The 57,671-nt window shown below is 45.0% G+C and carries 55 protein-coding genes, 1 tRNA gene, 1 other RNA gene, 1 pseudogene and 1 riboswitch (2 of these 59 only partly in view); of the genes and pseudogenes, 21 read left to right on the plus strand and 37 right to left on the minus strand.

Annotated features, from left to right (window positions below; all coding sequences use genetic code 11):
• Positions 1-1,684, plus strand: the 3' portion of a protein-coding gene (gene metG / locus CCZ37_RS08440) for a methionine--tRNA ligase (protein ID WP_094500293.1). 383 nt of this gene lie to the left of the window's left edge; 1,684 of the gene's 2,067 nt are visible here — the last part of the coding sequence; its start codon lies beyond the left edge, outside the window; its stop codon occupies positions 1,682-1,684.
• 227 nt (positions 1,685-1,911) lie between these two features.
• Complete coding sequence (locus tag CCZ37_RS08445) at positions 1,912-2,718, plus strand: hypothetical protein (protein ID WP_167372400.1); 807 nt, start codon at positions 1,912-1,914, stop codon at positions 2,716-2,718.
• A 125-nt stretch (positions 2,719-2,843) separates the two neighbouring features.
• On the opposite strand, the gene udp is transcribed toward CCZ37_RS08445, so the two are convergent.
• The 3 genes from udp to CCZ37_RS08460 form a co-directional block, all read right to left on the minus strand.
• Complete coding sequence (udp, locus tag CCZ37_RS08450; protein ID WP_010320675.1) at positions 2,844-3,602, minus strand: uridine phosphorylase; 759 nt, start codon at positions 3,600-3,602, stop codon at positions 2,844-2,846.
• Positions 3,603-3,952: 350 nt separating this feature from the next.
• The gene (locus CCZ37_RS08455; protein WP_094500295.1) at positions 3,953-6,250 is read right to left on the minus strand and encodes a zinc/cadmium/mercury/lead-transporting ATPase; all 2,298 of its coding nucleotides are present in this window, start codon (positions 6,248-6,250) and stop codon (positions 3,953-3,955) included.
• Positions 6,251-6,535: 285 nt separating this feature from the next.
• Positions 6,536-6,952, minus strand: a complete 417-nt coding sequence (locus tag CCZ37_RS08460; protein ID WP_010320677.1) for a CBS domain-containing protein — start codon at positions 6,950-6,952, stop codon at positions 6,536-6,538.
• Between the two features lie 274 nt (positions 6,953-7,226).
• On the opposite strand from CCZ37_RS08460, the gene CCZ37_RS08465 reads away from it, so the two are divergent.
• The gene (locus CCZ37_RS08465; protein ID WP_010320678.1) at positions 7,227-8,192 is read left to right on the plus strand and encodes a sensor domain-containing diguanylate cyclase; all 966 of its coding nucleotides are present in this window, start codon (positions 7,227-7,229) and stop codon (positions 8,190-8,192) included.
• 20 nt (positions 8,193-8,212) lie between these two features.
• On the opposite strand, the gene moaE is transcribed toward CCZ37_RS08465, so the two are convergent.
• The 5 genes from moaE to moaA all read right to left on the minus strand — a co-directional run bounded on the left by moaE (position 8,213) and on the right by moaA (position 11,014).
• The gene (moaE, locus tag CCZ37_RS08470) at positions 8,213-8,683 is read right to left on the minus strand and encodes a molybdopterin synthase catalytic subunit MoaE (RefSeq protein WP_208613910.1); all 471 of its coding nucleotides are present in this window, start codon (positions 8,681-8,683) and stop codon (positions 8,213-8,215) included.
• A gap of 2 nt (positions 8,684-8,685) precedes the next feature.
• On the minus strand, positions 8,686-8,931 hold the full coding sequence (gene moaD, locus CCZ37_RS08475) for a molybdopterin synthase sulfur carrier subunit (RefSeq protein ID WP_010320680.1): 246 nt from the start codon (positions 8,929-8,931) through the stop codon (positions 8,686-8,688).
• Positions 8,924-9,424 (minus strand): cyclic pyranopterin monophosphate synthase MoaC, encoded by a 501-nt coding sequence (gene moaC, locus CCZ37_RS08480; RefSeq protein WP_010320681.1) that lies wholly within the window; start codon positions 9,422-9,424, stop codon positions 8,924-8,926. Before moaC ends, moaD begins: the two co-directional genes overlap by 8 nt.
• Before the next feature lie 10 nt (positions 9,425-9,434).
• Entirely contained in the window at positions 9,435-9,947 is a 513-nt protein-coding gene (moaB, locus tag CCZ37_RS08485; RefSeq protein ID WP_010320682.1) for a molybdenum cofactor biosynthesis protein B, read from the minus strand.
• Between the two features lie 77 nt (positions 9,948-10,024).
• Positions 10,025-11,014 carry a GTP 3',8-cyclase MoaA gene (gene moaA, locus CCZ37_RS08490; RefSeq protein WP_094500820.1) on the minus strand — a complete coding sequence of 330 codons (990 nt, stop codon included), beginning with the start codon at positions 11,012-11,014 and terminating at the stop codon, positions 10,025-10,027.
• A riboswitch (molybdenum cofactor riboswitch) is annotated at positions 11,003-11,146 on the minus strand. (Overlaps the previous gene by 12 nt.)
• Positions 11,147-11,325: 179 nt before the next feature.
• Between moaA and CCZ37_RS08495 the strand changes: the two genes are divergently transcribed.
• Positions 11,326-12,216 carry a YvcK family protein gene (locus CCZ37_RS08495; protein WP_094500297.1) on the plus strand — a complete coding sequence of 297 codons (891 nt, stop codon included), beginning with the start codon at positions 11,326-11,328 and terminating at the stop codon, positions 12,214-12,216.
• Here the strand turns inward: CCZ37_RS08495 and luxU are convergent.
• The 3 genes from luxU to uvrB form a co-directional block, all read right to left on the minus strand.
• Positions 12,213-12,551 carry a quorum-sensing phosphorelay protein LuxU gene (luxU, locus tag CCZ37_RS08500; RefSeq protein WP_010320685.1) on the minus strand — a complete coding sequence of 113 codons (339 nt, stop codon included), beginning with the start codon at positions 12,549-12,551 and terminating at the stop codon, positions 12,213-12,215. The genes CCZ37_RS08495 and luxU overlap by 4 nt on opposite strands.
• A gap of 2 nt (positions 12,552-12,553) precedes the next feature.
• Positions 12,554-13,960, minus strand: a complete 1,407-nt coding sequence (luxO, locus tag CCZ37_RS08505; RefSeq protein WP_010320686.1) for a quorum-sensing sigma-54 dependent transcriptional regulator LuxO — start codon at positions 13,958-13,960, stop codon at positions 12,554-12,556.
• A 249-nt stretch (positions 13,961-14,209) separates the two neighbouring features.
• On the minus strand, positions 14,210-16,240 hold the full coding sequence (gene uvrB / locus CCZ37_RS08510) for an excinuclease ABC subunit UvrB (RefSeq protein WP_094500298.1): 2,031 nt from the start codon (positions 16,238-16,240) through the stop codon (positions 14,210-14,212).
• Positions 16,241-16,792: 552 nt separating this feature from the next.
• Here uvrB and CCZ37_RS08515 point away from each other — a divergent pair.
• Positions 16,793-16,868 (plus strand) — tRNA-Asn (locus CCZ37_RS08515).
• Between the two features lie 444 nt (positions 16,869-17,312).
• Here the strand turns inward: CCZ37_RS08515 and CCZ37_RS19320 are convergent.
• From CCZ37_RS19320 to CCZ37_RS08535, 4 genes and pseudogenes are all read right to left on the minus strand, one after another.
• Positions 17,313-18,350, minus strand: a complete 1,038-nt coding sequence (locus tag CCZ37_RS19320) for a GGDEF domain-containing protein (protein WP_339373700.1) — start codon at positions 18,348-18,350, stop codon at positions 17,313-17,315.
• A gap of 39 nt (positions 18,351-18,389) precedes the next feature.
• A pseudogene (locus CCZ37_RS19630) lies at positions 18,390-18,908 on the minus strand (Tn7 transposase TnsA N-terminal domain-containing protein); the annotation flags it as partial.
• A gap of 170 nt (positions 18,909-19,078) precedes the next feature.
• Positions 19,079-19,175, minus strand: an RNA gene (ffs, locus tag CCZ37_RS08530) — signal recognition particle sRNA small type.
• 323 nt (positions 19,176-19,498) lie between these two features.
• On the minus strand, positions 19,499-20,242 hold the full coding sequence (locus tag CCZ37_RS08535; RefSeq protein WP_094500299.1) for a VP0952 family biofilm-associated protein: 744 nt from the start codon (positions 20,240-20,242) through the stop codon (positions 19,499-19,501).
• A gap of 69 nt (positions 20,243-20,311) precedes the next feature.
• Between CCZ37_RS08535 and CCZ37_RS08540 the strand changes: the two genes are divergently transcribed.
• Positions 20,312-20,614 (plus strand): MGMT family protein, encoded by a 303-nt coding sequence (locus CCZ37_RS08540; protein WP_010319991.1) that lies wholly within the window; start codon positions 20,312-20,314, stop codon positions 20,612-20,614.
• A gap of 114 nt (positions 20,615-20,728) precedes the next feature.
• Here CCZ37_RS08540 and CCZ37_RS08545 read toward each other — a convergent pair whose 3' ends face one another.
• Positions 20,729-21,160, minus strand: coding sequence for a YbaY family lipoprotein (locus tag CCZ37_RS08545; protein WP_010319992.1), 432 nt, complete (start codon positions 21,158-21,160; stop codon positions 20,729-20,731).
• A gap of 146 nt (positions 21,161-21,306) precedes the next feature.
• Between CCZ37_RS08545 and tesB the strand changes: the two genes are divergently transcribed.
• The gene (gene tesB, locus CCZ37_RS08550) at positions 21,307-22,167 is read left to right on the plus strand and encodes an acyl-CoA thioesterase II (RefSeq protein ID WP_094500300.1); all 861 of its coding nucleotides are present in this window, start codon (positions 21,307-21,309) and stop codon (positions 22,165-22,167) included.
• An 18-nt stretch (positions 22,168-22,185) separates the two neighbouring features.
• Here the strand turns inward: tesB and CCZ37_RS08555 are convergent, their stop codons facing one another.
• Positions 22,186-22,647 (minus strand): Lrp/AsnC family transcriptional regulator, encoded by a 462-nt coding sequence (locus CCZ37_RS08555; protein WP_010319994.1) that lies wholly within the window; start codon positions 22,645-22,647, stop codon positions 22,186-22,188.
• A 120-nt stretch (positions 22,648-22,767) separates the two neighbouring features.
• On the opposite strand from CCZ37_RS08555, the gene CCZ37_RS08560 reads away from it, so the two are divergent.
• A complete protein-coding gene (locus tag CCZ37_RS08560; RefSeq protein ID WP_094500301.1) occupies positions 22,768-23,835 on the plus strand; it encodes a PLP-dependent cysteine synthase family protein in 1,068 nt (355 codons plus the stop codon).
• A 57-nt stretch (positions 23,836-23,892) separates the two neighbouring features.
• On the opposite strand, the gene CCZ37_RS08565 is transcribed toward CCZ37_RS08560, so the two are convergent.
• Positions 23,893-24,762 carry a Tim44 domain-containing protein gene (locus tag CCZ37_RS08565; RefSeq protein ID WP_094500302.1) on the minus strand — a complete coding sequence of 290 codons (870 nt, stop codon included), beginning with the start codon at positions 24,760-24,762 and terminating at the stop codon, positions 23,893-23,895.
• A gap of 178 nt (positions 24,763-24,940) precedes the next feature.
• Between CCZ37_RS08565 and CCZ37_RS08570 the strand changes: the two genes are divergently transcribed.
• From CCZ37_RS08570 to CCZ37_RS08585, 4 genes are all read left to right on the plus strand, one after another.
• Positions 24,941-25,537: a TetR/AcrR family transcriptional regulator gene (locus CCZ37_RS08570; protein ID WP_010319997.1), complete on the plus strand. Its 597-nt coding sequence runs from the start codon at positions 24,941-24,943 to the stop codon at positions 25,535-25,537.
• A gap of 9 nt (positions 25,538-25,546) precedes the next feature.
• Positions 25,547-27,418: an MFS transporter gene (locus CCZ37_RS08575; protein ID WP_094500303.1), complete on the plus strand. Its 1,872-nt coding sequence runs from the start codon at positions 25,547-25,549 to the stop codon at positions 27,416-27,418.
• 98 nt (positions 27,419-27,516) lie between these two features.
• Positions 27,517-27,915 carry a thiol-disulfide oxidoreductase DCC family protein gene (locus CCZ37_RS08580; protein ID WP_094500304.1) on the plus strand — a complete coding sequence of 133 codons (399 nt, stop codon included), beginning with the start codon at positions 27,517-27,519 and terminating at the stop codon, positions 27,913-27,915.
• A 5-nt stretch (positions 27,916-27,920) separates the two neighbouring features.
• Positions 27,921-28,631: an SDR family NAD(P)-dependent oxidoreductase gene (locus tag CCZ37_RS08585; protein WP_094500305.1), complete on the plus strand. Its 711-nt coding sequence runs from the start codon at positions 27,921-27,923 to the stop codon at positions 28,629-28,631.
• A gap of 77 nt (positions 28,632-28,708) precedes the next feature.
• On the opposite strand, the gene CCZ37_RS08590 is transcribed toward CCZ37_RS08585, so the two are convergent.
• From CCZ37_RS08590 to CCZ37_RS08620, 7 genes are all read right to left on the minus strand, one after another.
• The gene (locus CCZ37_RS08590; RefSeq protein WP_094500306.1) at positions 28,709-29,482 is read right to left on the minus strand and encodes a substrate-binding periplasmic protein; all 774 of its coding nucleotides are present in this window, start codon (positions 29,480-29,482) and stop codon (positions 28,709-28,711) included.
• Positions 29,483-29,606: 124 nt separating this feature from the next.
• Positions 29,607-31,058, minus strand: coding sequence for an o-succinylbenzoate--CoA ligase (gene menE, locus CCZ37_RS08595; protein ID WP_094500307.1), 1,452 nt, complete (start codon positions 31,056-31,058; stop codon positions 29,607-29,609).
• Complete coding sequence (gene menC / locus CCZ37_RS08600; RefSeq protein ID WP_094500308.1) at positions 31,049-32,047, minus strand: o-succinylbenzoate synthase; 999 nt, start codon at positions 32,045-32,047, stop codon at positions 31,049-31,051. The genes menE and menC overlap by 10 nt, the downstream gene beginning before the upstream one ends.
• A gap of 94 nt (positions 32,048-32,141) precedes the next feature.
• Positions 32,142-33,008: a 1,4-dihydroxy-2-naphthoyl-CoA synthase gene (menB, locus tag CCZ37_RS08605; RefSeq protein ID WP_026027256.1), complete on the minus strand. Its 867-nt coding sequence runs from the start codon at positions 33,006-33,008 to the stop codon at positions 32,142-32,144.
• Between the two features lie 45 nt (positions 33,009-33,053).
• A complete protein-coding gene (gene menH / locus CCZ37_RS08610) occupies positions 33,054-33,842 on the minus strand; it encodes a 2-succinyl-6-hydroxy-2,4-cyclohexadiene-1-carboxylate synthase (protein WP_094125693.1) in 789 nt (262 codons plus the stop codon).
• On the minus strand, positions 33,832-35,547 hold the full coding sequence (gene menD / locus CCZ37_RS08615) for a 2-succinyl-5-enolpyruvyl-6-hydroxy-3-cyclohexene-1-carboxylic-acid synthase (RefSeq protein WP_094500309.1): 1,716 nt from the start codon (positions 35,545-35,547) through the stop codon (positions 33,832-33,834). The genes menH and menD overlap by 11 nt, the downstream gene beginning before the upstream one ends.
• On the minus strand, positions 35,544-36,851 hold the full coding sequence (locus tag CCZ37_RS08620; RefSeq protein ID WP_094500310.1) for an isochorismate synthase: 1,308 nt from the start codon (positions 36,849-36,851) through the stop codon (positions 35,544-35,546). The genes menD and CCZ37_RS08620 overlap by 4 nt, the downstream gene beginning before the upstream one ends.
• Positions 36,852-37,068: 217 nt before the next feature.
• Between CCZ37_RS08620 and CCZ37_RS08630 the strand changes: the two genes are divergently transcribed.
• From CCZ37_RS08630 to CCZ37_RS08640, 3 genes are all read left to right on the plus strand, one after another.
• Complete coding sequence (locus CCZ37_RS08630; protein WP_010320008.1) at positions 37,069-38,283, plus strand: pyridoxal phosphate-dependent aminotransferase; 1,215 nt, start codon at positions 37,069-37,071, stop codon at positions 38,281-38,283.
• A 121-nt stretch (positions 38,284-38,404) separates the two neighbouring features.
• Entirely contained in the window at positions 38,405-38,989 is a 585-nt protein-coding gene (gene yfbR, locus CCZ37_RS08635) for a 5'-deoxynucleotidase (RefSeq protein WP_010320009.1), read from the plus strand.
• A 58-nt stretch (positions 38,990-39,047) separates the two neighbouring features.
• A complete protein-coding gene (locus CCZ37_RS08640; RefSeq protein ID WP_094500312.1) occupies positions 39,048-40,373 on the plus strand; it encodes an anti-phage deoxyguanosine triphosphatase in 1,326 nt (441 codons plus the stop codon).
• 49 nt (positions 40,374-40,422) lie between these two features.
• On the opposite strand, the gene CCZ37_RS08645 is transcribed toward CCZ37_RS08640, so the two are convergent.
• The gene (locus CCZ37_RS08645; protein ID WP_017045271.1) at positions 40,423-41,031 is read right to left on the minus strand and encodes a tRNA-uridine aminocarboxypropyltransferase; all 609 of its coding nucleotides are present in this window, start codon (positions 41,029-41,031) and stop codon (positions 40,423-40,425) included.
• A 3-nt stretch (positions 41,032-41,034) separates the two neighbouring features.
• Between CCZ37_RS08645 and rrtA the strand changes: the two genes are divergently transcribed.
• The gene (gene rrtA, locus CCZ37_RS08650; RefSeq protein ID WP_094500313.1) at positions 41,035-41,628 is read left to right on the plus strand and encodes a rhombosortase; all 594 of its coding nucleotides are present in this window, start codon (positions 41,035-41,037) and stop codon (positions 41,626-41,628) included.
• Between the two features lie 90 nt (positions 41,629-41,718).
• Here the strand turns inward: rrtA and sohB are convergent, their stop codons facing one another.
• Positions 41,719-42,780: a protease SohB gene (gene sohB, locus CCZ37_RS08655; protein WP_094500314.1), complete on the minus strand. Its 1,062-nt coding sequence runs from the start codon at positions 42,778-42,780 to the stop codon at positions 41,719-41,721.
• 90 nt (positions 42,781-42,870) lie between these two features.
• On the opposite strand from sohB, the gene CCZ37_RS08660 reads away from it, so the two are divergent.
• A complete protein-coding gene (locus CCZ37_RS08660; protein ID WP_010320014.1) occupies positions 42,871-43,614 on the plus strand; it encodes a YciK family oxidoreductase in 744 nt (247 codons plus the stop codon).
• 87 nt (positions 43,615-43,701) lie between these two features.
• Here CCZ37_RS08660 and CCZ37_RS08665 read toward each other — a convergent pair whose 3' ends face one another.
• Complete coding sequence (locus CCZ37_RS08665; RefSeq protein WP_094500315.1) at positions 43,702-44,646, minus strand: chemotaxis protein CheV; 945 nt, start codon at positions 44,644-44,646, stop codon at positions 43,702-43,704.
• A gap of 90 nt (positions 44,647-44,736) precedes the next feature.
• Positions 44,737-45,954: a sugar metabolism global transcriptional regulator Mlc gene (gene mlc, locus CCZ37_RS08670; RefSeq protein ID WP_010320016.1), complete on the minus strand. Its 1,218-nt coding sequence runs from the start codon at positions 45,952-45,954 to the stop codon at positions 44,737-44,739.
• 279 nt (positions 45,955-46,233) lie between these two features.
• Between mlc and pyk the strand changes: the two genes are divergently transcribed.
• Positions 46,234-47,682 (plus strand): pyruvate kinase, encoded by a 1,449-nt coding sequence (gene pyk, locus CCZ37_RS08675; protein WP_010320017.1) that lies wholly within the window; start codon positions 46,234-46,236, stop codon positions 47,680-47,682.
• Between the two features lie 48 nt (positions 47,683-47,730).
• On the opposite strand, the gene CCZ37_RS08680 is transcribed toward pyk, so the two are convergent.
• Together CCZ37_RS08680 and cydH are read right to left on the minus strand one after the other, a co-directional pair.
• Positions 47,731-48,903: a patatin-like phospholipase family protein gene (locus tag CCZ37_RS08680; protein WP_010320018.1), complete on the minus strand. Its 1,173-nt coding sequence runs from the start codon at positions 48,901-48,903 to the stop codon at positions 47,731-47,733.
• 18 nt (positions 48,904-48,921) lie between these two features.
• The gene (gene cydH / locus CCZ37_RS08685; protein ID WP_094500316.1) at positions 48,922-49,011 is read right to left on the minus strand and encodes a cytochrome bd-I oxidase subunit CydH; all 90 of its coding nucleotides are present in this window, start codon (positions 49,009-49,011) and stop codon (positions 48,922-48,924) included.
• 134 nt (positions 49,012-49,145) lie between these two features.
• Here cydH and CCZ37_RS08690 point away from each other — a divergent pair, with 134 nt between their 5' ends.
• From CCZ37_RS08690 to CCZ37_RS08700, 3 genes are all read left to right on the plus strand, one after another.
• The gene (locus CCZ37_RS08690) at positions 49,146-49,730 is read left to right on the plus strand and encodes an outer membrane beta-barrel protein (RefSeq protein ID WP_010320020.1); all 585 of its coding nucleotides are present in this window, start codon (positions 49,146-49,148) and stop codon (positions 49,728-49,730) included.
• A 478-nt stretch (positions 49,731-50,208) separates the two neighbouring features.
• The gene (locus CCZ37_RS08695; protein WP_094500317.1) at positions 50,209-51,669 is read left to right on the plus strand and encodes a sodium-dependent transporter; all 1,461 of its coding nucleotides are present in this window, start codon (positions 50,209-50,211) and stop codon (positions 51,667-51,669) included.
• Positions 51,669-51,764 (plus strand): MetS family NSS transporter small subunit, encoded by a 96-nt coding sequence (locus tag CCZ37_RS08700; protein WP_010319106.1) that lies wholly within the window; start codon positions 51,669-51,671, stop codon positions 51,762-51,764. Before CCZ37_RS08695 ends, CCZ37_RS08700 begins: the two co-directional genes overlap by 1 nt.
• Positions 51,765-52,106: 342 nt before the next feature.
• Here the strand turns inward: CCZ37_RS08700 and ptsG are convergent, their stop codons facing one another.
• The 6 genes from ptsG to pabC form a co-directional block, all read right to left on the minus strand.
• Positions 52,107-53,537 carry a PTS glucose transporter subunit IIBC gene (gene ptsG, locus CCZ37_RS08705; RefSeq protein ID WP_010319107.1) on the minus strand — a complete coding sequence of 477 codons (1,431 nt, stop codon included), beginning with the start codon at positions 53,535-53,537 and terminating at the stop codon, positions 52,107-52,109.
• Positions 53,538-53,964: 427 nt separating this feature from the next.
• Positions 53,965-54,750, minus strand: a complete 786-nt coding sequence (locus CCZ37_RS08710) for a TatD family hydrolase (protein ID WP_094500318.1) — start codon at positions 54,748-54,750, stop codon at positions 53,965-53,967.
• Positions 54,741-55,727, minus strand: coding sequence for a DNA polymerase III subunit delta' (gene holB, locus CCZ37_RS08715; protein ID WP_094500319.1), 987 nt, complete (start codon positions 55,725-55,727; stop codon positions 54,741-54,743). The genes CCZ37_RS08710 and holB overlap by 10 nt, the downstream gene beginning before the upstream one ends.
• Entirely contained in the window at positions 55,720-56,379 is a 660-nt protein-coding gene (tmk, locus tag CCZ37_RS08720; protein ID WP_094500320.1) for a dTMP kinase, read from the minus strand. The genes holB and tmk overlap by 8 nt, the downstream gene beginning before the upstream one ends.
• A complete protein-coding gene (gene mltG / locus CCZ37_RS08725) occupies positions 56,376-57,392 on the minus strand; it encodes an endolytic transglycosylase MltG (RefSeq protein ID WP_010319111.1) in 1,017 nt (338 codons plus the stop codon). The genes tmk and mltG overlap by 4 nt, the downstream gene beginning before the upstream one ends.
• Positions 57,389-57,671, minus strand: the 3' end of a protein-coding gene (gene pabC, locus CCZ37_RS08730; protein ID WP_094500321.1) for an aminodeoxychorismate lyase. 515 nt of this gene lie beyond the right edge of the window; 283 of the gene's 798 nt are visible here — the last part of the coding sequence; its start codon lies off the right edge, out of view — the gene reads right to left on this strand; its stop codon occupies positions 57,389-57,391. Before pabC ends, mltG begins: the two co-directional genes overlap by 4 nt.

A 57,671-nucleotide genomic window follows, 5' to 3' on the forward strand; every position in this document is an offset into this window, starting at 1 on the left:
CACCATTTCTCAGCTGTTTGACCCAGAAAAAGAGATGTTCTTGCCTGATCGCTTCGTGAAAGGCACTTGCCCAAAATGTAAGTCAGAAGATCAATACGGTGATAACTGCGATGCGTGTGGCGAAACCTATAGCCCAACAGAGCTTATCAACCCGAAATCGGCCGTTTCTGGCGCGACGCCAGTAATGAAGGATTCCGAGCATTTCTTCTTTGACCTGCCTCAATTTGAAAGCATGCTCAAAGAGTGGACTCGCTCTGGCTCGCTACAAACAGAAACCGCCAATAAAATGCAAGAGTGGTTCGAAGGCGGCCTGCAACAGTGGGATATTTCACGTGATGCGCCATACTTTGGCTTTGAAATCCCCGGCGAAAAGAACAAATTCTTCTACGTGTGGTTAGACGCGCCTATCGGCTACATGGGTTCATTTAAAAACCTATGTAACAAACGCGATGACTTAGACTTTGACGAATACTGGAATAAAGACAGTAAAACCGAACTGTACCATTTCATCGGTAAAGATATTGTTTACTTCCACAGCCTATTCTGGCCAGCGATGCTTGATGGCAGTGGTTTCCGTAAGCCTAATAACGTCTTCGTGCACGGTTATGTCACTGTCAATGGCGCGAAGATGTCGAAGTCTAAAGGAACGTTTGTCAAAGCAAGTACTTACTTAAACCACCTAGACCCAGAATGCTTACGTTACTACTACGCCGCAAAACTCAATAGCCGCATCGACGATCTTGATTTAAACCTTGAGGATTTCACCCAACGTGTGAACGCCGATGTGGTCAATAAAATCGTCAACCTTGCATCGCGTAATGCAGGCTTCATCACCAAACGTTTTGAAAATCAGTTGTCTGCAACCTTTGCCGAACCAGAGCTGTACGCAGAATTTGCCGCAGCAGCGGATCGCATTGCTGATCTTTACGAAAACCGTGAATTTAACCGTGCCATTCGTGAAATCACCGCATTGGCGGACAAAGCGAACCAATACGTGGATGAAAAAGCGCCTTGGGTTGTGGCTAAACAAGAAGGTCAAGAGCAAGAGCTACAAGACATTTGCTCAGTGGGCATCAACCTATTCCGCGTGTTAATGACTTACTTAAAACCTGTAATGCCAGCACTAGCGGCGCGCACCGAAGCATTCTTAAACCAAGAACTCACTTGGGAAGGCGTACAAACACCATTAACAAGCCATACGCTCACGCCATTCAAAGCGCTGTTTAATCGCATTGATCCGAAACACGTTGAAGCGATGATTGAAGCGTCTAAAGAAGAAGCGGCAGCAGAAAAAGCCGCGATTGAGAGCGCGCAACCAACCACAGTTGAAACTGAGCTAAGTAAAGACCCTATTGCTGCTGAAATCGAATTTGATGATTTTGCCAAAGTGGACTTACGCGTCGCTAAGATCATCGCTTGCGAAGCGGTGCCAAAAGCAGATAAATTGCTTAAATTCCAATTGGATATTGGTGGCGAAACTCGCCAAGTATTCTCCGGCATTAAAGCTGCTTACTCGCCGGAAGAGTTAGTAGGCAAGTACACTGTCATGGTAGCGAACCTCAAACCGCGTAAAATGAAGTTTGGTATGTCAGAAGGCATGATCTTAGCCGCAGGCCCGGGTGGCAGCGAGCTATGGATCCTTGAGCCACATGAAGGTGCTCAAGCTGGCATGCGCGTACTGTAATACATCAATCTTCACGATGATCATCCCCGGCATGCTCTGTGCTGGGGATTTTTTATTTCCCCACTGACTAAAACCGATCGATCCTGCTCACACTTTTAGTTCAAAATGCACTAATAAGATGCATCACCTCAACGCGCAAATGCATAACCCATTGAATTTAAACAAATAAAAAACTGGCATTAACCCTGCTAACTCTAGATTGGTATAACATTAACAAGGAGTTGGTTATGTTTGTTTTTATCTCAATGCTTATCTCTATCGGTATATTGTGGCTGATGTTTTATCTGGCAAAACAGCGTGAATCCACATTACAACGTAAATATCAATTGCTGATCGACCTTCGCCAGCTACTGTTTTTATGCCGTCAGCACCGTAGCATTACTCACCAAGCTTTGGCTTTAGGTCAAAGGCGTGATACTGAGCTCAGTGAATTACACGATACGCTGTATGACAACAGTAATCACTTAATTGCTATCGCACACTTTGATAACAAACCAATGTACCGTGTGCTGCAAATTAAGCTTAAAGCGCTCATCAAGGAGTGGCCAGAGCACTCTGTGGCTCGCAACCAGATGATGCATGGCAAGACGATTCGCCACTGTATGTTCTTAATGGATGAGGTAATGCTGGCTTGGTTGGTGGAATCCAACCGCGAAGATCTCAGCGATGAATACCATATTAATTGGCAACAGGTCATTGATGCGATGGACGCGCTAACTCAGTTGCGCATCAGCATTGATGAAATGGATACTCAAGATGGCCGCATACGCTTGCAGCATTATAGTGAGGTTGTCAGGCGTAGGATCAATCAACTCGCCTTAATCAGCCCTTTAACGGTAGCTTCGCCAAGCTGCTCAGCCGCGCTGCATAGCCTGAGCGAACTGCATGATCATCCTGCCTTTCAAATAGAAGCTGGCGCGATGTACCAAATCACTTCGGATATTTCACTCAGCATCTCTCACGTTTACGACCAGATGCTCAGCGACTTAACCGAGAGCTTGTACATTCCGTTGCCTAAATTGGCGATTGCTTAGTGAGTAATTGTTTAGCGGGTGACTGTTTGACTGGTGATTATTTAGAAAGTAAAAAAGGCCACCTTATTCAAAAGTGGCCTAATCACTCACCGTGTACATAGATACAGTGTAAATTCAGAACTCAATTACAGCATTTTACGCGCCGCTTCGACAACCACTTTGATTGAACGAGCCTCGGTCTCTTTGAGTGTCGCGTGATCTGGGATCTCTTTTTGAGTACGGTTGATGATCACACCCGCCACACAACCTGCTTTCAAACCTGAGCTCGCACACATGGTTAGCAAAGTGGCGGATTCCATCTCAAAGTTCAATACGCCCATGTCTTGCCACTCTTTCATTGAGCCTTGGAAACGGCGCACAACACGACCAGTGAAGGTGTCATAACGCTCTTGGCCTGGGTAGAAAGTATCACTTGATGCGGTAACGCCCATGTGCACGGTTGCACCACTTTCAACTACAGCCGCTTTCATTGCAGTGGCGACATCGAAATCAGCCACAGCAGGGAATTCCATTGGCGCAAAGTGCAAACTTGCACCGTCAAGGCGCACCGAACCTGTGCTGACAATCATATCACCCACATTGACATGAGGTTGGATTGCACCAGTAGTACCTACGCGTAGGAAAGTACGCACGCCAAGTTGAGCAAGCTCTTCAACCGCAATAGACGTAGAAGGACCACCGATACCAGTAGAACAAACAACGACTGGCTTACCGTCTAACTCTGCGCGGTACACAGTGTATTCACGGTGGCTAGCAAGAAAGACTGGATTTTCCATCTCTTCAGCGATTTTTTGTACGCGGGCTGGATCCCCAGGGATAATGGCCAAAGTAGCACCATTCAGATCGGCTTCGGTAACACCTAGATGGAAAACGGCTTGAGACATAAGTGACTCCTTATTGCGGCTTGTTCAGCTCATAAATAGATATCGGGTATGCAGCTACTCTAGCGGAGCGCGCACCAACAAAGAGTGATCAAATTCACAATGAATGACGCAATGTAACGAACACATTCTCACAAAAACGGTTTGCATCACAAAAAATAGCAAGATTGATGAAATAACACCCAACCTTAAAAGACGATTTCCGACACTGCATAACAAAATACAAGCGCAATATCGACGCATTTCACACTATCACCACAACATTTCACACTATCACCACAACAGAGTGCAAACCCAGCAGGCATGAGAGCTAACGACCCGCCATGCCTTGCTGAAGTCTTTCGTTCTTCGGACTATTTATTTTTAAATTTCAATAGACGCAACGCATTGAGCGTCACTAACGCGGTGGCTCCACTATCGGCCAGCACCGCCATCCATAAGCCTGTAATACCGAGCAAGCTAGTGACTAAAAAGATACTTTTTAAGCCTAGCGCTAGCGTGACATTCTGGCGAATATTGGCGAGTGTAGCTTGTGATAGCTCGATCATGGTGGCGAGCTCGGCCAATCGATTGTGAGTAATTGCCGCATCGGCCGTTTCCAACGCAACATCGGTACCACCCCCCATCGCAATACCAATGCTGGCCGCTTTCATTGCAGGCGCATCATTAATGCCATCCCCGACCATCGCCACCTGTTTTCTCTGCGCCAACTGTTGAATGTATTCCACTTTATCTTGCGGTAATAAACTGGCTTTGAAATCTATCCCTAATTGAGCGCTCATCGTCGCAGCGCTTCTAGGGTTATCGCCAGTGAGCATAATAGTGTCGATCCCCAAACGATGCAGTGCTTCAATGGCGGCTTTGGCATCTTCACGCAAGGTATCTTGCCATGCAATTAAACCAACAATGCTCTCTTGCTCAAAAACCACCACCACTGTTTTGCCTTGCATCTCTAGCGCTTCCACTTGCGCGCTAAATGCATCAGAAAACGGAACATTCGCTTTGCTTGGCGCTAATACGCGCAGTGATTTCCCTTCCACAACCCCCGAAACCCCACTGCCAACTAACGCTCGCTTCTCTATCGCTTCTGGAATGGGCAAAGCCATCGCTTGCACTTTTTTCACTAAAGAGGTTGCCAAAGGATGGCTCGAGCCCATTTCAACCGCTGCGACATAGCGCAACAATTGCTCTTCATCCCAGCCATTGAGCGCAACCACATCCGTAACTTCCGGTTTACCTTTGGTCAAAGTACCCGTTTTATCAAAAGCAATACTCTCTATTTTTCCAAGCTGTTCGAGCGCCGCGCCCCCTTTGATCAACGCACCACGACGCGCCGCTGCGGCAAGGCCAGAAGTAATGGCCGCGGGAGTTGAGATAACCAACGCACATGGACAAGCAATCAGCAGTAAGGCTAAGCCACGGTAAACCCATGTTTCCCATGGCTGCGCAAACAGTGTCGGCGGTATCACAACCACGGCTAATGAAACCAACATCATTAATGGGGTATACCAACGGCTAAATTTATCAAGAAAACGTTCTAATGGCGCTTTGCGAGATTCCGCTTCTTCAATCAGATGTAAAATGCGATCGATCGCGTTTTCACCCTGTTTGGAGGTAATAGTAAAACGCACCACCTGATCCGCAACCACAGCACCCGCCATGATACTATCACCTTGATAACGTTCGACAGGCAGTGATTCGCCCGTTAACGCACTCTCATCAAAGCTGGCCGACGCTTCGTGCAATTGACCATCCGCAGGTAGCCGAGAGCCGGGAGAAACTTCCACTACATCCCCCGGTTTTAGCTCATGTGCTGCCACCGTGATGCGTTCTCCTGCCACAATTTTTGTTGCCGTTTCAGGCACCAGTGCCATTAAAGCTTGTACACCGCTACGCGCTTTAGAAGCGGCAAAAGCTTCTAGCCGTTCTCCGATGAGGAAGAGTAATAGCACCATCGCCGCTTCAACCGTTTCACCAAGATAGAGCGCTCCGAGCGCCGCAACGCTCATCAAGGTTTCAATCGCAAAGGGTGTGCCTGAGCGTGCCAGTTGAATCGCTTTTTTGCCGATAGGATACAAACCGGCAAGGCAGGTCAAAATGAACATCCCATCGCTGATTTGAGGGAAATAAGGCTGCACAATAGCGGCGAGTACCATAGCGCCAGCAATGGAGAGGATCTGCACGTTCTGTTTTATGACCGACTTCCAGTCACTATGAATGGGTGGAGAAACTGGATTAGCCGCATCAATGCGACGAGCAGTAAAACCCGCGTTACGAACCGCTTGCTCTATTTCAAGCGCTGCCTCTTCGGTATTAAACTTAACCACCAATTTTTCAGTAGCAAACAGCACTTTGGCGTCGATCACATTACCCACTTTTTTAAGCGCCGTTTCAACCTTACGCGCGCAAGATGGGCAATCCATCCCTTCAATTTTCCAGCTTTGGTTAAACTGTGTTTCAACTGGCGTGAGCTGCGCGGGTTCATCATCAGGATCATTGCTGGCGCACTCTCGTGACCCGCAACACGCCTCTTCATCTGAATTAACGCCTGCTGCTTTAATCGCGTTAATTTTGAGGCTAGCGCATGACACCGGCTGCGGGTTTGCCATGCCGTTTTTTGTAGAGCAGCAAGCTTGATGTTTTGTACACATAGGATTCTCCTTCTCTGATGCACAAAGCTTAAACCTTGGAGTCAACTCTAATGTCAAGCGCCTTTTTATTAAACCTGCACTTAACGCACATTCACCTTGATTCGATGAAAAAGAGGTGCACTGCACCTCTAGAATTTTATTTATTACTGCTGATATACCCAAACAACTTGGAGTTGCAGGTAGGGGCAAGTGAGTGAGTCCCCATGAGCATAGGCAAACTATGTGATTGGGGTGAACGAACGTAGCCAACACCGCTGCAGCTTCAAGTAGGAAGGGGATAGTTCGCTATGTTGGCTTTTTAAAACAGTGCGTTAAGTTTTTCCCTAATGCTCTCAGTACATCTCTGCGCGTAATAATGCCAACCAGTTTTCCTTGATCGATCACGGGATAAACTTTCGGTTTCCCTACTTTCATCATGTCTGCTAGCTCAATAATCGTGGTGTCTGATGAAACGGACAACACTTCAGGGTGCATGCAATCACGGACTAAATTCGTGTCTTCGCAGAAGTAGCTCACCTTTACTAATTTATCGAGCAAATCTTGCTCTGATAGGAACCCAATAACTTGCTCTTGGTCGTTAATCACAGGACCACCAAGATGCTCCGAACGCATCACTTTTTCTAAAGCCGCAGTCATCGACATGTCCGGTTTGAAGGTGATGGCTTGTAATGTCATATAATCTTTAACGATTAGCGATTGCATATCTGTCTCCTTACTTGCAACGTTATGCTGCCTTAACTTAAGTGTTGCCTAATTTCGCAATTTTACTAAATGGAAAAAATCAATTTTGCTCATCGGCACAAACTATCGATATTACAAATAGTTAATTTTTATCAAGGAGAAACAGTAAAATCTTTTATCACAGCGTCTCATCTTTGAATCAAACAACTCGTTAAGAACACGATATCTCGCAAGATTTTACAGTTAATATCATTTATATGTTAAATATTGACCATTGTATTAATAAGGACTGAGCATGGTGAATTCGTCACTGTTTTCCGAGATTATAGAAAACCCAGCACTGATGCGCAGCTTGTTGGAGTCATTACCAGAACCCACTTTTCTGATTAACCGTGATGCCATATATGTGGAGGCTTTAGGGGGAACCGATCGCAATCGCCACCATGATCCTACGACTTTAATTGGCCTAAGCCTATATCAGGTATTACCCGAAAACAAAGCCGCTTGGTTCCATCAAATTATCCAAGAAGTGGTTGATAGCGGACAAATGCAAGAGTTTGAGTATGATCTCGACCTAAGAGTGATAGCTCAATTTAAAGACGGCTCTGGCCCTCTCGATATTCAGTTTTTTAACGCATTGGTCATTCCGCTGAAAAATACTGAGTACGTGCTATGGATTGTGAGAAATATTACCGCTTATAAGCGTACGTTAGAGCGGCTTTCTATACACCAACTTGAGTTAGAAAAACTGACCAATGTGGATCACTTAACTCAGGTCTATAACCGTTATGCGATGGACTCATTGCTGCCCAAAGCGTTAGATAAGATCAAGCGTGAGCAAAGTAGTGCTGCAATTTTCATGATCGACTTAGATTGTTTCAAAGAATATAACGACCACTATGGTCATGTGAATGGCGATGACGTACTTCGTAAAATAGCGAGTACACTGCAACATTGGAAAGGCACAGATGACCTCTGCTTTCGTTATGGAGGAGATGAATTTCTACTGTTTATTGCGGATATTGATATTAAACAGTGCGAGCAAAAAGCATTGCAACTACTTAATCAAGTGAGAGAGCTGCAAATTCCTCACCGCTATTCTCGTGTGTCGTCTTATGTATCGATTACTATCGGCATTCAATATTGCGAACAGATACCGACTGGCATAACGCCAGAACAGTTTGTATCAACGGCCGATAAAGCGCTGTTTCACGCGAAGAATCAACAGCGCGGAACTATTCATATACTCCACAAAACTTAGTCTCATATACTCCAGAAAACTTAGTCGATGGTGTGATGATTGGCCCAACGCTGAGCAGCTTGGGCATCTGAATCTCGAGACTCAACCCAACGTGTTTGTTCGGTGGTGCGCTCTTTCTTCCAAAACGGTGCTTTGGCTTTAAGGTAATCCATAATGAATTCACAGGCTTCAAAAGCCGCACCACGATGTGGGCTCGACACGCCCACAAACACGATTTGATCACCAATATCTAAATCACCGATTCGATGGATCACACGGATTTTTTGCACTGGCCATCGTGCCTGCGCCTGATCACAAATGTCACTCAAGGCTTTTTCTGTCATCCCTGGGTAGTGCTCAAGCGTTAAGCCAATAACATTATCACCTAAATTCATATCACGAACTTTGCCAATAAAGGTAACCACAGCACCAGCAGAACTACCTTGCGACAAATCACGGTATTCTGCATCTACCGAGAAATCTGATATTTGAACAGAAATACGACTATCCATCACTAGCCTCCGGTTACTGGAGGAAAAAAGGCCACTTCATCACCATCACTTAACGGGTAATCAAAGGCAACGATGGTTTGATTGACTGCCACCAGCAGTTTTCCCGGTTGCAAAGCTAAATCCCATTTCCCAGGCTGCGAGGCTAAGTGGCTACGCAGCGCTTCAACCGTAGCAAACTGTGCCTTGAGTTGAATGCTGTCTTGGCCGATCAACTCACGAGTTTGAGCAAAAAAGAGGACATTAATCATGCGTGACCTTTTGTTGTGGCTGAGCGCTAAAGTAACCAGATTTCCCGCCGCTTTTTTCAAGTAAGCGCACTTGTTCAATCACGATGTCTTTTTGTACTGCTTTACACATGTCGTAAATGGTTAACGCCGCCACCGATGCCGCGGTTAAGGCTTCCATTTCAACCCCTGTTTTACCGGTTAATTTACACAATGATTCAATTCGAACTTTGCTTTGTGCTTCGATGGCTTCAAGCTGCACTTCTACTTTAGTAAGCAGCAATGGGTGGCACAGTGGGATCAAATCCCACGTTTTCTTCGCCGCTTGAATGCCCGCAATTCTTGCGGTGGCAAACACATCACCTTTGTGGTGTTGCCCAGAAAGGATCAGTTGCAGCGTTTGTGGTGACATCTTCACAAAGGCTTCCGCACGTGCTTCACGTACGGTTTCAGCCTTGGCCGAGACATCAACCATATTGGCTTCGCCTGAGGCATTAATATGAGTAAATTCGCTCATTGAAACCCCGTTAAACCGAAAGATGTGGCATAAAGTTGCACGGGCGATGGCTGGCATCTAACTGCTGTTTGATGATTTTTGTCCAACCGGTTTTACACGCTCCTGTTGAACCTGGCATGGCAAAAATAACCGTATGGTTGGCAAAACCTGCAATGGCGCGAGACTGAATGGTTGAAGTGCCAATTTCATCGTAAGAGACCAATCGGAACAGCTCGCCAAAACCTTCAACTTCTTTATCAAACAAGGGCTTTAATGCCTCTGGTGTGCTGTCGCGTGAGGTAAAACCCGTTCCACCCGTGATCAGCACGGCTTGCACGTTTTCATCCGCGATCCACTGAGAAACAATCGCGCGAATTTTATACTGATCATCAATAACAATCTGCTTATCGGCCAGAATGTGTCCCGCTTGTTGAAGTTGCTCAGCTAAGTAACCGCCTGAAGTATCGTTTTCTTCAGTACGTGTATCGGAAACCGTCAGTACGGCAATATGTGCTGGTTGAAATGCGCTTTCTGCGTGACCCATGTGTTCACCTACTGTTCAAATGTGTACCCACATCACCCGCTAAACAATAGCCAGTGACAAAAAGAATTTAGCCGCCATTAGCCGCCAATGGAGGCGAGATTAGGTGTCATACCCGTATTGCCATCTTGTAAAAAATGGCTGACCGACTTGGTCTGTAATTGCGCTTGAATGCGCTCAATTAAGGCTTGCTGTTGATTATCTTGGGCGAGCAGATCGCGCAATTCAACGCCTTGCTCACCGAAAAGGCACAGGTGTAACTTCCCCTTTGCCGAAACACGTAAGCGGTTGCAGCTATGACAAAAGTTTTTCTCATACGGCATGATAAGGCCGATTTCACCTTGGTAATCGGCATGAACAAAAACTTGCGCTGGCCCATCATTGTGAGCTCGGGTTTTCAGCACCCAACCATTGGCAATCAGTTGATTACGAATGGCAACACCTGAAATATGGTGACGCTCAAACAGCGAGTCCATTTCACCAGTTTGCATTAGTTCAATAAAACGAAGTTGAATAGGGCGATGTTTAATCCAATCTAAAAAAGCAGGTAACTGCTGATGATTAAGGTCTTTTAACAGCACAACGTTGACTTTAACTTGCTGGTAACCGACTTCAAAAGCGCGATCAATCCCCGCCATCACTTGCGTAAATTTGTTTTCACCCGTGATTTGGTGGAACATTCTTGGATCAAGACTATCGACACTGACATTGATATGCGTTAACCCAGCCGATTGCCAACCTTGTACTTGTTTGGCCATACGGTAACCGTTGGTGGTGGTCGCCACTTTCTCTATACCAGCGGTATTCGCCACACAAGCAATAATGTCGTTAAAGTCTTTACGCAAAGTCGGCTCCCCCCCTGTGATGCGTACTTTCGACGTACCACAGTCGGCAAACGCTCGCACGACGCGTTGTATTTCAGGAAGGGTTAAAAAAGACGAGTTTTTCTGCCCCGAAGGTTGATAACCATCAGGCAGGCAATATGTGCATTTAAAGTTACAGACATCTGTAACAGATAAACGTAAATAATAAAATTTACGTTGGAATCTATCTTCGAACTGTTGCGCCACGGAACACCTTTCCAAATACGGGAGGCATAATCATTTCCAATTATGCCCTTGTGGTATTAGACCACTGGCTTAACCACCCTATCTCACAAAAATGAGACTTAGCCAGTTAAGCTCGGAGCTATGGCAGCCGTTGAGGTAGTATAATCAACTATCTCTACAGCAGCTGATAAGTAAAATACTTAATATTAGTAAGTGATTCTACCCTTATCGTAAAAAAAAAGAGTCCATTACCCAATTTACCTCCTAATGAGTATGGGTTGTGAACAAGCTGATTTAAATTGTAGTTAATTATTAAAAAATAAGAAGAACAGATGACTCTATACACTTCAAAGAAAGTCGTCGCCATTGGCGGAGGACATGGGCTTGGACGCGTGCTAGCGGCGTTAAAAGATTTTGGTTCGAATGCGACAGGGATTGTAACCACCACAGATAACGGCGGTTCCACCGGACGCATTCGCCACTGCCAAGGTGGCATTGCATGGGGCGATACTCGTAACTGTATCAACCAGTTGATCACTGAGCCTTCCATCAGTTCGATGATGTTTGAATATCGCTTTAAAGGTGCGGGAGAACTCAATGGCCATAACCTCGGTAATTTGATGCTAACGGCATTAGATAACCTATCTGTGCGCCCTTTAGACGCGATCAACTTGATCCGCAACATGCTCAAAGTCGATGTTAATATTTTACCTATGTCAGAGCATCCTTCTGATCTTAGTGCACTTTCTATGGATGGTCATTGGGTCACGGGTGAAACGAACGTGGACGAGATGACCGAAGATTTAAGGCGCTTAGATTTATCACCCGAAGTGCCAGCAACCAAAGAAGCCATACTCACCATCAGTGCAGCAGACTGCATCATCCTTGGCCCAGGAAGCTTTCTCACCAGTGTGATGCCACCACTACTGCTGCCCGAAATTGGCAATGCCATTGAGCAAAATGTAAAAGCAAAGCTGATTTTTGTTGAGAACTTGTCTCCCGAGCAAGGACCTGCTGGTCGCATGTCGCTACGGCAGAAATTGGAATGGTGTGAGCGCGCCTGCCACGGGCGAAAAATCGATGTGGTGATCGGCGATACACCACATCCGGAGCTAGCTGAACACTGGCATTGTGTCACTACAGAGCTCGCATCATCCAATCGTGACTGGCGACACGATCGAGTTAAACTTCAAAAAGCCATTGAGAATCAACTCACAAGTTAATCCATCAAGTGGCAATAGCAACGATGCGTCTCTTCGATAAGAGCGCGCATTGCCGCCACTTCTTCAGCCTCATCAAAAATGCAGTTTGCCTTTCCTTTGCTATCAATATCCACGGCCTTAGCGCACAGTCTATCCGCACCAAAACTGGCGGCACTGCTTTTTAGTGCATGGCTGATGTCTTTTAAATATGCGATTTTATCCGGCAGATTTTGATCAGCGAGCTTCTGTGTATAGGCGCTCAGCTCGCTGAGAAAAATATCGAGCAATATTGGCACATTCTCTTCTCCAATTTCTTGAGCCAAATGCGCAATTTTGTTTTTATTGATCAGTTCCATCTCTATGAGTTCTCTCTACTGTTCCACGCTTGCAGCTTGCGGTAGATAGTTGAAGGGCTAACGTCTAAATAACTGGCTGCTTTAGGAATATTACCATCACACGCTTCTATCGCTTGTTCGATGGCTTGTTTTTCCGTCATCCATAAAGGAAAAATATCGTGCACGGTTATATTTTCCTTGCGTGTTTCCGTCGTTAAGTTGGCTAATCGGATCTTGTTATCCACGACTTGATTCAGTGGTGGGGGTAGCATGCTCAGTTCGATCTCGTTACCGTGGTTCAATACCACCACATTCCGCAACACGTTTTGCAGTTGACGCACATTACCCGGCCATTCATAGCGCGTAAAACGCTCCACAACCTCTGGCGCTAAGCGGACAAAACCTTTGCCTTCTTCTTTAGACATAAAGCCGAGCAAAGAGTAAGCAATTTCAATAACGTCATCGCCTCGCTCGCGTAGCGGTGGTAAATGCAATGGGATCACATAAAGACGATAGTACAAATCTTCACGAAAACGCCCCTCTTGCACCTCTTTCCATGGATCGCGGTTGGTAGCGCAGACAAAACGGACATCGACACTTTTCATCTTCGATGAGCCCACTTTCTGGAATGTACCCGTTTGGATAAAGCGCAACAGCTTGGTCTGCAAATCCAAATCCATTTCACACAGTTCATCCAAAAACAGTGTGCCACCATCAGCCAACTCGGCAGCACCTTGGCGATCGGTCGCGGCGCCGGTAAATGCGCCTTTCACGTGGCCAAAGAGTTCGCTTTCTATTAAATCTTTAGGAATTGCAGCGCAGTTAATCGCAATGAAGGGCTTATCGCCACGCTTACTGGCCGCATGAATCGCTTCTGCGCACACCTCTTTACCTGTACCACTTTCGCCGGTAATAAAAATACTGGCTTTACTGGAGGCCGCAGAGTCAATGGTTCGATAGACAGATTGCATGGTTTGGCTACTGCCGATAAAGCCTTGATAATTCTGGTTGCCCGGATTATCCGCCTCGTTTTTCAGTTTGCTAGCTTTACGAATAGCGTTGTTAACCGTGACGCGCAAACGGTCTGCTTCACAAGGTTTGATCAAGAAATCTTGGGCGCCGTGGCGCATCGCTTCCACTGCGGTATCAATGGAACCATGAGCCGTCATGAATATCACAGGCACATTGGGGTATTGATTTCTCACAGCATGTAAAACGTCCATACCCGTCATATCGGGTAACCGAAGATCCAGCAATATGAGATCCGGCTCTCGATGAGCTAAACTTTCTATCGCATCACGACCAGTACCAACAATATTGATATCGATTTCAAGGGGGGTGAGGTATGAACGATACAGCGCCGCAACGGAAGCCGTATCTTCCACCATCAAAAGGTATTTAGTCTTTTGTAGAGAAAAGTCAGGTTGCATATTCTAGCCATTATTATTTTGCACTTTGCCTTAACTATCGCATTAAGGTTCGCATTTTGCAAAATAAAATAACAAAAAGGTGCTAATTCGTTAGTTAATAGCCCTTTTTGCATAAAATTAATTGGCACGATATCTGCTCTATTCAATATGATGGCCTTTAGAGGTCACCTAGCCAACTGACGTTGTTAGTGAATAAGAATAAAGTGTTCACAAATAACAGCCAATAGAGCCTTTCTATTGGCTATTTTTTTAACTGTTGGTAATGAACTGCTGACGCAGTTTTTCAATTTGGTCACGCTTTTCGGCAGCCAATTCAAATTCTAGGTTTTGTGCGTGTTTGTACATTAGCCCTTCTAGCTTAGCGATCTCTTTTTCCAGTTGTAGCGGCGTGAATACTTCATAGATTTGCGAGCTTTCTGCCACCTTCGACAAAGGCACTTGTTTGTTCGCTCGCTGCTGCTTGGACTTGGTAATATCACCTAACTCCATAATATCTTTGACATTACGTTTCAGCGCCTGAGGTGTTATCCCTTGTTCTTCATTGTGTGCTTGCTGCTTTTCACGACGGCGATCAGTCTCATCCATCGCTTTCTTCATTGAGTTGGTAATACGGTCAGCATAGAGAATCGCTTTGCCTTCAATGTTACGTGCCGCACGGCCAATGGTCTGAATTAATGAACGTTCTGAACGTAGAAAGCCTTCTTTATCCGCATCAAGAATTGCGACGAGAGAGACTTCAGGCATATCCAAACCTTCACGCAGTAAGTTAATACCCACTAACACATCAAACTCGCCTAGGCGAAGGTCGCGAATAATCTCAACCCGCTCAACAGTATCAATATCTGAGTGCAGATATCTGACCTTAACCCCATGTTCATGAAGATACTCAGTTAAGTCTTCAGCCATGCGTTTAGTCAATGTCGTGATCAGCACACGTTCATCTTTCGCTGAGCGAATGCGGATCTCTGACAACACATCATCCACTTGTGTTGCGACTGGTCGCACCTCCAGCACGGGGTCAAGTAACCCAGTTGGGCGCACCACTTGATCGACAATTTGTCCGGCTGATTTTTCTAGCTCATAGTTGCCCGGGGTAGCAGAAACAAAGATCGTCTGCGGCGCAAGTGATTCGAACTCTTCAAACTTTAGTGGGCGGTTATCTAAAGCGGAAGGCAACCGGAAACCAAACTCCACTAACGTTTCTTTGCGTGAACGATCGCCTTTGAACATCGCGCCAATTTGCGGCACGGTTACGTGTGATTCATCGATAATCAGTAAACCGTCATGCGGTAGATAGTCAAACAGGGTCGGAGGCGGCTCCCCCTCTTTTCGCCCACTGAGATAACGTGAATAGTTTTCAATACCTGAACAAAAACCAAGCTCATTCATCATTTCAATATCAAATTGAGTACGCTGCGATATGCGCTGCTCTTCGAGTAGCTTATTGTTTTCCAACAGATAAGCTTGGCGAGTTCGCAGCTCCTCTTTAATGTGCTCTATCGCATCGACAATGCGCTCTCTTGGCGTAACGTAGTGCGTTTTAGGATAAATAGTATAGCGAGGAAGATCTCGCTGAATCATTGCGCCCGTCAGTGGGTCAAACAAACTGATGCAATCTACCTCATCATCAAACATTTCAACACGCACGGCCGCATAATCCGATTCAGCGGGAAAGATATCGATCACCTCTCCACGAACTCTAAATTGACCACGTTCAAACGCCATATCGTTACGTGTGTATTGGAGCTCGGCTAAACGGCGGATAATGTCGCGCTGATCCATCACATCACCACGGCGAACGTGCAGCATCATTTTCAGATAAGAATCAGGATCACCCAAACCGTAAATCGCCGATACAGAAGCCACAATAATCGCATCTTTACGCTCAAGCAGCGCTTTGGTCGCGGAGAGTCGCATTTGTTCGATGTGTGAGTTAATTGAGGAGTCTTTTTCTATAAAAGTATCGGTAGTCGGCACATAGGCTTCTGGTTGATAGTAGTCATAATAAGAGACGAAATACTCAACCGCATTGTTGGGGAAAAATGACTTCATCTCACCATACAGCTGGGCTGCGAGCGTTTTATTCGGTGCCAACAAAATAACTGGACGCTGCGCCTTGGCGATCACATTAGCCAAGGTGAATGTTTTTCCTGACCCTGTTACACCTAATAAGGTTTGATGGGCAAGGCCTGCATCCAACCCGTCAAACAATTGCTTGATCGCCGTAGGTTGATCGCCTGACGGTTGATAACTTGATACCAATTCAAACGTTTTGCTCATAATGCCTCTACCGCTGACCTCTATTACTGGATAGGCATTCTCGCTGTTAGCGATGTTTTGTTGCAAGCAATTGTTCAAAATAATTGCACCGTAAATCTACCCCATTTTGAAAAAACGCTCGTTTCTTCTCGATACGTTTGCTACCATCTTCGGCCTAATTCAAAAAAAACCACTCCTAACTTTCAAAAATAATCCACTTGTTTTCCCCAAAACTTTAAAATCACTCCTTTTTTGCCATCATCACTCATTTTCATTTTTGATTGATAATTTCAGTTGATAAATCAAAAAATAAAATAAAAAACATAGTGTTATATAAAAAATCAACTCAATAAATGGGTAGAGTAATAACTCAACACCCATTGATGAAACAAATTGCTCAGGATTCGTCAACACACTTATCCACAATTTTGGTGGATAACTAAACCTAGCCTAATGCCGATAAGGGGTACAGAAAAGTAAAGTATTTTCAGGGAAATATTTTTACTTTTTCTTAGGCTGGAAAGGTTGACACTGAACACCCCACTCGCTACCATTCGCACCGCTCAAAGCAATTCCCCCTTAGTTCAGTCGGTAGAACGGCGGACTGTTAATCCGTATGTCGCAAGTTCAAGTCTTGCAGGGGGAGCCAAATTCCAGAAAAAAGACGTCCTAGGACGTCTTTTTTTGTATCTAAACCTAGCTATTTCAAGGAATTGTATTCTCTTAACGTCTTTTCCTGACTCGTACTAGCTTACAGTTTAGGTACACAAACAAATAGGCACATTGGCCGTATGTTCTAATTTAAGGTGTACCAATCATGGCAAGGACAACGAAATCTTTAACAGATAAACAAATCTCGACAGAAATGAGCTAGCCACATCAGCTAACTCGAAAATGGACATTTTTGCGTTAGAGATGCTAATAATTTAGTTTGAAACGGATAACTTTTGGTATTGAAAAAATGCTTGGTGAAGCCTCCAGCAATACTAGGGCACGGTCAGATCTAGCCAAGCTTTCAACGGGCAATAGGATCAATGGATAAAAGTGTACTTTAGCCTCAAGTGACAGCAGAGAAGGTCGATGTTCAATCGTGTTATGCAACAACCCTATTTCGCCCTTGTGATTTGGCATCATAAAGATTGGCATCTGCTTCACGCTGGATTTCATCGATATAACTCGACGTATTCGCCTCAGCCAAGCCAATACTGATCGTGACAGAGATCGCTCTCCCTAGATAGGGAACAGGCGTCCTATCAATTGCTTGACGAATGGCCTCCGCATTTTTGAGAGCATGCTGTTGAGAGACACCAGCTAACAGTATACAGAATTCCTCTCCCCCTTGGCGAAACACATTTTCCCCTCCCACCACATGAGCCATCGTTTTCACCACAGACTGAAGTACGCAGTCTCCGCCATCGTGACCGTGTTCATCATTGATGGCTTTAAAGTGATCGATATCTAATACCAATAGAAAGTATGATGTTCCTTGAACTTTTAGCGCTTGGTAACGATGCTTCAATGCGAGGCGATTATTAGCTCCAGTCAGCGGATCAAGCGTGGCTAACTTACTTAGTTTGTTTTCCGTTGACTCGCGGTTGAACTCATACACATGTGCGATCGTCGAAATACTGAAATAACAAAAGGAGAAATTGATCATCATCGCCAACATGTCAAAGTACTGCTCTAGGTAAAATTGATAAATGATGTTGACGATCTGGATGAAAAACAAACATGCAGTCGCTACAAAGCCCACTTTGTAGCCAAGCAACAAATAGTAAACAATAGGTAAAACCAGCGACCAAAAAAATACACCATAGACTGTTGGCTTGAGGAAAGTGCCACTAATGACGAGTAACGTCAGGCATAGTGACATAATGTATTTATGGCCCTTGTATGCATTTCCCCTATCGATTTGGCGATAAACATGCCAAGAGTAAAGCGCATATAAGCCTTCCAACGTGCCATATATATAGCTCTGGCTAATAGCAAAGTTACCGATAGCCAGCAAGGCGGCTAAACTTCCGATCCCGAAACTCATTCCTTTAAGCACTTTGAGGCGTAGTGTTAAGCTGCCATCGAGCTCGTTTATGTCCATATATTCGTCCATGGGTGAAATTCCTATAAGTCTCATATATGATAACCTGATTAACTTATTGACAACAAGGATATCAACGTGCCCCGAAGAGATCCAAGGTAGAGTAGAGATAAGTGTGTCTTGCTCTGATAGACCAAAATACAAAGACACCTCTTGCAGTTTCACCATTTGCTTGCGTTGAATAAAAGCCAAAACTCGCTTTTGAAATTCGGTCACTGTGCGCAATCCTGAATAGCGGTGTAACAACTTAAAGTTATCTAGCGTTGGTCCCATCCTGATTTGCTTTTCAGTAACGAGAACTAACCGTCTGTTGAACTCACTCAACGCTACTCTCTGCTTCTCTTCAAAGCGCTCCCTAAAATCAGGTTTAAGAATCTGGCTAGAGTGTTTGACCTCGAAGAATGTTGATTGCTCATTATGACCTATTGCTAAAAAGTCTGGAGTATATCGGCACTTGCGATTATTGAACTGGTAGTGGAAGCCAAAAGGTTGAGAGGTAAAACTTTTGATGTTTGGGTTGTATTCGAGGTGAAAACAGAAATCGAACTCCAGAATGGAGAGAGTGCGAACAACAGCATCATTCTGTAAGCTCATGAACTTACAGATGTTGTGTACGTGAGATGATTTCTTAGTTTAGTCAAACATAGCCAAATCACTTTTGTTGTAAACCTACAACAAAAAAATAGATTATGAAAACTTATGGTGCAAATATGAAGAAAGCCTGCAATTTATGCGAACATATATTGCAGGCTTCAGAAGGGTGGAAGCCCCAGCCACATCCCGGCACACACGTCGCCTGCTGCGGCTGCTCCCTTCCGGGCCTGACCGAGTTCACAAGTTAGTGTTGCGGGAGGACCAAGGCCTCCATTGATTTGTTTTCTTGGCTCACTAGCCAGAGAGTGCGGCGATTATCAAGCATCATAGTGATGATTGCAAGCCGAAATACCAATGGATTCAAGCTTTTTGTTTTAAGTGACCACCATTTGAACAAATCTGTTAGATGACCAATGCAGCGTACCTGTCCTATTCCTAATCATAAGTATTTTACTAATCATAAGTATTTTACTAATCATAAGTATTTTACTAATCATAAGTATTCGTGATTTTCTATATATCAATCGTCTTAATGATACGAGTAAACACGACTCGACTGAGCATTCGTGTTACCTATCTTCTAACCTTCATTATTCTAGCTGCTCTTCGGTGCTCTTGAGTAGATAATCGGTCATCCAAGCGGTAACCAGTAAACAGATCCAAACCACGAATACTGGGTTTGGTACGTCACTTGTGGGCGAGACGACTAAGCTTGCAAAACCTACCGTTGGAAGTGTCCAGCATAACAAACCATTCCAATTCACTGCGACTGGTTTGGATTGGGTTAAACTTTCCATCGACGCCATAATGCCAGTAATGCTTAACGCAACTAACACCGCATACGAAAAATCGGCCATCCATAGTGGTAGCAGTAGCCCTAACGCCCACCAACGGTGCTTATTGGATGGTTTCCAGTGCGCAACCGACCACCAAACAACGATAACAGAAAGAGTCTGAATAACAGTAAGCCAACCCGTACCACCCAATTTTCCGGCCGATTGCGTAACGATGATCCCAACTTGCAACGTCAGTACGATTAACGCGCTGACCAAGATGACTCCCATGCTACTGCGTTTAGAAAAGACCACCATCAACAACGGGAGTAGCACCCAAACACTGACAGAAAGGGCGATCGGCTGATAAGATAAAGTGAAACCGTAAGCGGTCATTGCAACCAATAACAACACACCCGCGACGCCCCCTTGCGGTAAAATCCACAGCGCAGGGATCACGATGGCCAACACAGGGATGTCCCCTTCGCTTAAACCTATGGCTCTTGCACAAACTACAGCCAACACGGTTGTGATTAAAAATTGAAAGGTAGAAAATAGCATGCCCTCTCCTTATACCGTTCCTTGGTAACTATCGAACTAGGACACTGCTAGTATGGACGAATTGTCAGCATGAACCAATTTTTAGCGCAAATTTTTGCAGTTATACATCAAATTCCCGCGGGAAAAGTGACCACTTATGGCGAAATTGCTCGCTTAGCTGGCTACCCCGGCTACGCACGACATGTTGGAAAAGCATTAGGTAACCTACCTAAAAACAGCCGATTACCTTGGTTTCGTGTGATCAACAGCAAAGGAGAGATTTCGCTAAAAGGAGAGGATTTGTTACGTCAACGACAGAAATTGATCGCCGAAGGCGTCGAAGTGAACGAGCATGGCAAAATAAAACTTCGATTATACCAGTGGCGCCCCTAAGCCCCTTTCGGTCAAGCGCCTTTCCCGCTTATCTAGCACGGGAAAGGGCTGTTTTACTATTTCTTGTTTTACTGTTTTTATAGTATTGCGTCTATTTTATTGCTTCTGTTTTTACTACTGTTTAACACCAACTAAACGCAAATCAACCCGTTTAGTGTTATTCTCATCAGTAATCACGGCGTAATGGGTATCCGTAATGAAGCGTAGTTTTCCATCTACTTCGATGCGAGCACTGACGCTGTAACGGTGGCGAGCATCAATTTTTCGGTTGTCGAATGCCAAGTCAAACTCAAGCGGCACTTGCATCCCGTTAGTTTCAAAGCGGTGTTTTGCGATCACTTTAGCGGGTGCATCAGCCAATGAAACATCTTGCAAAGTGATAGTGACAAGCGCCTTATCCGGCAGTGCGATACGCTCACGGTACGAAACCGTACCCATGATAGATTGAATATTGCTCTCGGAAGAGGTTGGTTTTGGCGCTGACTGGCAACCCACAAGTATTAGCCCCAAGACAGACGACATAATGAGCAACAGTGCCTTTTTCATAAAGATAAAACCTCAGTTATGGTGTTAGATTGGTGATGATTATAGGTTCGGTTTTATCTGCTGTCATGGTCGTCAATTTGGTATTAACAAGATATTGACTTAGTCAACAATGATCATAATTACATTAAGAATCTCGGTGAGGGTCTATGAGTAAACCATTAAATGAACTATTGGATTTGCTGCAACTGGAAAAGCTAGAAGAAGGTTTATACCGAGGTGAGAGCGAGAACTTAGGTCTGCCACAAGTGTATGGTGGGCAAGTGATTGGCCAAGCACTCTCGGCGGCTCGCTATACGGTTGATTCCGACCGCACTGTTCACTCATTTCATAGCTATTTTCTTTACCCCGGGGATCCTGAAAAACCAATCATTTATGATGTTGAGAATTTAAGGGACGGACGCAGTTTCAGTACCAGACGAGTTAAAGCAATTCAAAATGGCCGGCCGATTTTCTATCTGACCGCTTCTTATCACGGTGAAGCGCCCGGTTTTGAACACCAAAACCCCATGCCCGAGATTCCCGGCCCTGAAAATTTTGCTTCTGAATCTGAGCTCGCAGCTAAAATTGCGCACTTGCTACCAGACAAAGTGAAAAAGATTTTTTGCGGCGAGAAAGCGATTGAGATGCGCCCTGTGACCTTAATTAACCCACTAAAACCACAAAAAGCGGAGCCAAAACAGTACCTGTGGATACGCGCTAATGGTGAGTTGCCAAATAACCAGCTCATCCATCAATATTTGCTTGGTTACGCATCTGATTGGGGGTTTTTAGTCACAGCGTTGCATCCTCATAAAGTCTCTTTAATGACACCTAACTTTCAAGTCGCGACGATTGATCATTCGATTTGGTTCCACCGCCCATTCAAAATGGATGAGTGGTTACTCTACGCAATAGAAAGCCCTACGGCCAGCAATACCCGTGGTTTAGTGCGTGGTGAGATTTACAACCGCCAAGGAGATTTAGTCGCAACAGCAGTGCAAGAAGGTGTGATGCGCTTCACCAAATAACAAGACTCGGACAAAAGGCTATGCCAGAGGCAATTGGGTAGTGTACTTCAATGACTCCATTGCAAAGGTTGAAGTCACGTTATTAATCCCTTTCACGCCATTGACCAGTTTTTTATAAAACTGGTCAAAACACTTCATGTCTTTGACGAGCACTTTCATCATGTAATCGTACTCACCCGCCATGCGATAGAACTCCATCACTTCAGGGTACTCTGACACAGTCACAACAAAATGGCTGTACCATTCGTGAGAGTGATCGCTGGTCTTAATTAACACAAACGCGGTAAAACTCAAATCTAATTTTTCTGGGTCAAGCAGGGCAACTCGCTGCGCAATCACGCCAGATTCTTCGAGCTTTTTCAATCGCTTCCAGCAAGGCGTGGTGGTTAAGTTCACCGCTTCAGCCAAATCATTTAGCGACAAAGTGCTGTCTTGTTGCAGTAATGAGAGGATCATACGATCAATTCTATCAAGTTCCATAGCTCACCCAAGAATAAGAGAATAATTTTCTCCAAAACTACATAATGACAGGCAACATAGCAAAGCTTTTCTCTCACGTTAAGGGTAAATTACCCTCATGATAACAATGGAGAGAGAACCATGTGCACCGATCATCAATGGATTAACAACGCGATTCGAAAAATAGAAGCGGACTACCAACGTTCGGCCGATACTCATCTGATCAAGCTCGACTTGCCTTGTGTCGCTGGAGTGGATATTTATCTCAAAGATGAAAGTACTCACCCTACGGGTTCGCTGAAACACCGCCTAGCTCGCTCCCTTTTTCTATATGCCATTTGTAACGGCTGGGTTGGCCCTGAAACGACTATTATTGAATCTTCATCAGGAAGTACTGCGGTATCAGAAGCTTATTTTGCCCGTTTACTAGGCTTGCCTTTTATTGCTGTAATGCCTAAATGTACTGCACGTAAAAAAATCGAGCAGATTGAGCTTTATGGGGGCCAAGCGCATTTAGTCGATCGCTCTGATCAAATTTATGCCGAATCACACCGCTTAGCCAAAGAGCTGAATGGCCATTATATGGACCAGTTCACCTATGCCGAACGTGCGACCGACTGGCGCGGCAATAGCAATATTGCTGATAGTATTTTTAGCCAGATGCAAATGGAAGATCACCCCGTTCCGACATGGATTGTGATGAGCCCAGGTACGGGCGGAACCTCAGCAACCATAGGCCGCTTTATTCGCTACCAAAAACACAATACCAAACTGTGCGTTGTCGACCCTGAAAACTCGGTATTTCATGATTATTTCAAAAGCCGAGACCCAAGCTTAACCTTGCAGTGTGGTAGCAAAATTGAAGGAATTGGTCGTCCACGAGTTGAACCGAGTTTTATTCCCGGCGTAGTCGATGAAATGCGTACCATTGCGGATGCCGCCAGTGTCGCTACGATCTATTGGTTGGAAAAACTACTCGGCCGCAAAGCAGGCCCTTCTACCGGCACCAATCTTTATGGGGTTTTGCAAATTGCCAGTGAGATGAAACAACGAGGTGAAACAGGCTCCATCGTGACGCTGTTATGCGACAGCGGCGAACGTTATTTAGATACCTATTACTGTGCCGATTGGGTGAAAAACAATATTGGTGATTTAACACCTTATCTTTCAAAATTAGAAGCCTTTGAAACAACGGCTAAATTAGCTTAGTGACCTAGCAAAACGCCCAAGACAAACTTGGGCGTTTTGGATCCATCGTGAAAAGTCTTAGCCTTGAATGCCGACAATCAACCAAGGTGCATTAGGTACAGTTAAATCACGCTCTAAATGCCACACATCATTAATATCTTCTTCAATGCCTTCCACGGAATCGCGGTAGCGGCCAGTAAACTGCAAACTCAACTGCGCTTTACTTGCATCGTAATCGGCGCGAACGACTTCAGCGTCTACGTACATCACATCTGTGTGCTGTTCACCGTTTAGCTTTGCGCGCTCTTGTTTTAGATCTTCAAACAAGCTTGCTGATACATATTCTTCAACAGTTTCAAGTTGGTTATGGTTCCAAGCACCTTGCAAAATACGGTAGTGCTCACGCGCACCATTAATGAAAGCTGCCTTGTCAAAACCGGCTGGATAGTTATGTGGGATATCGCTGTGTGCATTCGATCCAAAACCACCAGTAGCTTGAGGTTGTTGCTCAAAATTGTGCACGTTCGGTTGCTCGAATTCTGTCCGGTTATTCACACCACCAAACGCAGGTTGCTGTCGATTCATGCTACCCTGTTTCGCACCAAGCATACTGCGCATCAGCTTAAATAGCACAAAAGCAATCAGGCCGAAGATCAGAATATCCATAAATTGGATACCCTCAAACGCGCCACCAAAGAAAGCCGCGAGTAAGCCACCAGCGAGTAACCCGCCTAGCAACCCGCCCATTAAGCCTTTTTTCGTTGACCCGGCTTGACCTGCCTGATCTTGCTTGATGGTGTCGTTCTTTTGTGTCTGCTGTTTAGGCGCTGGAGCCGTTTTATAACTTTTACCAAACGACTTACCACCACCAAATTTCTTTGCTTCTGCTATAGGTGTGATGGCAACAGCCACCATCAACAGTGCTACAAGGGAAAAAAGACGTTTCATGTTTTTCCTTAGGGTTATAATTATTGAGGCTCCACCATCATAACCACTTCGGATAAACAAGAAAACCGTTGCTTCTCGCAGACATGTATCAGAATATTGCAAATTAACCGTCCATAAGTTGACGCTTATACACCGGCCCACTAGAATATTGAACGTTGTTCATAATTGATGCGTAGCCATGGCCAGACGAAACGATCACACCCGAGAAGAACTCATTGCATTGACACTTAAAACCGCGAAGCGTTTTCTTCAAGATCACACTTATCACGAGCTCAGCCTGCGCAAAATCGCAACCATGATTGGCTACGTGCCTAGCACTTTGGTCAATGTCTTCGGCAGTTACAATCTTTTATTGCTGCATGTGGTAGCTCAAACCTTGGATGAACTCTCTTCGCAAGCGAAAAAAGTGGTAGGCAAGTGTAGCGATCCAAAAGAAGCGTTGTATCAATTGGCCTATTGCTACCACGATTTTGCTCAGTTGCACCCCAATCGCTGGCAACTTATTTTTGAGCATAATATGAATGGTGAACTACTTCCCCAGTGGCAAGCAGAGCGCATCGACAACATGACCGCCATGCTTGAAGGTTTATTGACCATCCTTGCTCCACAACACTCGCAACAAGAAGTGCTGCAAGCAAGCCGAGTCCTATGGTCTGGCGTACATGGTATTACCTTATTAAGCGTAGATGATAAATTTTTCGCCGCCGAACCGATCGATGGTAAAGAGCTGATTGAAAACCTACTCTCAAACTATCTTAATCACTGGGCGCGATAAGGACCATCAATGAGTCAATCTCAATCTTCATTGCTGACTCAGCAACGATTTCTTCCGTATTTCATCACCCAGTTTTTTGGCGCATTTAACGATAACATCTTTAAAAATGTCTTGCTGCTATTGGTCGCGTTTGCTGGAGCGAACGTGTTACCAGTTTCCAGTAACTTATTTATTAACCTTGCCGCAGGGCTATTCATTCTTCCTTTTTTCCTTTTTTCTGCCTCTGCTGGCGTGCTTGCTGACAAGTACGAAAAATCCGCTTTCATTCGTAAAGTGAAATTGGCTGAAATTGGCATCATGTGTCTTGGCGCGATCGGTTTTATTACTGAGAGTTACGCTATTTTACTGTTATTACTGTTTTTGATGGGGACACAATCGGCCTTTTTTGGTCCAGTCAAATACGCTTTATTGCCGCAGCAACTCAAACCGAATGAATTGGTTCCGGGCAATGCGTTAGTGGAAACAGGCACATTTTTAGCGATTTTATTAGGCACATTGGGGGCAGGGCTCATTGCCTCGATGCCCTACACTAAATACGTGGCCGCTGGCGCGGTGGTGCTATTTGCGTTATTAGGCTATTTAGCCAGCCGTCATATTCCTCAAGCCCCTGCTTGCGCACCCGATCTTGTTTTTCGCTGGCAGCCCATTAAGCAAACCAAGCAAACCATTGCGATTGCCAAACAAGACCGTACTATTTTTCAATGCGTAATGGCGATCAGTTGGTTCTGGTTTTTAGGTGCCGCCTACTTAACTCAATTTCCAAATTTCACCCATCACTATTTATATGGCACAGAGAGCGCCGTTTCATTTTTGTTAGCACTGTTCTCTGTCGGTATTGCCACGGGTTCATTGGCCTGCGACAAATTATCGCATCATAGAATAGAGATCGGCATCGTGCCTATCGGTAGTTTTGGCATTACATTATTTGGCTATTTAATGGCCACTTCCGTACCGGAAAAATTACCTCAATTTACTGATTTTTATCAATTTATCAGCTACCAATCACTATGGCCGATGTTTCTTTTCCTATTATTGATTGGCGTCTGCGGTGGCATCTTCATTGTGCCTTTATATGCGCTAATGCAGCAGCGTGCTAAAGTCACTCAACGCGCACAAGTCATTGCCGCTTTAAATATCTACAACTCACTGTTTATGGTGGCAAGCGCACTATTAGGGATTGTCTGTTTGAGTTTTATTGAGCTTACGATCCCTCAGTTCTTCATTATATTAGCTTTGCTTAATGGCTTTGTTGCACTCTATTTATGCTACCAAGTCCCGGTCTTTTTGGTGCGATTTCTAATGTGGATGCTGACGCATACCATGTATCGAGTCAGCCACAAAAATCTTCATCACTTACCTGAAAAGGGCGGAGCTCTGCTGGTGTGCAATCATGTTAGCTATATGGATGCACTGTTGCTGAGCGCGGTTTGCCCTCGCTTAATCCGTTTTGTGATGGAAGAGGATTACGCCAATTTGCCACCACTTCGTCGCTTTTTGAAACGTGCAGGCGTGATACCTATTTCCGCCACGCGTCGCGGTTCTATCCGCCAAGCCTTTAACGACGTAGAACAAGCATTGGCAGAGGGGCATATCGTCTGCATTTTCCCAGAGGGACGGTTAACCGCGGATGGCGAAATCAGCGATTTCATGCGTGGCATGGACATGATTTTAAAACGCAGCTCTGTGCCTGTCATCCCCATGGCATTGAAGGGATTGTGGGGAAGCTATTTTAGCCGTGCCAAAGGGCGCGCCTGCTGTGGGCTACCGACTCGTTTTTGGTCACATATAGAAATTGAAGCTGGCGAGCCCGTCCCCCCCAAAGAGGCAACAACACAAGTGATGCAACAAAAAGTCGCCGAACTCAGGGGGGATTGGCGTTAAATTGGGATTAAGTGCAATCCAAACACTAGCTTGATCTTATACTGAAGAGTGAACGTACAAATATGTTATTCACGGGCTGTTAGGCTGATGACATACATATGAGTACCCCATCTTTAGTGATTTTTTTCGATGCGCAGTGTCCTTTATGCTGCAATGAAATGCGCTCATTAAAAACCTTCGATCACCATGGTCGGGTTCAGCTTGTCGACATAAACAACGATGATGCTATGCGTAGCTTTCCTTCTATCGACAAAAGCAAGGCGTTATCGATATTGCATGGCTTAGACCAACAAGGCAATCTGCTTTATGGGCTGGATGTGACCGTTCTAGCTTGGCGTTTAGTCAACAAACATCGCTGGTTATTCATCACGCGCTTACCCATCCTAAAATGGATTAGCGACCAAATTTATCTTCTTTTTGCAAAACATCGCATGTCGATATCTCGCTGGTTTAGTCATGCTCAATGCCGTAATGGTGTTTGTAAAAACAGAGAGTGATAACAATGAAATACCTCATTATTGGGGCCTCAAGTATCATCGCCCAAGCTTTCATAAAGGAGCTCAAAGCGCAGACTTTAGCGCCAGAAATCGTTACCGTCTCAAGACAAAAATATCTCGCCCAATCCTCAAGCGAACATTTTCCAACCGACTACAGTATCGAATCAACGGCCTTGATTGCCAAAACATTGGCCGACATTGGGCATAAGTTTGATCAAATTGTGTTTTTTAATGGGCAACTACACAACGGCACCTATACACCGGAAAAGCGTATCTCAAGGTTTGACGAGTCTTACTTTCAATGGCTTTTACAATGTAACGTTTTGAGCCAAGTGCGTTGGTTCCAATATTTACCATTACTTATTGAGCGTCGATCTTTTGCAAAAATTACGGTTTTTAGCGCGCGGATAGGTAGCTTAGAGGATAACCACAGTGGCGGCTGGTACAGCTATCGGATGAGTAAAGCGGCGCTAAATATGGCGACGAAAAGTTTTGCGATAGAGCTCTCTCGCACTCATCCCAACACACAAACCATTCTGTTTCATCCGGGAACCACCGACACCCCGCTTTCTAAACCATTTCAGCATAATGTGTCTAGCGATAAGCTCTTTGAACCGGAGTTTGTGGCTAAGCAACTTTATCAACTTCAGCAAAAGGAAATGTTAGATAAGCCCGTCTGTTTTGTGGATTGGCAGCACCAGACCATCAAATGGTAATAATGACAGTTATTTTTAGTATCCTGTCATTGTTACCTTTAAGTTAAAATAATACTGTTGATTATAACGATTACGGATTACTGCAAAAAGCTACTAACCACTTGTTCTAGCTCACCACTCTCTTTCATTTCAGATAAAATTTTGTGGTATGTGGCTTTAAAATCATCTTTATAAGGGAACTGACCACCATCCGTCACAAAACCCAGAAATCCTTGTTCAGAGCTAATGGTTGCGCCTTCCATAACACTCTGCCCATCATACTTACCTTCTTTTTGCAGCTTACTGAGCTCCCAGCGAATAGATAAAGCGTCATTCATGTAGCAATCTACGCGCCCTGCAATCAGCTTAAGGAGATTATTTGGCGTCCCCTTGGTCTCCGAGAGTGCGATCTTACCAGCCGCAACAGCCGCACGGAATTCATCTCCCCCTGCAGCGAAACCTAAATTATTACCGATAGTAAGGCCCATATAATCTTCTGGCCAATTCGGTCTTGGAGTACTTAACACTGACTTTGTACAGACAACCACTAGCTTTTCGTCAAGGATAGGCATCTCGTACTCCATATAGGGACGCTGCTCAATTCGTTTATAAGGTGGGTATAATGCAAATATTTTGCTGTTTTCGATTTCTGATAGGCCACGCTTCCAAGGGATTTCTTTGATCGTGACATTATAGGCTGGCATTTTAGAAAATATGCGTTCCAAAATTACAGTATAAATACCAGTAATACGTCCACTTTCACTGTAGGAATAAGGTGGATACGAATCATCACCATATATGGTCACATTCGTCGTGGCAGAAGCACCGAAAGAGAGGGCTATTGCGGGTAAACATACTAAGTATTTTTTCATCAATCGCTCCAAAACTTATCTAATAATATTCAGTCGGTGGTATAGATAAGTAATAGTTCACCTATCAATAGAGTCAACCAGCATCCGAAGATAATATTTCAGGTAGAGTATCTTATTCACCGAGCTAAGTGAGAGGAAAGTAACGATGCTGATGGTTAGCAAGCCATGTTTTTACGGCTTTGCGTGATATTTTAATGCCCGTATCATTGAAATGATTTGGCATTAAAAAATAATCGATGGGATATTTAAATCTTTCAAGCTTGCCATTGAGCCACTGCTCTAACGCCTCTTTTTTAGGCATAGTTTGGCATTGCAACAAAGCAACGCTGCGCGCGCCAAACTCATCATTATGCACAGGGATCACCATCGCTAAAATAATATCGGGGTGGTGAGATAATACCGCTTCAATCTCTTCACAATGAATGTTTTCGCCTCCAGAGATAAATTGGTTATCAACGCGGCCAATAATACATAGCTCATCATTCTGCCAATGGCCAAGATCTTGGCTGTCGAACCATCCTTGTTCATCGATAAGAGGCGTGATTAAGCCTTGTTGGTAATAGCCACTGGATATGGTTTCACCGCCAATGAAAATGCGCTGACCTTGTAGCTTCACTTGCCGTTTAGGTAGCACGTGACCAACACTCTGGCTTGCGTTAACACGTTTTGCTGTGACAGTGGAAGCCGCTTCCGTCATGCCATAACCCACCCAAGTTTCAATGCCATGCTTTGCCGCCTGCTGGGCGAGATAGTTTGGGATATGGCCTCCGCCAAGCAGCACGTGCGTTAATGCGAGTGGTGTTTTACTGTCTAATAAACGCTTCAGTTGAGTAGCAACCAATGAAGCATGCGTGACATGAATTATATCTTGGGTGAGATCGCCGCTGCCGACTTTTAAGCAAGCACCAGCTACTAGCCAGCGATAAATAATGGCTAACCCAGACACATGATACATCGGTAAACTCAGCAGCCACGTATCATGGCAACGAAATGAAAATACCTCAAGTAAACCACTGGCTGACGACCAATGCTGCTGAAAAGTATGAATAACGGCTTTAGGAACCCCAGTAGAGCCAGAAGTAAAGATGATTGAGGCAAACTGTGTCTCAGCCTTGTTTACCATAGCGTTCGTAGGCGGCGAAACATGTTCGTTAGTAATATGTTCATGAGTAAAAAGCCGGATGTTAGCCTCAGCGAGCAATGAAGCTAGCTCACTCTCCTCAAGCCTAGCTCCTTCACCTAACCATAACCAATGTGGTTGATTCTCTCCGTATAAGGTACTGAGTTTCTGTTTCAGCAGCATCACAGGTTGTGGCATGGTGATGGCGCAGATCACGCCAAGTTTTAACGACGCAAGGTAGATTAACACTAACTCAAGGCTATTCTTACCCACTAACGTAAGCACATCTTGGTTCTGCAAACCTTGTTGCTGCATTGCAAAAGCATAAGCGTCAATACGGTTCGTTAACTGCTGCCAAGTGTAGGTTTGATTCGCCGTACGCAATGCGATCGCGTGCGGCGTATACAAAGCATGTTGTTGCCACGGCTTTTGGCAAAAGGAAACGCCTACTCGCATTGAGATTGCCAAACCACCGTTTGCTGAGCGAGCGTTTGTATCGGCAATGCGCTGTTGGGCCATGCGCTTTCGAGTTGTGCTTTAAACAAACTAATCGTATCTAGCCCCGGAATTTCATTAGGCAGTTGCCACTGCGCAAAACGAGCTAATTGGCAAAGTCCTAAACTCGATTCGATGCTAGAGCTAATAACGGCTTGAATGCCTAATGTTTTAGCTTTTTCAATCAAAGTGATACAGCGCTGTACCGACCCAATCAAGGTCGGTTTAATCACAATGGCTTTCGCTCCCGTCAGATCTTCTAGCTGAAAATCTGCACGGCGAACGGCTTGCTGTAAGGTTTCATCCCACGCAATCGCAATGCCCGTATTGATAGCAAAAGCCAAGCTGTCACTGGGAGATGGACACGGCTCTTCCAAAAACGCAATGCGTTGACGCAGCGAAGGAGAGACATATTGGGCAAATTTTTCAGCTTTAGCGGGTGTCCAAGCTTGGTTAGCATCAAGACGCAATTGCAAATCAGGCATAGATTCTAAAAACAGATTTACGATCATCCCATCGCGAATCGCTTCGTACAGCCCAACTTTAATCTTCGCAACTCTATGATCGCCCGGTAGCGCGTTCAGAAGCGGGATCAGTTCATCAGGGTCTCCCGAGCACAAAGGTGCTGCGTGATAGTGTCCGGCTTGAGGCAACCCACCATTCAGCTCTAACTCCGCCATCGACAAACCAAAGGCAACAGAAGGAAAAAGATCATCATAGGTAATAAGCTCACCACTAACCCAAAGCTGAAGCTGCGCGATTAACTGCTGCTGTGCTTGCTCAAGTGACTCTAAACTGAAACCGGGTAATGGGGCAACTTCACCCAACGCCAAACCGTGATCATCTTGTAATTCAATGATCAGACCTTCACGTTCTACCAGCTTCTGATTGCGGAGAATAACGCCGCTATCCATCGGTAAACAGTAGCGATACAGTGTTGCGCTGCGCATAATTTCAACCTTTTGTTCGATATTCGACTTTGTTCATTGAGACCACTAGCCCAAATCATCACGGAAAATTGGATGATTTGAGCCGATTTTACGCTTAAGGATTACGAGGGAATTTATTGAAATCAGGGCGGCGTTTTTCATTGAAGGCATTGCGCCCTTCTTGCCCCTCTTCTGTCATATAGAACATCATGGTTGCGTTACCCGCCAGTTCTTGCAAACCTGCTTGGCCGTCACAATCTGCGTTGAGCGCTGCTTTCAAACAGCGCAGCGCCATAGGGCTATGCTGCAATACTTCACGACACCAGCGAACCGTCTCTTTTTCTAAATCAGCTACTGGCACAACCGTGTTGACCAGCCCCATGTCCAACGCTTCTTGAGCATCATAAAAACGGCAAAGGAACCAAATTTCACGCGCTTTTTTCTGCCCAACGATACGGGCCATGTAAGACGCACCCCATCCACCATCGAATGAACCCACTTTGGGCCCTGTTTGACCAAACTGGGCATTTTCTGCCGCTATGGTTAAATCACACATCATATGCAGCACATGGCCACCACCGACAGCCCAACCAGCAACCGCCGCAATTACAGGTTTCGGACAGGTACGAATTTGGCGTTGGAAATCGAGCACATTGAGATGATGCGTACCGGACTCATCACGATAGCCGCCGTAGTCGCCACGAATTTTTTGATCGCCACCAGAGCAAAATGCCGCTTCACCAAGACCAGTTAGAATGATCACGCCAACTTGCTCATCATAACGCGCATCGGCCAGCGCACTGATCATCTCTTTAACCGTTTGTGGGCGAAAGGCATTACGCACCTGAGGGCGGGCAATCGTAATTTTGGCAATGCCATCTTGCGATTTGTGATAGTGAATATCTTCATATTCGGCACTGCAGTCACTCCAGATGACTGGTGCGTACAATTCTTGTTCAGTAATACCGACTGTTTTAGCCATGGTGCTTTCCATTGTTCTATTAATTATTGTTTTTGAACCAACGCGTTAGCATTGGCTGATAAATTCTTGAATAAGATGAGCAAATACTTCGGGCTGCTCATAATGGACATTATGCCCTGCAGCCTGCACTTGGCGATATTCGAAACCGCTTTGTTGTGCCAGATGAACAAACTTACTGTCCTTCTCCCCACAAACATAGACCATTGGCAATGCGACTTGCTCAAGTTGTGCGAGCAGATAAGGCTGCTTTGCCAATGAAGTCGAAAGTAGCATGTGAGCCACTGCAGCCCCAAGATTAGCACTGCGTTGAGTGACTAAAGTTTGTCTTTGCTCATGATTTAATGAAGAAAAAACGGGTTGATGATACCAATCGACCAAAACTCGCTCAATCTGCTCAGTTTGGAAACGATGTGCCCAATGGTGATCATTTTTCAATCGTTGCTCACGTTCAAAAGAACTCTGCAAGCCGAAGTTGCCACCCTCAACGATCAAACCTTGAATATTCAACGCCGAAAAACGCTGCATCGCCACGCCATACATTGCCAGCCTTCCACCAAGTGAATAGCCCACCAATACGATAGGTGTTTTTTCGCCAAGCTGCTTAAGCACGGTTGCAGAAATGTGAGCGCAGCACTCATCAAAGTCATCACATAAGAGAGACTGACTACCGCCATGACCGGGAAGATCAATCCATAATTGCGAGTATGGCGCAAGGAAAAGCGCCGTTTTCGACCAATCTCGCCCACTGCCTAGTAAACCATGTAGAAAAACCAACACTGGCTCGACCGACGTCGAACCTGTGTTGGTGCTGCAATAAAAACGACTACAAAGCATAGACTTGCTGGGTAAATTGTGTGATTTGCTCACCGGCTTGCCCAGACGGCGTGGTCACTTCAACCAATAAGGTGCCAGTACCCTGCTGTAAATGTTCACGGACCAAGCTTTGATAAGCAGATAAGGTTTGCGGACAAGCATAACCTAAACGAAACTGCCGTGCGGCGTGTTCAAATTGGTAGCCATGGGGCATTTGGTACAAGGCGGTTTTGTGCGCTTTGGGAACAGGTAATAGATCAAAAATAGCGCCACCATCATTATTCACCACCACCAGCACCAGAGGCGTGCTGACTTGGCTAAGCAGAGCTAGAGAATTCAGATCATACAGCAATGACGTGTCACCAATAAATACCAACATTGGATTATGATTGGCTCGCTGTACTCCTGCGGCGGTTGCCACTAAGCCATCAATGCCCGAAGCGCCTCGATTGGAGTAAACCGAACGTCCCTCAATTTGAGCAAACATATCGGCTAAACGGACGAACAAACTGTTGCCGATAAAGAGATCGGCCCCTTCGCTACGCTCGGCCATATCGAGCGCTAAACCAATCTCTGTAATGGAAGAGTCACCGTTCAAATGCAATTTAGCCAGTTGGGCAATCTCTTGCGCCACAGTTTTTATTCGATCCGCCCAACCCGCTTGCGCCGCACCTAAAGCCGTCAATTTGCCAATATGGCGATCAATCCAGCACGCAATATCAGTGACAAACTGCTGTTGCATCAGATGGTTTTGATTATTACGCGCCATTTGGGGTGAAACGTAAATATACTGCACATTACCCGTATGAGCATGGCTAGCTAGCCATTGGGTAAGCCGTTTTGAGACCAGCCGTGAACCGAATTGGATCACCACCTCACTTTCACTAAGCAGCTCACGTGCTCGCGCATTTTGTAACCACAAATCAAAATGCGCCCATTCGCTGCTCACGCCTGACTGAGGATCGCACAAGACTGGCCAACCGAGTTTGTTGGCAAAATGCTTGGCCTTCTTCGCTTCAGCTAATGTCAACGAACCAAGAATCACCAGCCCTTTTTTACTCAGCCATGCACCATCATCTAGCGTTTTTGTTTGGGTTTGGTACTGGCGAGAGCTGAATGCTTGCTCACGCTGACGCCACGCTTCAATCACAACTAAATAATCCGCGTAGAGATCTACATCATGTTCGGCATAAAGTGGTTCGGGAAAGGGACAGTTAATCTGTATTGCACCACCCATATAATCTTGGTTGGCCATGGCCTCATCCACTGTGGTTAACAACCAAGTCAATGGAATAGTCGTCGATGGACTGGGTAGATTCACCGCCTGCGTGACATGTGATGAGTAAATACCTACTTGATTGATTGCTTGATTCGCACCGCATCCTACAAGCTCAACGGGCCGGTCAGCCGTGAGTACAACGAGTTTTTCACCCGTGAGGTGTGACTCAGCAATCGCTGGCAGTAAATTAGCCGCCGCCGTGCCAGAAGTGACAATCACCGCAACTGGCTTTTGGCTCGCCTTAGCAAGACCTAAAGCAAGAAAGCCCAGCCCACGCTCATCAAAGTGAGTATGGATTGCGAGCTTGTGATTAGCGGCCGCCTCTAAGGTCAAAGGTGTCGAGCGTGAACCCGGAGCAATACAGATCTCTTGCACCCCAAGTCGAGTAAGCTCCTCAAGTAGCGTTTGGCTCCAAATTCGGTTCAGCACGGCTTGGTCATGCTTCATGACGCCACTCCTAGAGGAAAATGGTCGCTGATCAAACTCAGTAAGGTTGCCATTTTTTTGTCTAACTCTTGCCATTCGTGCTCAGCCACTGAACCCGGAACAATGCCCGCTCCGGCAAACAGTTGGACCTGATTGTCCACCAGCAAAGCACTGCGAATCGCCACACAAAACTCCGCTTGTTGATGGCTAAAATAACCGACTGAGCCGGCATACCAACCACGTGCAAAAGGCTCATTGGCTTGAATAAAATCCATCGCTGCTTTACGCGGCAGGCCTGCTACAGCAGCAGTTGGTTGTAAAGCGCTTAGCAGTTGTACACCATTCACGCCCTTTTTCAGTCGCACATGGATACCCCGCTTTAAATGCTGCACTTTGCGCAAACGAATCAAACGGACTTCCTGTTCCACATCGGAACTATCAGAATGAGGCGTTAACCGCTCAATAATGTCATCAACTACATATTGATTTTCATTAAGATTTTTACTGTCTTGAGTAAGCCAATGAGATAACTCCATGTCTTGGCTCGCATTTTCTCCCCGACCGATAGTTCCAGCTAACGCTTCGGTATACAAAGTCTGCCCTTGGCGAAGGTATAAACGTTCAGGTGTCGAGCCCATAAAGCTGTGTTTTTGATCAAGTGCGAATAAAAAATGAAAACTGTGATGATTGTGCTCAGCACTTGCCTTAAGCAACTGCGCCGCGCTTAACGGCTTATCTAAACTGAGTGTCGTTTGCCGCGCGAGCACAACTTTCTTAAACACTTGATGCTCAATTCTATCAAGGGCTTGATTAACCAATTGCTGCCACTGTACCTCATTAGGTTGATGGATAACCTGTTTTATATGTGACGTCATGGCACGTAACGGGTTAATCTCAAGCTGCAGTTTACACAGAGCATCCAAGGATCGCTGGCGTTCAGAAGTCACATTCGCCGCCAATGACCACTGGCCATCACAACGAATCAACTCAATTTGCGGTAAAAAGAAAAACGATGGCAAACAACGGCGATTTTTGTCCGTATGCCCATCAAACGAGCGCCCTCCCCAAACTCGCTGATCCTCGCCAAGAATAGCGTAGGCAGGCTCGGCTTCAGAAAAAGTATACAGTTGACCTAATGCCACTACCTCTTCACGCGTATCACGCGACTGCCAATAAAATTTAGGGAAAATGGGTTGTGCTTCAAGCCAATCAATTGGCGCGAAAGGGGGAGCTTCTTGCAGTATTTGTACAAAACGAACGTCATCATCCTTCGCGTCGTTTATTTGCTCGATGAGCCGAGCAATAGCTTGATGAAAATGCGACAAATCGACCTCGAAAACATTGAGACACGGGCTTTACTGACGGCTACTCTATTTAGAGAGGGAAACGAAATCAAGACTACGAGTTATCTTTTGCAGATTCCTGTGATGGCGGGCATCCTCATCTATATCTTACAAGTAACCAATGGCAGATTTTTATTCTATCAAACCTCAATTTAGTGTAGTTTAATAAAGAAATTATTTATTTTTCAGGAATTATACAATGCAAAATATCGGGATGTCGTCAAAACTCGACAATGTCTGCTATGACATTAGGGGTCCTGTACTCAAACATGCTAAACGCATGGAAGAAGAGGGGCATAAAATACTGAAGTTAAACATTGGTAACCCCGCCCCATTTGGCTTTGACGCCCCAGATGAAATCCTAGTTGATGTGATCCGTAATCTGCCTACTTCACAAGGCTATTGCGACTCAAAAGGGATCTATTCCGCGCGCAAAGCCGTGGTGCAGCACTACCAGAAAAAAGGGCTGCGTAGCCTAGATGTAGAAGATGTTTACATCGGTAATGGTGCTTCAGAGCTTATCGTGATGGCGATGCAAGCGCTGCTTAATAATGGCGATGAAATGCTTGTCCCTGCTCCGGATTATCCATTATGGACCGCTTCGGTAGCCCTCTCCGGTGGCACTGCCGTGCATTACTTGTGTGATGAAGAAGCCGATTGGTACCCTGATCTCAACGACATCAAAAGTAAAATCACGCCCAAAACACGCGGTATTGTATTGATAAACCCCAACAACCCAACAGGGGCTGTCTATAACCGTGATTTTCTGCTGGAAATTGTTGAGATTGCACGCAAGCATAAATTGATCATTTTCGCCGACGAAATCTATGACAAAATCTTATACGATGGTGCAACCCATACGCCTATTTCAACGCTAGCTGATGACGTTTTAATGGTCACTTTTAACGGCCTGTCGAAAGCGTACCGTGTGTGCGGATTCCGAGGCGGTTGGATGTTCCTTACCGGGCCAAAACACATCGCCAAAGGTTATGTGGCTGGTTTGGAAATGCTTGCCTCAATGCGTTTGTGTGCCAACGTGCCCATGCAGCATGCGATTCAAACCGCATTAGGCGGCTATCAAAGCATCAACGAGCTGATTTTACCCGGCGGCCGACTGCTCGAACAGCGCGACCGCGCGTGGGAACTCATCAACCAAATCCCCGGCGTTTCATGTGTCAAACCTAAAGGAGCCATGTACCTGTTCCCGAAAATCGACACGAAAATGTACAGCATTAAAGATGACCAAAAAATGGTGCTCGACTTCTTAAAACAAGAGAAAGTGCTATTGGTTCAAGGAACGGGCTTTAACTGGCCAAAACCGGATCACTTCCGCATTGTCACCTTACCGCATATTGAAGATTTGGAAATTGCCATTGGCCGCTTCGAGCGTTTCTTATCGACCTACAGTCAGTAGCATTCTGACGTAAACTTCCATATGCTAAACGGGCGCACTTTTCGATACTGAAAGTGCGCCCGTTTTCTTTTAATCGCCAATTTTTCTCTTAGTCCCCAAAACAGCAAGGATGTTTATTGCAATGAAAGAGAGTCACTTTTTTGCTCACTTAGCCCGAATGAAGTTAATTCAACGCTGGCCTTTAATGCGATCCATCTCCAGTGAAAATATCTCTGAACACAGCCTACAAGTGGCATTTGTCGCTCACGCTTTAGCCGTAATCAAAAACAAAAAATTTGGCGGCAAGGTGAACCCTGAACGGATTGCGATTTTAGGTATGTACCACGATACCAGTGAAGTGTTGACAGGCGATCTTCCGACACCAGTTAAATACTACAACCCCGATATTGCGAAAGAATACAAAAAAATAGAAGCCGCTGCCGAACAAAAACTGCTCTCAATGTTGCCAGAAGAGCTGCGTGACGACTTTGCTCCGTACCTCGTTTCAGAAGCCGCGCACCCTGAAGATGTGACGATAGTCAAACAGGCAGATTCGCTCTGCGCCTATCTCAAATGCTTAGAAGAGCTCAGCGCGGGCAACCATGAATATGCGCTGGCCAAAAAACGTTTAGACGTCACCTTACGAGATCGCCATACACCTGAGATGGAGTATTTTCTCAATACCTTTGCCCCTAGTTTCGAATTAACGCTGGACGAGATCAGCTAACTCACGCTAAGTTACTTGTTAAGTGTTTGAAAAACATAAATGTACTGCAGGAGATGGCATGGATATATCCATTGACCCCAAATGGCTTGAACGCCAAGATGATGAGCATAAAATCCGCCGCGATGATCACCGTAGCCCCTTCCAACGCGATCGGGCGCGTATTCTTCACTCTGCGGCATTTCGTCGCTTGCAAGCCAAAACTCAAGTACATGGCACTAGCCTGAATGATTTCCATCGCACTCGTCTCACTCACTCCTTAGAAGCTGCGCAACTCGGCACTGGGATAGTGGCGCAAATTAAACTCAAACAACCTGAGTTTCGTGATTTGCTGCCTTCGGATAGTTTGATCGATTCCTTATGCCTAGCGCATGATATCGGCCATCCTCCTTATGGTCATGGCGGCGAAGTGGCGCTCAATTATATGATGCGCGATCACGGCGGCTTTGAAGGCAACGCGCAAACCTTTAGAATTGTAACCAGCTTAGAGCCCTACACCGAACACCATGGCATGAACCTGTCACGCCGCACTGTGCTAGGGTTATTAAAATACCCTGCGCTGCTGAGCCAAACTCGCGCCGTACAGCAACCCAATGCAGTCGCTCACCAGCGTCAGTTGAAAGCTAAAGAGTGGTCGCCTGCTAAGGGAATATACGATTGCGATCACGCGATTTTTTGTTGGGTAACGGAGCCGCTCTCTGCGCACGATAAATCCCTGCTCAGTCAAATGCGTGGTCAGCCCGCAACGCCTTATCAACATCACAAGACTCGCTTTAAATCACTCGATTGCTCAATCATGGAGCTGGCCGACGACATTGCCTACGGCGTGCACGATTTAGAAGATGCCATCGTACTTGGCATGGTAACTCGCCAACAGTGGCAAGAGGCCGCAGCCTCGAAACTGGCCGAATGTGGCGATGCGTGGTTTGAAGAACACATCGCATCCATCAGTGAAATGCTGTTTGCTGGCAAACATTACCGTCGTAAAGATGCGATTGGTGGGATGGTTAATGCGCTACTGACTAGCATTCATATTCAAGCCGTTGATGCGCATTTTAAGAATGAACTACTCGCCTTTAACGCCTATTTAGAACCCAATATGGCCGCCGCACTGGAAGTACTGAAATCATTTGTGAGCCAATATGTGATTCAAATTCCGCAAGTGCAGCGTTTTGAATACAAAGGCCAGCAGATCATCATGGATCTGTTTGAAGCACTGAGCGCCGATCCTGAACGCTTACTGCCAGAAACAACGCGCGGTAAGTGGCAAGCCCAAACTAATGAAGACGATGGTATGCGCGTCATCTGTGACTATATTTCGGCTATGACCGATGGCTATGCGCAAAGGCTCCATCAACAACTGTTCTCAGCTCATAATCACTATTAATGGCTGGTTGAGTGGTAGCTTCTGCCACCGTTACTCACTGATATAGCTGTTACTCACTGATATAGTTTTGCTTAAAAACCCCAGCTGGCATTTGGCTAATTTGAAAGGCAACCATCGCATCAAAAGCATCAAGGAGCGGTTGAAAATTTTGCCGAGGCTCAAGCAATGACAAGATATGAAAACCAGCTTCAACGGTCGATAAGCTGTTTTCACTCGGTGCTTTACGAATGCGATAATTGCCTTTGAGATCGGTCGGCAAGTGCAAACACGCTAGCGAATGTAAATTGCTCGAGAGTTGCCACATTTTATACGCTTTCTTCCAAGTACCATCGAGTAAAATAACTCGTACTTTTCTGGTATCAGCATTGATGTTCATAGCCGACACGGGCTGCGCAGTCTCATGCGGGTAAAGTACATAGTTGAACACATCCGGCTCAGCTAAGCACTCATTCAGCTGAGTGTGCTGGCTAAAATCTTCGGCAACAAAGCGCCTGCAATTGGCTAAAGATAAATCGAGAATTCGGGCTGTGCCCATTGGGCGATGTTCTTCTGTCGGATGTTGAAGAATGATAAGCTCGACCGACGAGGAAAGCGGCACGATCAAAGAACAGATGCAGGCTTTTCGCGCTTTACCACATTGAGAACAGTATCGAGACATAACGTGAATTACTTTCGCCTTTGCTTACTAAACATAAACCATCAAAAAAATCGTTATTTTGCACTACTTGCTATCAGCTTGGTCTGCTTGGGATTGCAATGGCCGCCGCTGGCCGCCCTCAGTGCGTGGAATCGGCCTGCCATTGAAGCGGGCCAATGGTGGCGGATCCTAACAGGAAATTTCACACACACCAACTTTACGCACCTTGGTATGAACCTCGCAGGGCTGTGGATTATCCATTTTGTGTTTCAACCGAGCAGTAAAAAATGGTTAATCAGCCTTCTGGCAACCAGCTTGATGGTAGGCGTCAGCCTTTTTTTGAGCCGTATGCAAGTCTATGTCGGCCTTTCAGGCGCGCTCCATGGAATGTTTGCCTATTTGGCGCTGCAAGAAGCACTGCAAGGGCGTCGCAGCAGTTGGCTGCTGGTGGTTGGTGTTATTGTCAAAGTTGTCTGGGAGCAAATGTTCGGCGCTTCAAGTAGTACTAGTGAGCTTATTAATGCACGCGTGGCTATCGAAGCCCATTTAGCGGGCATGTTGGCCGGGTTGATCTTCGCCATCGGTGAATGGCTGAGATCAAAAAAAACGGAGAAGTAACGCACTTCTCCGCTTATCCGCTTATCCGCTTAATACTCTTAATACTCTCTGAAAAAATAATCTGCCTGCTTCGAGAAAGAAGCGCCTAACTTAAACGATTGGCCGTTGGCCGCGACTGATCAATTTCAGCAACACGCTATCGGCCGCTTCGCCTGCAACACCAGCCAATTTATCAGTCAGTTTTTTCTTCTGCACATAATGGATCGCCAGTACCGTTTTATCTTTACACGCAGCAACCACTAAGTCGTCAGAAGTCTTGATCTCATCGACTAAACCGAGCTCTTGAGCTTGAGTCCCAAACCAATGTTCGCCAGTGGCCACTTTCTCAAGGTCAAGCGCTGGGCGATGCTCGCGGATAAAATTTTTAAACAGTTCGTGAGTCTCTTCGAGTTCCTGCTTAAACTTATCGCGCGCTTTATCGCTGTTTTCACCAAACATAGTCAGGGTGCGTTTGTATTCACCGGCGGTCAATTGTTCAAATTCAATATCATGTTTTTTAAGCAGTTTATTGAAGTTAGGCAACTGTGCAATAACCCCAATGGATCCGACAATCGCAAAAGGAGCGGCCACAATTTTATCAGCAATACACGCCATCATATAGCCACCGCTGGCAGCCACTTTATCCACTGCGATGGTTAAGGGTAATCCAGCCGCTTTAATGCGATCGAGCTGCGAAGAAGCCAAACCATAACCATGCACCATGCCACCGCCAGTCTCTAAACGCAGCAGCACTTCATCACCTTGACGAGCAACAGCGAGAATGGCGGTCACTTCCTCGCGTAGTGAACTCACTTCTTTAGCATCAATACTGCCATTGAAATCCAGCACAAAAAGATGCGGTTCACGTTTGGTATCTAATGCTCCCTCTTTCGCCGCTTTTTTGATCGCTTTATCACGTGCTTTGTTTTTCTCTTTTTCGCTTTTATTTTCTGCTTTATCACGAGCCTTCAAGAAAGCCTCATCATGTAGATGGTGTTCCATCTGCTCGACCATTTCTTTATGACGCTCGGTTAAATTCACCACTTCCAGCTCGCCTTTCTGCGCGCTGTTTTTTCCGCCCACCGATTTCACGATGACCAATAGCACAACAAGAGCGATGACGATTGTCGCAATCTTGGCCAAAAATAGGCCGTAGTCCAATAAAAATTCCAACGTCCTAATCCTCATAGGTTTTGATTTGGTGTATTGTAACCATCTTGTCACGAAGACTTAAAGCAAATCATAACAATAAGGAAGCACAAGGTGGATTATTCAGTTTCTGCAGATGCCCTCAAAGATAAAGTCATTTTAGTTACGGGTGCTGGCGACGGTATCGGTAAACAAGCCGCCATCAGCTATGCAGCCCACGGCGCAACCGTCATTTTGCTCGGCCGCACGGTGAAAAAATTAGAACAGACGTATGATGAGATAGAAAACGCTGGCTACGCAACAGCTGCGATTGTTCCGCTGGACATGAAAGGAGCCACCAAGCAACATTATCTCGATATGATCGATACCATTGCAGAGCAGTTTGGTCGCTTAGATGGCGTGCTACATAACGCGGGTCTTTTGGGTGTGATCAGCCCGTTTGATCAGATTGGTGAAGATTCTTATGACGATGTCATGCAGGTCAACGTCAAAGCGCAGTTTTTACTCACCCAAGCAGCGCTACCATTGCTGCACAAATCTCAAGATGCGCGGATTGTATTTACTTCTTCAACCGTAGGCCATGATGGTCGTGCTTTTTGGGGCACTTATGCTATATCAAAATTCGCCACAGAAGGGATGATGCAAGTACTGGCTGATGAGCTAAGCAACACGTCAATTAGAGTGAATGCAATTAACCCCGGTGGCACGCGCACAGGGATGCGCGCTAAAGCTTATCCCGCTGAAGATGTGGAGTTGTTGAAAACGCCTAAAGATATTATGCCGCTTTATCTCTATCTAATGGCGCCGGAAGGCCAAGCCATTAATGGTCAATGTATCGACGCACAACCGAAAAAGTAATGGCTTAGCTTTTTCTTAATCTGTCAATGCCTTGCCTCATCAGCAAGGCATTGTTGTTTGAGGTACACCATCAAACTACGGAAAATCTTACGAAAGCACATCACGTAAACGATCTTGCGCTTCTTTCACCAATAAATCCGGTTGAAATTTCGAGATAAAACGGTCACAGCCCACTTTTTTAACCATAGCTTCGTTGAAATTGCCACTCAATGAAGTATTGAGAATAATGTGCAACGATTTCATTCTCGGATCACTGCGTACCTCAGATGTCAATTTATAACCATCCATTTCTGGCATTTCAGCGTCGGTAATCATCAATAAAAGCTCATTCGTTACGTCCCTTCCTTCATCACACCATGACTTCAAAAGATTCAGTGCTTCTAAACCATCTCGACATTCAATAATCTCTAAACCAAGTTGTGATAGCGTCCCTTTGACTTGGTTGCGAGCCGTTGAGGAATCGTCCACTATAAGAATTTTTCGCCCAACCATCTCTGAAACCAAGGCATGGTCAAGAACGCCTTCCGAGATAGAGACATCATAATCAATAATCTCAGCTAACACTTTTTCCACATCAATGATTTCAACAATATGACTACTGTTGACCTCTTTAACATGGGTGATAGCGGTCAGATAATTAGAGCGACCAGCTAAACGCGGTGGCGGCTGAATTTCAGTCCAAGCAGTATTGATAATATTGCGAACTTGCCCAACCAAAAAGCCTTGAATGCTTCGGTTGTACTCGGTGATGATGAGGTTATGCTCTTGGTCATCCAAACGAGATGGAGGGAAACCTATCGCACTGCGCAAATCAATGACAGGAACAGGCACTCCCCTCAATGAGGCGACACCCGTAATATTATGATGAGAACCGGGCAATTTTGTTAATTGAGGAACTTTGATCACTTCCCTCACCTTAAACACATTGATCGCAAAGATTTGCCTGCTGTTTAAGCTGAATAAAAGCAGCTCAAGTCGATTCTCTCCGACAAGATTGGTGCGCTGGTCAACCGTATTTAAAACACCTGACATACGAAATCCCGAAAATTATAGTGAACTCACATAACAGTATAGCCATATGGGTTAATTGTAAAAAATATAAATGATCTAACCGCGAAAAAATTAACCTTCGACCACTTTCATCAGCAAAAGTCCATCATAGAGGGCTTGTTTAATCAAAGCCGCACCAGGCATAGTTGCCTGTTTATAAAAGCGTGATTCGACTAATTCGAGATCTTGGTGATAGACGGGTAAGCTCTGCTCTTCGATACATTTTTGTAATGCAGGGTATAACACGTTTTTAGCTTGGTTGATAACACCACCGATCAGAATTTTTTCTGGGTTAAATAGGTTGATCACAATCGCGATAGCGGCCCCTAAGTAACGCCCTAGTTTCTCTATCACATCCACCGCCAATGGGTCACCCTCTGCTGCAGCCTCACAGATATCTTCGATGGTAATTTCTCTGTGCTCAGTCAATGATGAAACCTCACCGTTTGCAATACGCAGCGCCACTTCTTCACGAATCGCTTGCGAACTAGCGACTGTCTCTAAGCAGCCAATATTGCCACAATGACAACGTTTACCATGCGGATCAATTTGGATATGCCCTAACTCACCGATATTCCCATGCCGACCTTGTAGCACCCTGCCATCGAGGATAATTCCGGCACCTAAACCGTGGTGAATAGAGATCAGAACCGAATTTTCATTGCCTTGCGAATGACCAAACAACTTCTCAGCCAGTGCCCAAGCTCGGGTATCATTCGCCACAAAAACAGGTAGCCCCGTCGCCTTATAAATTTCAGGACCAAGAGCCAGATTTTCCACATTGTAATGCGGCATCTGCAGTACAATCCCTTGCTCTGAGTTCACTAAACCGGGCAAAGTAATTGCAATGCTTGTCACGCGATCTAATTGCGACGAGTAGGTTTGAAAAAATTCTTCAATTTCGTAAAGCAACCTAGCGAGCACGTCATCTTGGTCTAGCTCATGGATCTCAATTTTGGTGTCGATCAACACTTCACCACCCAACTCATGCAGAGCAATAATTAGGTAGCCACGGCCTAAACGCATGGATAAAAATTGCCATCCCTCGTTATTGGTTTGTAAACCAACGGCAGGGCGACCACGGCTGATCGCTTCTTGTACTGTCGTTTCATGGATTAAATGAGCTTCAATTAACTCACGAGTAATTTTGGTAATACTTGCCGGAGCAAGCCCACTCTCTTTCGATAAATCAATGCGAGAAATGGGACCTTTTTGGTCGATAAGTTTATATACACGACCAGCATTGACCTGTTTGATATGATCAATATGGCCTGGTTGCGCCATATACATTGGGAGCTCCAGAAATCAATAACATGCCAATTTTTTTACTTTGCGAACTAATTGTGAAGCGCTTTAGTATATTGCCGTGACAAGTATCACGGATATACATAGTTCTTGGTGTATTTAGTCAATAAATTGCTATTTGTTTACATTCAAAAAATATGAAACCACTCTTTTTTTGTGACGAGAATCATCTAGCACCTGTCGATAAATTTAACGCTTATCCCCTTTCTTTCGCCAGATCTTGCATATACTTAATCCAGATTCCCGCCCCATCAGGAGAACACAATGACCGCGGTGTTAAGAAGAACAAAAATCGTCACTACTTTAGGCCCATCAACAGACAAAGGCGAGATATTAGAGGCGATTATCAAAGCTGGCGCAAATGTTGTGCGCATGAATTTTTCACATGGTAGCTCCGAGGACCATAAACTGCGAGCGCAACGAGTAAGAGCTATCGCGGCTAAGTTGGGTCGCCATGTGGCTTTACTTGGTGATTTACAAGGACCAAAGATTCGAGTCTCCACATTTAAAGAAGGAAAAATCTACTTAAATGAAGGTGACCGATTTGTTCTGGATGCAGAGTTACCCCCAGGGCAAGGTGACCAAAATTCGGTTGGCATTGACTACAAAAAACTACCACAAGATGTACAGCACGATGATTTACTGTTACTCGATGACGGACGAGTACAACTACTCGTCACCGCTGTCGATGGTGCAAAAATACATACTACCGTCACTGTTGGTGGCTCACTTTCAAATAACAAAGGCATCAACAAGAAAGGAGGCGGTTTGTCGGCTGAAGCGCTGACAGAAAAAGACAAACGAGACATACTACTGGCCGCCGAAATAAAGGTCGAATATCTGGCTATTTCATTTCCTAGAAATGGCGAAGATATGAAATACGCTCGCCGGCTCGCTCGTGATGCAGGCCTTGAAGCAAAACTCGTGGCAAAAGTAGAGCGAGCAGAAACGGTAGCCAATGATCAGAACATTGATGACATCATTATGGCCTCTGATGTGATCATGGTCGCTCGTGGTGATTTAGGAGTCGAAATTGGAGATCCAGAGCTGGTGGGTGTGCAGAAAAAACTGATCCGCCGCGCTAAGGCACTCAACAGAGTCGTTATCACTGCTACACAAATGATGGAGTCAATGATAGAAAACCCAATGCCAACCCGCGCGGAAGTAATGGACGTTGCCAATGCGGTGCTGGACGGAACCGATGCGGTGATGCTTTCAGGTGAAACCGCTGCTGGGAAATATCCAGTAGAAACGGTTCGTTCAATGGCCGAAGTGTGTGTTGGAGCAGAGAAAATGATCGAAGCTAGCCAGCAAAATTACCGAATCGATACTTCGTTTGTGACTGCTGAAGAAACTATTGCCATGTCCACTATCTATGCCGCCAATCACATGGAAGGGATCAAAGCCATGGTAACTCTAACCGAATCAGGAAGAACAGCACTTATGACCTCCCGCTTAAACTCTGTGCTGCCTATCTTTGCTATGTCACCTAATGAGCGAACTTTAAATCGTTGTGCTCTATATAGAGGGGTCACTCCAGTCTATTTTGACACCAAGGCAGACACTGGATTTGATGTAGCCGTTGCAGCTCTCAATACGCTTAAGGAGAAAAAGCTGTTAGAGTTCGGTGATTTAGTAATCATCACTCAAGGTGACATTATGGATGTTGAAGGGACGACTAACTGTATGCGTATACTTCCAGTCCTTGAGTAATTTGACTATCCCCGTTGGCTGAATAGCCTCGGGGATACTCCTCCACGATTATGTCATACGCGACTGATATGCCTGCTGTGCTTGGCTAAAGTCCTCAATAAAACGGTAACCCGCCGCGAGACCTAATTCATAATCATGAAGTAGGTCTTCTTGACGACTGAGTAAGGAGTTCGATCTCAGTGGTTCACTGGGTACAATTTGTAGGATGTAAATATCATCTGGTGGAGCATGCAAAAATTCTTGAGTTAAAGAATACGTTTGGTAATGCACCATCAACATATCCGCCAACCCTGAATCAAATTTGTCGCCAATTAAGTGACTTAAGCGATATATATCGTCAGCGCCAAATAACCAACGCCCACCATTAAGCAGTTCCAAACTTATCTTTTCACGTTTTTGCTGCTTAGAACGCTCTATCTGTTGATGGAGAAAACCACTCCACTCTTGCTTCCAGTGAGACAATTTCTGCTGCCACTGGCCTTGGATATTTTGTAGAGGTTCATGCAACCAATGAGGCTTGTTATAAGACGTAGTATATGGTGAAGGCTTTAATGTTATTCGACTATCGACCGAGGCAACATCAGGACATTCTGTACGAATGACAGCGGCAAAACGAGCACCTTTTCGCCATGCTTCTTGCACTGGAATTGATGCTGATACACCACCATCAATATACAGTTCATTACCCAACTTAACTGCGTGCGGGTATAAGCGAGGAATCGCACAGGTAGCAATCATTACCTCTCGCCAGTTACTTTCTAATACCGGGAAATAATGGTCGTGCAGCGAGTGTGCTGAAGTAACCGCCGCGTAAGCTTTTCTTTTCGCAAGGACTTGGCATCCCATATCGACATCCAACCTATAAGGAAATTCCGATATGCGATCTAAAGCCCAATCCAAGTTCATGAACTGCTTACGCCGAACGTAGCTAAATAGATTAAAAAAATTAGCATCCGTGGTGAGTTCTAAAATAAAAGCTTTGCCTAACCCATGCTGACGACATAGGTAAGCGCACAAATTCAATGCACCTGCAGAGGTGCCATAGAATTCATCAAAGGGATCAAAATTGGAAACAAGGAACGCATCCAACACACCTGCGGTAAAAATACCTCTTTGGCCACCACCTTGGGCAACCAATGCATTTTTTCCTCCAATATACTTCGAGAGCCGATCTAAATCCGCTCTCGTCTCTTTATCAGAGATAGTTCCACTAGTGTTCATCAGCAGAACCCTCGTTGATTAATGGCTGATAGCGATCAAACCAAAACCAATCAGAACAGCAAACACTGTTGCAGTAATCACTAATGCATATTTTAGATCAAGTTCCATAGCCACCTCCTACCAGATAACAAAGTAATAACATCAGTGTGAAGTATCTTCAAGAATCGTTGGTTTTTCGTGCACAATTATGGAGTTACTATCACAATAACCTAATCGTTAAAAAGTGGCCGAGGTTAATAGCTATGCATCAATATAATAAAGTCATTCTTATTATAGGATCTTTATCTGCTCCCTATGCACAAGCACAAGTCATCGTTTCTCCTTTTTTTGGGTATACGCTTGGGGGAGAGGTCGCGGATAAAGCTGGCAATGACTATGATTTAAAAGCTTCATCTAGCTATGGCCTCGCTATAGAAACTGATTACGAAAAAGGCCGAATTGGTCTGTTTTATGCTACTCAAAACACCGCGGTTGAAACCATTAACGCGGATGCGAACATCCATTACCTCCACTTTCAAAGCAGCATTTATTATCCGACAAGCCAACAATTGACCGCTTATATAGGCCTAGGTATCGGTGGTTCTTATGCAGATGTTGATTGGGCTAAAGATAAATATGGTTTTTCTTCAAGCTTGTTTGGGGGTTTTGAGTATGCCCTTACCGATAACATTGCGCTGAATAGCCAAGTGCGTTGGTTAGGTACCTCTGTTGACAACGAAACTTCAGCAACCTGTACACTGCCTTCTTCAGAAACGTGCGTGATTCGTTTTAAATCTGATTGGATAAATCAATTTTCGGCTAATATCGGCCTAACAGTTCGTTTTTGAACTGAGATAAAATTGCGGTGTGATTCACTAGTGAGTGTATGTTTTTCAGTCATACACTCTTCGACAAAAAATAGTTTTATCATTTATATTTTCCAACCAGAAAAGTTATAAATCCTATTCTTGTTAAAAAATGGCGCTCATTCCACCTAAAACCCAATTAATTAACAACTAATACACCATCAAAAAACCAGAGAGTAACATTTGCAATCTATTGCCTTAACTTCGATTAGTCTGTAGTCTCGAACCCATGCGTAGCTGATTATTTCAGATACGGCAAACACACATCGAACTATTAAGAACAATATTCTGAGTTCTCGTTAAGCTGACAACACATAAAACTATTTTTTTGCCAGTTCATGGATGATGGCGCAAATATTCATCGGTCTATTTAGTGTGCCGATAGTATTCATCACTCCAGCACTGGCTCCTCAGCCGAAGAGAAGCTTCATACCTCAGGGAAGTCGTAAAGGAGTAAACAATGAAGCGAGAACAATGGGGATCCCGTGCAGGGTTCATTCTAGCTGCCGTAGGTTCGGCTATCGGTCTTGGAAACATATGGCGTTTCCCTTATATGGCTTATGAGAATGGGGGCGGTGCATTCTTCATCCCTTATCTTTTCGCCATGATCACCGCGGGTATACCGTTTATGATCCTAGAGTTTAGCATGGGTCAAAAGCATCGCGGTTCAGCACCAGCCACACTGGCTAAAATTCACGCAAAGTTTGAATGGTTAGGTTGGTTCCAAGTAGGGATTGCCGCAGTTATTGCTGTGTATTATGTAGCCGTTATTGGCTGGGCTATTTCCTACTTTGGTATGTCGTTTACACAAAGTTGGGGAACCGATACTAATGCTTTCTTCTTTAGCAACTATTTAGTACTCGGCGATAATTCACCGACCAATCTCGGTAGCATTCAATGGAAAATCGCCATTGCAATGCTGATTGCATGGGCCATTACTTATGCTGCTATCGTCGGTGGAGTGAAATCAGGGATCGAACGTGCTTCAAAAATCATGATGCCAATACTGTTTATCATGGTACTGCTTTTGATTGGTCGCATGATTTTCTTGCCCGGTGCATTAGATGGCGTGAACTACATGTTTGAACCTGACTTTAGCAAGATATGGGATGTGAAGGTTTGGGCTGCTGCTTATGGGCAGATTTTCTTCACCCTAAGCATTGGTTTTGCCATCATGCTGGCGTATTCGAGCTATCTTCCCGAGAAATCAGACATTACCAATAATGCCTTCATGACAGTATTGATTAACTGTGGCTTCTCAATTCTGGCAGGGATTATGATTTTCTCTGTTCTTGGCTACATGGCTCATGAACAAGGTAAACCGTTGACCGAGGTCGTATCTGCGGGCGTCGGTCTTGCCTTTGTCACGATCCCAGCAGCTATTAACCTACTACCAGCACCTTATATCCTTGGGCCAATCTTCTTCTTTGCACTTGTTGTTGCAGGCCTAAGCTCACACATATCAATCATTGAAGCTGTCACCTCAGCCGTCATCGATAAACTAAAGTGGAGCCGTAAAAAAGCGGCTAATGTTGTGATCAGCATAGGGTTTGTGATTTCAATGGCCTTTGCGACCAACGGCGGCCTGTTATTGCTCGACCTTGTCGATCACTTTGCAAATAACGTGGGCATTATGGTGAGCTGTCTAGTGGAACTTACGCTAATGGCATGGCTATTTAAGATTTCTGACGTACGCAAATACGTCAACAGCATTTCCGATTTCAATATTGGCGTGTGGTTTGATATTTGTCTGCGCTTTATCTCACCTGTAATTTTGGCCATTATTGTCGCCACAAAACTGAACGCTTTATTTACTGAGGGTTACGGTGGTTATGATCTCACCCTAGGATGGATCATGATCGGGTTACTCTTCGCTATAGGCGTAACAATCAATGCAACAAGCCGCAAGGAGTGCAACTAATGACGACAAGTGCAATTATTATGATGATTATTGGTTTGGGCATTACATGGGGTGGCGCCGCCATCTGCATTAAAAAAGCCATGAACAAACAATAATCCTGTTGATTCTAAAAGCCGATGTCATCATCGGCTTTTTTTATGCCTGTCGACAACCGCTACACCTGCCTCTTGAAGCCAAACCTATTCATGCCACCCAAACCACAGCAAAATTAAACAAGTGATGTGAATAAAGAAATAGAGCGAAATAGCCCTTACTCGATTATCGTTTGAGATAAAAGAGAGTTAAGTCAACAAGCCGAGCGTGAGATCCGTATTATCGCCCTAATAGGACAGCTCAATGAATAAACTGATGCAACGTATAAAAATAATGAACGCGTTAGAGAAAAAAGAAAAGGAGGCATAATGCCTCCTTTTTATAGGGGAATGAAAAGATAAGAATTAGCCGTGATTACGGATCCACTCATCCATTTCAGTTTTAAGGTTGTCAGACTTAGTACCAAAGATAGCTTGCACGCCACCCGATACAATCACAACACCCGCGGCACCAAGCTGTTTCAGTTTCTCTTGGTTTACTGCTTCTGTTTTAGCAACAGAAACGCGTAGACGAGTAATACATGCATCTAGGTTAGTGATGTTCTCTTTACCACCAAAGGCTGCAACAAGTTCACCGGCTAACTCACTACCTGTAGCAGAAGAAGCTTCTTCAGATTCATCTTCACGGCCTGGAGTTTTCAGGTTCATCGTACGGATAACGAAAGTAAACACGACGTAGTATAGAACTGCATAAGCAATACCTAGACCAACCAGTAGCAACATGTTTTCAGCACGAGGAGATTGAACAACAAAGTCAATGAAACCGTTCGAGAACGTGTGGCCGTGAACAACACCTAAAGCATTAGTCAATACATATGCAAGGCCTGCAAGTACCGCATGGATTGCATACAAAACAGGAGCAATGAATAGGAATGAGAACTCGATAGGTTCTGTAATACCCGTTAGGAATGAAGTCAATGCGGCTGACGCCATGATGCCCATTATTTTAGCGCGGTTTTCTGGTTTTGCAGAATGCGCTATCGCAAATGCAGCAGCAGGAAGACCAAACATCTTAAATAGATAACCACCCGCTAGTTGGCCAAAGCCATTACCCGCAGCACGAGACGCATCATCAGCCGTCAAGAAGCAAGTCATGATACCGTTAACTGTCTGCCCTGCACCATTAACACATTCGCCTGCTTGGTAGAAAAACGGTACGTTCCAAATATGGTGTAAACCAAATGGAATCAATGAACGCTCAACGACACCGTAAATACCAAATGCAGTTACAGGGTTTTGGTTTGCTGCCCAATCAGAGAATGTCGCGATAGCTGAGCCAACAGGAGGCCAAATGATAGATAAAACAATACCTAGAGCAATCGCAAGGAAACCCGTAATGATTGGTACTGCACGTTTACCCGCGAAGAAGCCAAGATATTCAGGGAGTTGAATTTTGTAGAAACGATTGAATGCCCAAGCAGCAACACCACCTGCGAGGATACCACCAAGAACGCCTGTCTCGATGTTATCAACACCCATTACGACTGCCATTACTTTTAGCGTCGCAACCATGATGCCATAGCCAACAATTGCTGACAGGCCTGAAACACCATCGTTATTCGTGAAGCCTAATGCTACACCTACTGCAAAGAGTAGTGCCATTTGACCAAAAACCGAACCACCAGCTTGTTCCATTAAATGTGAAACAACTTCTGGTAGCCAGCTAAAGTTCGCTGCACCCACGCCAAGCAAAATACCCGCAACTGGTAAAACTGATACTGGAAGCATCAGAGCCTTACCAACTTTCTGCAGGTTTGCAAAAAGGTTTTTAAACATGTTTATGCTCCTGATTAAGTTATTAGAATTGTTTGGGTTCTAACGGCGCACCCCCGTAGCCTAAATGTTAGCACCCAATGAAAATGTAACCACATATCGCATTATATTTTTCGCCTCTAAATATATCTTGATGCCACTCAAACTTTCTAGTTAGTAACGAATTTTTGTTTCAAAACAATAGACCGATCACAATGCGGGAGGGTGTACACACAGTCAAACAATAGATGTAACTTCATGTTTTATAATGACATTGTTAACAATATTATTAATTTCGCAGAATGAATAATATTAGCGCACTTGTTATTTTTAGTAACAAAATTACATTTTCAACTTTAAAGCTTACTTTTCCACCAAACCAAGTAAACAAGGCAATAAGCTGTTGATTATCAGGCTAACTTGATAAAAAACGCCATCTTAAACGCACTCATCACGACAAATCAATTTTCCGTCGCAAAAAAAGATTTTGGTAATTTTCGGTCGTTTTTTCTTCAATTTCTTTTAGTGATACACTTTTTAGCTGTGCAATGTAAGCCGCAACCTCAACAACGTAAGCAGGCTGATTTTGCTGACCTCGGTGTGGAACGGGGGCAAGATAAGGGGAATCAGTTTCGATCAGCAAGCGTTCCAAGGGCAGCGCCTTCACAACTTCTTTTAATTCTGTCGCTTGTCTAAACGTAACAATACCTGAAATGGATATATAAAAACCAAGCTCCATAGCGGCGTGTGCAAAGGTAAGATCTTCAGTAAAACAATGGATAACACCACCGCACTTTTCTGCCCCACCATCACGGAGCATTTCAAGCGTATCGGCCCGGGCATTTCGTGTATGAATGATCAAAGGTTTGTTGAGGGCAACCGCGGTTTCAATGTGCTGTGAAAACCGTAACTTCTGCAGCTCAGCCGTTTCCGGTTGATAGTGATAATCTAGCCCCGTTTCGCCAATCGCCACCACTTTAGGATGACTCGCGTATTGATGGAAGCGGCTCAATTCAAAATGACTTTCAACGTCAAGTGGATGAACACCACAAGAAGCATGAACATTATCAAAGGGCTGAATAAGCTCTAACATTGGTTCAAAAGAATCCAGCGTTACGCCAACAGAAAGCAATTGCTTAACATTGGCTTGACGAGCTTTTTCTACTACATCAGCAACATCAATATGGAGCGTATCGTAATCAAGTTTATCTAAATGGCAGTGCGAATCTACAAACATGTTTTCTCATCATTAAAGTTAAATAGCCAATCGCTGATCAGTAGCTCGCTATTAAGCCCACTAAACGTCTTTAGTTCTTCCATTAAACGAGTTAATGCCGTGGTTTGGCGATAAAGTACTGGGTAGCTGATCTGTTTAGCTAATCGAAGGCTAATAGGAAGCTGCTGCTGTTCAACCACGTCAAATTGTACCTTTTGCGTATCGGTCAACATGGTCCACAACCAAGCTAAATATTGGGTAGGCGCCTCATTAATCTGCTTCAAACAAGCGGAAATATCGGCACTGGCATCGGTTAAGCAATGGGCAATATTTTGCTCAAAAGCCTGATATTTTGCTAACTCTCCCGATTGAATAAACATCAACGTATTGAGCGGTGAATAGCCATTTAAATGCGCCGCATAAGGAGGCACAGGTTGTGATGTCTGTTCACTTAACCAATGAGAGACTTGTTCACTGCTCGGTGGTGTCAGCACCGTTTTTTGACAGCGACTGATAATGGTTGGGAGTAATGGGTTGATACGAGAGGCGACAAGTAAGAAAAAACAATTGTGCCCCGGAGATTCTAACGTTTTGAGCAATGCATTCGCTGCTGATTCATTCATAGAATCGGCGGGATTAATAACGATAAAGCGAGCACCAGAAAGCTGCGCCGATTCTTGAGCCAACTTATTGCATTGCCTAATTTGATCAACGGTAATCGCCTTCCCCTCTTTTTCAGGCGAGATCAGATGAAAATCAGGATGACTACCAGACTTCATCAATTCGCAGCTATGACAAAACCCACACGCTTCTGAATGACTATGCGAACACATCACTGCTGTACTCAACTTCTCAATGAGCCGTTCAGCGCCCAGTCCAGGGGGAGAAATGAGTAAACTTGCCGCAGGAAACTGCTGGTTGTTGAGGCTGGCTTGCCACTGATGCCAATAACCTTCTAACCACGGATACAAAGCATTCATCATCAATTTATTACTCAATTGGGACCCTGTTTTTTTCTAACATGCTGGTTTTCAGAAACTGATTTAGTGCTGATTTGATAGATAGTGCCACCGCATCTATTGATTGTTCAGCATTAATCACGGTCACGCTTTTATCTTCCTTAGCTAGGGCAAGGTAACGTTCACGTGTGCGCTCAAAAAAACCAATATCCATTTTTTCGATACGATCAAGCTCACCTCGACCTCTGGCTCTTTCTAAACCGATGCTCGGATCTAGATCCAGATAGAGAGTAAAATCTGGCTTAAAATCACCTAGCGTTACCTTTTTAAGGTTTTGCATCGTTTCTAGCGGAATTTGCCTCCCACCACCTTGATAGGCTTGAGAAGACATATCGTGGCGATCGCCAACCACCCACGAACCAGCCGTAAGTGCAGGCTTAATCACATTTTCAACCAGTTGAACACGAGCGGCGTACATTAATAGCAGCTCAGTCATATCCTGAAGAGCTTCACCCTCATGCTCTTCTTTGACTAAGGCGCGCATTTTTTCTGCTAAAACAGTTCCGCCCGGTTCACGAGTATGAGTGATGTTTATCACTCCGAACTCAATAAGTGTTTCTCTAATGGATTGAATAGCAGTGCTTTTTCCTGCGCCTTCTAAACCTTCTACAACAATAAATTTAGCATTCATGACTGGGTTCTTAACTGTTTTAAGTAAGCGCGAACAGCGCGATTGTGTTCATCCAATGTTTTAGAAAAAACGTGCCCACCAAAGCCACTGGCAACAAAATACAAATAATTGCTCTGCTCTGGGTTTAATGCCGCTTTGATTGAGGCTTCACCCGCCATCGCAATAGGCGTAGGAGGTAAACCAAAAATAGTATAAGTATTAAATGGCGTTGGTGTTCTTAAGTCTTTTTTACGAAGATTGCCATCGTAGGCATCGCCAAGCCCGTAAATGACCGTAGGATCAGTCTGCAGACGCATCCGTTTGTTGAGTCGATTGACAAATACAGAAGCGATACGCCCTCGCTCTGAAGCAATAGCCGTTTCCTTTTCAATGATTGACGCCAAAATCAACGCTTCATAAGGCGTTTTAATTGGTAGATTTGGCTGGCGATTGGCCCAATGCTCACCAAGTATTTTCTCAAGGCGTCTATTGGCTCTTTTTAGGATCTCAAGATCGGTCGTTCCAAAAGGGAAATGATAAGTTTCTGCGAGAAACAGCCCTTCAAGCTTTTGCTGCTCAATGCCTAATTTTTGGGCAATGTCGGCTTCTGCCAAATCAGCTATCGTGTTTGTCACGCCTTCGGTTTGTGCAAGCAGAGCTCGCCACTCATTAAAGCGGCTCCCTTCGACAAAGGTAATAGAGAACTGATGCTCTTTACCGGATATCACGTCACTTAAGAGATCGATCAATCGATCTCCGGGTTGTACTTGGTAAGTTCCCGCCTTAATTTTGGTTATTTCAGGATGCAGACGTCGCACTAACTTGTACATCGAAAAATCCGTTATCCATTTTTTCTCATTCAATAGCGTTAATACGCCATTAAGGCTCGTACCTGATTTTATGGTCACAACTTGCGATGAAGGAAGCGATAGAGGCTGTTCTAAATAAGCATCTACTTGTCGCTCAATGTAGAAATATCCAGCTCCAACGGCGATAATGATCAGTATTAATACAACGAGAATTCGATTAATCACGAGTTAAAACGCTCCTGAAAATAGCGTGTTATTTTACCAATAGGGAAAATCGTATTTGCAATTGCCGTGACAGGCGCAACGCCTAATAAGGAGTTAGTAATAAACACTTCATCTGCCGACAATAACTCTTCTAATGAGAATGCTCTCACCTCAACCTTGAGATCGGTAGCCGCCGCCAATAATACACGACGAATAACCCCAGCTACGCCTGCATTGTCTAAGCTTGGCGTACATAACCTATCCCCTGACACCCAAAAAATATTTGCAACCGTAGTTTCT

Origin of the sequence: Vibrio qinghaiensis (genome assembly GCF_002257545.1) — a bacterium.
In the GTDB taxonomy this organism is placed as follows: domain Bacteria; phylum Pseudomonadota; class Gammaproteobacteria; order Enterobacterales; family Vibrionaceae; genus Vibrio; species Vibrio ordalii.

What these genes read in the sequence shown, in the direction of transcription:
- CCZ37_RS08445 (WP_167372400.1), top strand. Translation starts at nt 1,912, where the DNA reads ATGTTTGTTTTTATCTCAATGCTTATCTCTATCGGTATATTGTGGCTG.
- udp (WP_010320675.1), bottom strand. Translation starts at nt 3,602, where the DNA reads ATGTCTCAAGCCGTTTTCCATCTAGGTGTTACCGAAGCCGATCTGAAT.
- CCZ37_RS08455 (WP_094500295.1), bottom strand. Translation starts at nt 6,250, where the DNA reads ATGTGTACAAAACATCAAGCTTGCTGCTCTACAAAAAACGGCATGGCA.
- CCZ37_RS08460 (WP_010320677.1), bottom strand. Translation starts at nt 6,952, where the DNA reads ATGCAATCGCTAATCGTTAAAGATTATATGACATTACAAGCCATCACC.
- CCZ37_RS08465 (WP_010320678.1), top strand. Translation starts at nt 7,227, where the DNA reads ATGGTGAATTCGTCACTGTTTTCCGAGATTATAGAAAACCCAGCACTG.
- moaE (WP_208613910.1), bottom strand. Translation starts at nt 8,683, where the DNA reads ATGGATAGTCGTATTTCTGTTCAAATATCAGATTTCTCGGTAGATGCA.
- moaD (WP_010320680.1), bottom strand. Translation starts at nt 8,931, where the DNA reads ATGATTAATGTCCTCTTTTTTGCTCAAACTCGTGAGTTGATCGGCCAA.
- moaC (WP_010320681.1), bottom strand. Translation starts at nt 9,424, where the DNA reads ATGAGCGAATTTACTCATATTAATGCCTCAGGCGAAGCCAATATGGTT.
- moaB (WP_010320682.1), bottom strand. Translation starts at nt 9,947, where the DNA reads ATGGGTCACGCAGAAAGCGCATTTCAACCAGCACATATTGCCGTACTG.
- CCZ37_RS08495 (WP_094500297.1), top strand. Translation starts at nt 11,326, where the DNA reads ATGACTCTATACACTTCAAAGAAAGTCGTCGCCATTGGCGGAGGACAT.
- luxU (WP_010320685.1), bottom strand. Translation starts at nt 12,551, where the DNA reads ATGGAACTGATCAATAAAAACAAAATTGCGCATTTGGCTCAAGAAATT.
- luxO (WP_010320686.1), bottom strand. Translation starts at nt 13,960, where the DNA reads ATGCAACCTGACTTTTCTCTACAAAAGACTAAATACCTTTTGATGGTG.
- uvrB (WP_094500298.1), bottom strand. Translation starts at nt 16,240, where the DNA reads ATGAGCAAAACGTTTGAATTGGTATCAAGTTATCAACCGTCAGGCGAT.
- CCZ37_RS19320 (WP_339373700.1), bottom strand. Translation starts at nt 18,350, where the DNA reads ATGAGACTTATAGGAATTTCACCCATGGACGAATATATGGACATAAAC.
- CCZ37_RS08535 (WP_094500299.1), bottom strand. Translation starts at nt 20,242, where the DNA reads ATGCTATTTTCTACCTTTCAATTTTTAATCACAACCGTGTTGGCTGTA.
- CCZ37_RS08540 (WP_010319991.1), top strand. Translation starts at nt 20,312, where the DNA reads ATGAACCAATTTTTAGCGCAAATTTTTGCAGTTATACATCAAATTCCC.
- CCZ37_RS08545 (WP_010319992.1), bottom strand. Translation starts at nt 21,160, where the DNA reads ATGAAAAAGGCACTGTTGCTCATTATGTCGTCTGTCTTGGGGCTAATA.
- tesB (WP_094500300.1), top strand. Translation starts at nt 21,307, where the DNA reads ATGAGTAAACCATTAAATGAACTATTGGATTTGCTGCAACTGGAAAAG.
- CCZ37_RS08555 (WP_010319994.1), bottom strand. Translation starts at nt 22,647, where the DNA reads ATGGAACTTGATAGAATTGATCGTATGATCCTCTCATTACTGCAACAA.
- CCZ37_RS08560 (WP_094500301.1), top strand. Translation starts at nt 22,768, where the DNA reads ATGTGCACCGATCATCAATGGATTAACAACGCGATTCGAAAAATAGAA.
- CCZ37_RS08565 (WP_094500302.1), bottom strand. Translation starts at nt 24,762, where the DNA reads ATGAAACGTCTTTTTTCCCTTGTAGCACTGTTGATGGTGGCTGTTGCC.
- CCZ37_RS08570 (WP_010319997.1), top strand. Translation starts at nt 24,941, where the DNA reads ATGGCCAGACGAAACGATCACACCCGAGAAGAACTCATTGCATTGACA.
- CCZ37_RS08575 (WP_094500303.1), top strand. Translation starts at nt 25,547, where the DNA reads ATGAGTCAATCTCAATCTTCATTGCTGACTCAGCAACGATTTCTTCCG.
- CCZ37_RS08580 (WP_094500304.1), top strand. Translation starts at nt 27,517, where the DNA reads ATGAGTACCCCATCTTTAGTGATTTTTTTCGATGCGCAGTGTCCTTTA.
- CCZ37_RS08585 (WP_094500305.1), top strand. Translation starts at nt 27,921, where the DNA reads ATGAAATACCTCATTATTGGGGCCTCAAGTATCATCGCCCAAGCTTTC.
- CCZ37_RS08590 (WP_094500306.1), bottom strand. Translation starts at nt 29,482, where the DNA reads ATGAAAAAATACTTAGTATGTTTACCCGCAATAGCCCTCTCTTTCGGT.
- menE (WP_094500307.1), bottom strand. Translation starts at nt 31,058, where the DNA reads ATGCGAGTAGGCGTTTCCTTTTGCCAAAAGCCGTGGCAACAACATGCT.
- menC (WP_094500308.1), bottom strand. Translation starts at nt 32,047, where the DNA reads ATGCGCAGCGCAACACTGTATCGCTACTGTTTACCGATGGATAGCGGC.
- menB (WP_026027256.1), bottom strand. Translation starts at nt 33,008, where the DNA reads ATGGCTAAAACAGTCGGTATTACTGAACAAGAATTGTACGCACCAGTC.
- menH (WP_094125693.1), bottom strand. Translation starts at nt 33,842, where the DNA reads ATGCTTTGTAGTCGTTTTTATTGCAGCACCAACACAGGTTCGACGTCG.
- menD (WP_094500309.1), bottom strand. Translation starts at nt 35,547, where the DNA reads ATGAAGCATGACCAAGCCGTGCTGAACCGAATTTGGAGCCAAACGCTA.
- CCZ37_RS08630 (WP_010320008.1), top strand. Translation starts at nt 37,069, where the DNA reads ATGCAAAATATCGGGATGTCGTCAAAACTCGACAATGTCTGCTATGAC.
- yfbR (WP_010320009.1), top strand. Translation starts at nt 38,405, where the DNA reads ATGAAAGAGAGTCACTTTTTTGCTCACTTAGCCCGAATGAAGTTAATT.
- CCZ37_RS08640 (WP_094500312.1), top strand. Translation starts at nt 39,048, where the DNA reads ATGGATATATCCATTGACCCCAAATGGCTTGAACGCCAAGATGATGAG.
- CCZ37_RS08645 (WP_017045271.1), bottom strand. Translation starts at nt 41,031, where the DNA reads ATGTCTCGATACTGTTCTCAATGTGGTAAAGCGCGAAAAGCCTGCATC.
- CCZ37_RS08665 (WP_094500315.1), bottom strand. Translation starts at nt 44,646, where the DNA reads ATGTCAGGTGTTTTAAATACGGTTGACCAGCGCACCAATCTTGTCGGA.
- mlc (WP_010320016.1), bottom strand. Translation starts at nt 45,954, where the DNA reads ATGTATATGGCGCAACCAGGCCATATTGATCATATCAAACAGGTCAAT.
- pyk (WP_010320017.1), top strand. Translation starts at nt 46,234, where the DNA reads ATGACCGCGGTGTTAAGAAGAACAAAAATCGTCACTACTTTAGGCCCA.
- CCZ37_RS08680 (WP_010320018.1), bottom strand. Translation starts at nt 48,903, where the DNA reads ATGAACACTAGTGGAACTATCTCTGATAAAGAGACGAGAGCGGATTTA.
- cydH (WP_094500316.1), bottom strand. Translation starts at nt 49,011, where the DNA reads ATGGAACTTGATCTAAAATATGCATTAGTGATTACTGCAACAGTGTTT.
- CCZ37_RS08690 (WP_010320020.1), top strand. Translation starts at nt 49,146, where the DNA reads ATGCATCAATATAATAAAGTCATTCTTATTATAGGATCTTTATCTGCT.
- CCZ37_RS08695 (WP_094500317.1), top strand. Translation starts at nt 50,209, where the DNA reads ATGAAGCGAGAACAATGGGGATCCCGTGCAGGGTTCATTCTAGCTGCC.
- CCZ37_RS08700 (WP_010319106.1), top strand. Translation starts at nt 51,669, where the DNA reads ATGACGACAAGTGCAATTATTATGATGATTATTGGTTTGGGCATTACA.
- ptsG (WP_010319107.1), bottom strand. Translation starts at nt 53,537, where the DNA reads ATGTTTAAAAACCTTTTTGCAAACCTGCAGAAAGTTGGTAAGGCTCTG.
- CCZ37_RS08710 (WP_094500318.1), bottom strand. Translation starts at nt 54,750, where the DNA reads ATGTTTGTAGATTCGCACTGCCATTTAGATAAACTTGATTACGATACG.
- tmk (WP_094500320.1), bottom strand. Translation starts at nt 56,379, where the DNA reads ATGAATGCTAAATTTATTGTTGTAGAAGGTTTAGAAGGCGCAGGAAAA.